Annotated in this window: 72 protein-coding genes and 1 other RNA gene (1 of these 73 only partly in view); 37 read left to right on the plus strand and 36 right to left on the minus strand. The window is 42.9% G+C overall.

What is annotated here, in order from left to right; all coding sequences use genetic code 11:
• Positions 1-99: 99 nt before the first annotated feature.
• The 5 genes from ACHZC4_RS10590 to ettA form a co-directional block, all read right to left on the minus strand.
• Positions 100-507 (minus strand): VOC family protein, encoded by a 408-nt coding sequence (locus tag ACHZC4_RS10590; protein ID WP_394753815.1) that lies wholly within the window; start codon positions 505-507, stop codon positions 100-102.
• A 9-nt stretch (positions 508-516) separates the two neighbouring features.
• A complete protein-coding gene (locus ACHZC4_RS10595) occupies positions 517-909 on the minus strand; it encodes a VOC family protein (RefSeq protein WP_394753816.1) in 393 nt (130 codons plus the stop codon).
• Positions 910-1,063: 154 nt separating this feature from the next.
• Positions 1,064-1,675 (minus strand): glutathione transferase GstA, encoded by a 612-nt coding sequence (gene gstA / locus ACHZC4_RS10600; protein ID WP_394753817.1) that lies wholly within the window; start codon positions 1,673-1,675, stop codon positions 1,064-1,066.
• 400 nt (positions 1,676-2,075) lie between these two features.
• On the minus strand, positions 2,076-2,711 hold the full coding sequence (locus ACHZC4_RS10605; protein ID WP_394753818.1) for a Uma2 family endonuclease: 636 nt from the start codon (positions 2,709-2,711) through the stop codon (positions 2,076-2,078).
• An 84-nt stretch (positions 2,712-2,795) separates the two neighbouring features.
• A complete protein-coding gene (ettA, locus tag ACHZC4_RS10610; RefSeq protein WP_394753819.1) occupies positions 2,796-4,463 on the minus strand; it encodes an energy-dependent translational throttle protein EttA in 1,668 nt (555 codons plus the stop codon).
• Positions 4,464-5,013: 550 nt separating this feature from the next.
• On the opposite strand from ettA, the gene aqpZ reads away from it, so the two are divergent.
• The 12 genes from aqpZ to ACHZC4_RS10670 all read left to right on the plus strand — a co-directional run bounded on the left by aqpZ (position 5,014) and on the right by ACHZC4_RS10670 (position 16,484).
• Positions 5,014-5,703, plus strand: a complete 690-nt coding sequence (gene aqpZ / locus ACHZC4_RS10615; RefSeq protein WP_394753820.1) for an aquaporin Z — start codon at positions 5,014-5,016, stop codon at positions 5,701-5,703.
• A gap of 307 nt (positions 5,704-6,010) precedes the next feature.
• On the plus strand, positions 6,011-6,745 hold the full coding sequence (locus ACHZC4_RS10620; protein WP_394753821.1) for a YidB family protein: 735 nt from the start codon (positions 6,011-6,013) through the stop codon (positions 6,743-6,745).
• A 353-nt stretch (positions 6,746-7,098) separates the two neighbouring features.
• Positions 7,099-7,569: a hypothetical protein gene (locus ACHZC4_RS10625; RefSeq protein ID WP_394753822.1), complete on the plus strand. Its 471-nt coding sequence runs from the start codon at positions 7,099-7,101 to the stop codon at positions 7,567-7,569.
• A gap of 20 nt (positions 7,570-7,589) precedes the next feature.
• A complete protein-coding gene (locus tag ACHZC4_RS10630; RefSeq protein ID WP_394753823.1) occupies positions 7,590-8,765 on the plus strand; it encodes a YcjF family protein in 1,176 nt (391 codons plus the stop codon).
• 3 nt (positions 8,766-8,768) lie between these two features.
• On the plus strand, positions 8,769-10,313 hold the full coding sequence (locus tag ACHZC4_RS10635) for a GTPase family protein (RefSeq protein ID WP_394753824.1): 1,545 nt from the start codon (positions 8,769-8,771) through the stop codon (positions 10,311-10,313).
• Between the two features lie 50 nt (positions 10,314-10,363).
• Complete coding sequence (locus tag ACHZC4_RS10640; protein ID WP_394753825.1) at positions 10,364-10,972, plus strand: Uma2 family endonuclease; 609 nt, start codon at positions 10,364-10,366, stop codon at positions 10,970-10,972.
• 31 nt (positions 10,973-11,003) lie between these two features.
• Positions 11,004-11,288, plus strand: a complete 285-nt coding sequence (locus tag ACHZC4_RS10645; RefSeq protein WP_394753826.1) for a DUF5710 domain-containing protein — start codon at positions 11,004-11,006, stop codon at positions 11,286-11,288.
• Positions 11,289-11,336: 48 nt separating this feature from the next.
• Positions 11,337-11,840 carry a M48 family metallopeptidase gene (locus ACHZC4_RS10650; RefSeq protein WP_394753827.1) on the plus strand — a complete coding sequence of 168 codons (504 nt, stop codon included), beginning with the start codon at positions 11,337-11,339 and terminating at the stop codon, positions 11,838-11,840.
• Positions 11,841-12,117: 277 nt separating this feature from the next.
• Positions 12,118-12,315, plus strand: coding sequence for a hypothetical protein (locus tag ACHZC4_RS10655; protein ID WP_394753828.1), 198 nt, complete (start codon positions 12,118-12,120; stop codon positions 12,313-12,315).
• Between the two features lie 262 nt (positions 12,316-12,577).
• Positions 12,578-13,252 carry a hypothetical protein gene (locus ACHZC4_RS10660; protein ID WP_394753829.1) on the plus strand — a complete coding sequence of 225 codons (675 nt, stop codon included), beginning with the start codon at positions 12,578-12,580 and terminating at the stop codon, positions 13,250-13,252.
• Between the two features lie 342 nt (positions 13,253-13,594).
• Positions 13,595-14,962, plus strand: a complete 1,368-nt coding sequence (gene trkA / locus ACHZC4_RS10665) for a Trk system potassium transporter TrkA (protein ID WP_394753830.1) — start codon at positions 13,595-13,597, stop codon at positions 14,960-14,962.
• Between the two features lie 64 nt (positions 14,963-15,026).
• Entirely contained in the window at positions 15,027-16,484 is a 1,458-nt protein-coding gene (locus ACHZC4_RS10670; RefSeq protein ID WP_394753831.1) for a TrkH family potassium uptake protein, read from the plus strand.
• Positions 16,485-16,531: 47 nt separating this feature from the next.
• Here the strand turns inward: ACHZC4_RS10670 and ACHZC4_RS10675 are convergent, their stop codons facing one another.
• Positions 16,532-16,696, minus strand: coding sequence for a hypothetical protein (locus ACHZC4_RS10675; RefSeq protein ID WP_394753832.1), 165 nt, complete (start codon positions 16,694-16,696; stop codon positions 16,532-16,534).
• A 30-nt stretch (positions 16,697-16,726) separates the two neighbouring features.
• Here ACHZC4_RS10675 and ACHZC4_RS10680 point away from each other — a divergent pair, with 30 nt between their 5' ends.
• Positions 16,727-17,416, plus strand: coding sequence for an ABC transporter ATP-binding protein (locus ACHZC4_RS10680; protein WP_394753833.1), 690 nt, complete (start codon positions 16,727-16,729; stop codon positions 17,414-17,416).
• Positions 17,413-19,902 (plus strand): ABC transporter permease, encoded by a 2,490-nt coding sequence (locus ACHZC4_RS10685; RefSeq protein ID WP_394753834.1) that lies wholly within the window; start codon positions 17,413-17,415, stop codon positions 19,900-19,902. The genes ACHZC4_RS10680 and ACHZC4_RS10685 overlap by 4 nt, the downstream gene beginning before the upstream one ends.
• 318 nt (positions 19,903-20,220) lie before the next feature.
• On the opposite strand, the gene ACHZC4_RS10690 is transcribed toward ACHZC4_RS10685, so the two are convergent.
• From ACHZC4_RS10690 to ffs, 8 genes are all read right to left on the minus strand, one after another.
• Positions 20,221-20,553: a hypothetical protein gene (locus ACHZC4_RS10690; RefSeq protein ID WP_394753835.1), complete on the minus strand. Its 333-nt coding sequence runs from the start codon at positions 20,551-20,553 to the stop codon at positions 20,221-20,223.
• Between the two features lie 460 nt (positions 20,554-21,013).
• On the minus strand, positions 21,014-21,676 hold the full coding sequence (locus ACHZC4_RS10695) for an MT-A70 family methyltransferase (RefSeq protein WP_394753836.1): 663 nt from the start codon (positions 21,674-21,676) through the stop codon (positions 21,014-21,016).
• 2 nt (positions 21,677-21,678) lie between these two features.
• Complete coding sequence (locus ACHZC4_RS10700; protein ID WP_394753837.1) at positions 21,679-22,269, minus strand: BglII/BstYI family type II restriction endonuclease; 591 nt, start codon at positions 22,267-22,269, stop codon at positions 21,679-21,681.
• On the minus strand, positions 22,269-22,607 hold the full coding sequence (locus ACHZC4_RS10705) for a histidine triad nucleotide-binding protein (RefSeq protein ID WP_394753838.1): 339 nt from the start codon (positions 22,605-22,607) through the stop codon (positions 22,269-22,271). The genes ACHZC4_RS10700 and ACHZC4_RS10705 overlap by 1 nt, the downstream gene beginning before the upstream one ends.
• Before the next feature lie 128 nt (positions 22,608-22,735).
• Positions 22,736-23,335, minus strand: a complete 600-nt coding sequence (gene recR, locus ACHZC4_RS10710; protein WP_394753839.1) for a recombination mediator RecR — start codon at positions 23,333-23,335, stop codon at positions 22,736-22,738.
• 2 nt (positions 23,336-23,337) lie between these two features.
• Positions 23,338-23,661, minus strand: coding sequence for a YbaB/EbfC family nucleoid-associated protein (locus tag ACHZC4_RS10715; protein WP_394753840.1), 324 nt, complete (start codon positions 23,659-23,661; stop codon positions 23,338-23,340).
• Positions 23,662-23,681: 20 nt separating this feature from the next.
• Positions 23,682-25,349, minus strand: a complete 1,668-nt coding sequence (gene dnaX / locus ACHZC4_RS10720; RefSeq protein ID WP_394753841.1) for a DNA polymerase III subunit gamma/tau — start codon at positions 25,347-25,349, stop codon at positions 23,682-23,684.
• A 38-nt stretch (positions 25,350-25,387) separates the two neighbouring features.
• Positions 25,388-25,484: signal recognition particle sRNA small type (gene ffs, locus ACHZC4_RS10725), an RNA gene on the minus strand.
• 379 nt (positions 25,485-25,863) lie between these two features.
• Between ffs and ACHZC4_RS10730 the strand changes: the two genes are divergently transcribed.
• The gene (locus tag ACHZC4_RS10730; RefSeq protein WP_394753842.1) at positions 25,864-26,886 is read left to right on the plus strand and encodes a hydrolase; all 1,023 of its coding nucleotides are present in this window, start codon (positions 25,864-25,866) and stop codon (positions 26,884-26,886) included.
• 41 nt (positions 26,887-26,927) lie between these two features.
• A complete protein-coding gene (locus ACHZC4_RS10735; protein ID WP_394753843.1) occupies positions 26,928-27,560 on the plus strand; it encodes a Uma2 family endonuclease in 633 nt (210 codons plus the stop codon).
• A gap of 296 nt (positions 27,561-27,856) precedes the next feature.
• On the opposite strand, the gene ACHZC4_RS10740 is transcribed toward ACHZC4_RS10735, so the two are convergent.
• From ACHZC4_RS10740 to ACHZC4_RS10760, 5 genes are all read right to left on the minus strand, one after another.
• On the minus strand, positions 27,857-28,174 hold the full coding sequence (locus tag ACHZC4_RS10740) for a protealysin inhibitor emfourin (protein WP_394753844.1): 318 nt from the start codon (positions 28,172-28,174) through the stop codon (positions 27,857-27,859).
• 138 nt (positions 28,175-28,312) lie between these two features.
• Positions 28,313-29,389, minus strand: a complete 1,077-nt coding sequence (locus tag ACHZC4_RS10745; RefSeq protein WP_394753845.1) for a M4 family metallopeptidase — start codon at positions 29,387-29,389, stop codon at positions 28,313-28,315.
• Positions 29,390-29,746: 357 nt separating this feature from the next.
• Positions 29,747-30,811: a trypsin-like serine protease gene (locus tag ACHZC4_RS10750; RefSeq protein WP_394753846.1), complete on the minus strand. Its 1,065-nt coding sequence runs from the start codon at positions 30,809-30,811 to the stop codon at positions 29,747-29,749.
• A 69-nt stretch (positions 30,812-30,880) separates the two neighbouring features.
• Positions 30,881-31,267: a hypothetical protein gene (locus ACHZC4_RS10755; protein WP_394753847.1), complete on the minus strand. Its 387-nt coding sequence runs from the start codon at positions 31,265-31,267 to the stop codon at positions 30,881-30,883.
• Positions 31,268-31,390: 123 nt separating this feature from the next.
• Positions 31,391-31,633: a hypothetical protein gene (locus ACHZC4_RS10760; RefSeq protein ID WP_394753848.1), complete on the minus strand. Its 243-nt coding sequence runs from the start codon at positions 31,631-31,633 to the stop codon at positions 31,391-31,393.
• A gap of 355 nt (positions 31,634-31,988) precedes the next feature.
• Here ACHZC4_RS10760 and ACHZC4_RS10765 point away from each other — a divergent pair, with 355 nt between their 5' ends.
• A complete protein-coding gene (locus ACHZC4_RS10765) occupies positions 31,989-32,588 on the plus strand; it encodes a GNAT family N-acetyltransferase (protein ID WP_394753849.1) in 600 nt (199 codons plus the stop codon).
• The gene (locus ACHZC4_RS10770) at positions 32,578-33,441 is read left to right on the plus strand and encodes a carbon-nitrogen hydrolase family protein (protein WP_394753850.1); all 864 of its coding nucleotides are present in this window, start codon (positions 32,578-32,580) and stop codon (positions 33,439-33,441) included. Before ACHZC4_RS10765 ends, ACHZC4_RS10770 begins: the two co-directional genes overlap by 11 nt.
• Positions 33,442-33,532: 91 nt before the next feature.
• Here ACHZC4_RS10770 and rpoS read toward each other — a convergent pair whose 3' ends face one another.
• The 3 genes from rpoS to ACHZC4_RS10785 all read right to left on the minus strand — a co-directional run bounded on the left by rpoS (position 33,533) and on the right by ACHZC4_RS10785 (position 36,102).
• A complete protein-coding gene (rpoS, locus tag ACHZC4_RS10775; protein WP_394753851.1) occupies positions 33,533-34,504 on the minus strand; it encodes an RNA polymerase sigma factor RpoS in 972 nt (323 codons plus the stop codon).
• 42 nt (positions 34,505-34,546) lie between these two features.
• The gene (locus tag ACHZC4_RS10780) at positions 34,547-35,347 is read right to left on the minus strand and encodes a peptidoglycan DD-metalloendopeptidase family protein (protein ID WP_394753852.1); all 801 of its coding nucleotides are present in this window, start codon (positions 35,345-35,347) and stop codon (positions 34,547-34,549) included.
• Positions 35,348-35,589: 242 nt separating this feature from the next.
• The gene (locus ACHZC4_RS10785) at positions 35,590-36,102 is read right to left on the minus strand and encodes a DnaJ domain-containing protein (RefSeq protein WP_394753853.1); all 513 of its coding nucleotides are present in this window, start codon (positions 36,100-36,102) and stop codon (positions 35,590-35,592) included.
• 102 nt (positions 36,103-36,204) lie between these two features.
• Here ACHZC4_RS10785 and mobB point away from each other — a divergent pair, with 102 nt between their 5' ends.
• From mobB to ACHZC4_RS10835, 10 genes are all read left to right on the plus strand, one after another.
• Positions 36,205-36,735, plus strand: a complete 531-nt coding sequence (mobB, locus tag ACHZC4_RS10790) for a molybdopterin-guanine dinucleotide biosynthesis protein B (RefSeq protein WP_394753854.1) — start codon at positions 36,205-36,207, stop codon at positions 36,733-36,735.
• The gene (locus ACHZC4_RS10795) at positions 36,729-37,655 is read left to right on the plus strand and encodes a hypothetical protein (protein WP_394753855.1); all 927 of its coding nucleotides are present in this window, start codon (positions 36,729-36,731) and stop codon (positions 37,653-37,655) included. Before mobB ends, ACHZC4_RS10795 begins: the two co-directional genes overlap by 7 nt.
• 15 nt (positions 37,656-37,670) lie before the next feature.
• Positions 37,671-38,936 carry a gephyrin-like molybdotransferase Glp gene (gene glp / locus ACHZC4_RS10800; RefSeq protein WP_394753856.1) on the plus strand — a complete coding sequence of 422 codons (1,266 nt, stop codon included), beginning with the start codon at positions 37,671-37,673 and terminating at the stop codon, positions 38,934-38,936.
• A gap of 20 nt (positions 38,937-38,956) precedes the next feature.
• Positions 38,957-39,568, plus strand: a complete 612-nt coding sequence (locus tag ACHZC4_RS10805) for a Uma2 family endonuclease (RefSeq protein WP_394753857.1) — start codon at positions 38,957-38,959, stop codon at positions 39,566-39,568.
• Between the two features lie 138 nt (positions 39,569-39,706).
• Positions 39,707-40,273 carry a zeta toxin family protein gene (locus ACHZC4_RS10810; RefSeq protein ID WP_394753858.1) on the plus strand — a complete coding sequence of 189 codons (567 nt, stop codon included), beginning with the start codon at positions 39,707-39,709 and terminating at the stop codon, positions 40,271-40,273.
• Between the two features lie 2 nt (positions 40,274-40,275).
• On the plus strand, positions 40,276-40,482 hold the full coding sequence (locus tag ACHZC4_RS10815) for a hypothetical protein (protein WP_394753859.1): 207 nt from the start codon (positions 40,276-40,278) through the stop codon (positions 40,480-40,482).
• 46 nt (positions 40,483-40,528) lie between these two features.
• Positions 40,529-40,813, plus strand: coding sequence for a BrnT family toxin (locus ACHZC4_RS10820; protein WP_394753860.1), 285 nt, complete (start codon positions 40,529-40,531; stop codon positions 40,811-40,813).
• A complete protein-coding gene (locus ACHZC4_RS10825) occupies positions 40,810-41,013 on the plus strand; it encodes a hypothetical protein (RefSeq protein WP_394753861.1) in 204 nt (67 codons plus the stop codon). Before ACHZC4_RS10820 ends, ACHZC4_RS10825 begins: the two co-directional genes overlap by 4 nt.
• A gap of 87 nt (positions 41,014-41,100) precedes the next feature.
• Positions 41,101-41,316, plus strand: coding sequence for a DUF4160 domain-containing protein (locus ACHZC4_RS10830; protein WP_394754003.1), 216 nt, complete (start codon positions 41,101-41,103; stop codon positions 41,314-41,316).
• A gap of 6 nt (positions 41,317-41,322) precedes the next feature.
• Positions 41,323-41,568, plus strand: a complete 246-nt coding sequence (locus tag ACHZC4_RS10835; protein ID WP_394753862.1) for a DUF2442 domain-containing protein — start codon at positions 41,323-41,325, stop codon at positions 41,566-41,568.
• Between the two features lie 120 nt (positions 41,569-41,688).
• Here the strand turns inward: ACHZC4_RS10835 and ACHZC4_RS10840 are convergent, their stop codons facing one another.
• The gene (locus tag ACHZC4_RS10840) at positions 41,689-42,222 is read right to left on the minus strand and encodes an RES family NAD+ phosphorylase (RefSeq protein WP_394753863.1); all 534 of its coding nucleotides are present in this window, start codon (positions 42,220-42,222) and stop codon (positions 41,689-41,691) included.
• Positions 42,219-42,584 carry an antitoxin Xre/MbcA/ParS toxin-binding domain-containing protein gene (locus tag ACHZC4_RS10845; RefSeq protein ID WP_394753864.1) on the minus strand — a complete coding sequence of 122 codons (366 nt, stop codon included), beginning with the start codon at positions 42,582-42,584 and terminating at the stop codon, positions 42,219-42,221. The genes ACHZC4_RS10840 and ACHZC4_RS10845 overlap by 4 nt, the downstream gene beginning before the upstream one ends.
• Positions 42,585-42,802: 218 nt before the next feature.
• Between ACHZC4_RS10845 and ACHZC4_RS10850 the strand changes: the two genes are divergently transcribed.
• Genes ACHZC4_RS10850 through grxC form a run of 3 tightly spaced genes read left to right on the plus strand, consistent with a single transcriptional unit; the run spans position 42,803 to position 44,468 of the window.
• The gene (locus ACHZC4_RS10850; RefSeq protein ID WP_394753865.1) at positions 42,803-43,036 is read left to right on the plus strand and encodes an addiction module protein; all 234 of its coding nucleotides are present in this window, start codon (positions 42,803-42,805) and stop codon (positions 43,034-43,036) included.
• A 31-nt stretch (positions 43,037-43,067) separates the two neighbouring features.
• Positions 43,068-44,138, plus strand: coding sequence for a tRNA epoxyqueuosine(34) reductase QueG (gene queG, locus ACHZC4_RS10855; RefSeq protein ID WP_394753866.1), 1,071 nt, complete (start codon positions 43,068-43,070; stop codon positions 44,136-44,138).
• Positions 44,139-44,192: 54 nt separating this feature from the next.
• On the plus strand, positions 44,193-44,468 hold the full coding sequence (gene grxC, locus ACHZC4_RS10860; protein ID WP_394753867.1) for a glutaredoxin 3: 276 nt from the start codon (positions 44,193-44,195) through the stop codon (positions 44,466-44,468).
• Here grxC and corA read toward each other — a convergent pair.
• A complete protein-coding gene (gene corA, locus ACHZC4_RS10865; RefSeq protein ID WP_394753868.1) occupies positions 44,433-45,500 on the minus strand; it encodes a magnesium/cobalt transporter CorA in 1,068 nt (355 codons plus the stop codon). The two genes, grxC and corA, sit on opposite strands and share 36 nt — an antisense overlap.
• Before the next feature lie 81 nt (positions 45,501-45,581).
• Between corA and ACHZC4_RS10870 the strand changes: the two genes are divergently transcribed.
• Complete coding sequence (locus ACHZC4_RS10870; protein ID WP_394753869.1) at positions 45,582-46,031, plus strand: ATP-dependent zinc protease; 450 nt, start codon at positions 45,582-45,584, stop codon at positions 46,029-46,031.
• A gap of 72 nt (positions 46,032-46,103) precedes the next feature.
• Here ACHZC4_RS10870 and ACHZC4_RS10875 read toward each other — a convergent pair whose 3' ends face one another.
• The gene (locus tag ACHZC4_RS10875; protein WP_394753870.1) at positions 46,104-46,403 is read right to left on the minus strand and encodes a type II toxin-antitoxin system RelE/ParE family toxin; all 300 of its coding nucleotides are present in this window, start codon (positions 46,401-46,403) and stop codon (positions 46,104-46,106) included.
• A gap of 7 nt (positions 46,404-46,410) precedes the next feature.
• Entirely contained in the window at positions 46,411-46,671 is a 261-nt protein-coding gene (locus tag ACHZC4_RS10880) for a type II toxin-antitoxin system ParD family antitoxin (protein WP_394753871.1), read from the minus strand.
• Positions 46,672-46,965: 294 nt separating this feature from the next.
• Between ACHZC4_RS10880 and ACHZC4_RS10885 the strand changes: the two genes are divergently transcribed.
• Complete coding sequence (locus ACHZC4_RS10885; protein WP_394753872.1) at positions 46,966-47,280, plus strand: type II toxin-antitoxin system RelE/ParE family toxin; 315 nt, start codon at positions 46,966-46,968, stop codon at positions 47,278-47,280.
• A gap of 3 nt (positions 47,281-47,283) precedes the next feature.
• Positions 47,284-47,571 (plus strand): helix-turn-helix domain-containing protein, encoded by a 288-nt coding sequence (locus ACHZC4_RS10890; protein WP_394753873.1) that lies wholly within the window; start codon positions 47,284-47,286, stop codon positions 47,569-47,571.
• 40 nt (positions 47,572-47,611) lie between these two features.
• Here the strand turns inward: ACHZC4_RS10890 and ACHZC4_RS10895 are convergent, their stop codons facing one another.
• Together ACHZC4_RS10895 and ACHZC4_RS10900 are read right to left on the minus strand one after the other, a co-directional pair.
• Positions 47,612-47,884 (minus strand): BrnA antitoxin family protein, encoded by a 273-nt coding sequence (locus ACHZC4_RS10895; protein WP_394753874.1) that lies wholly within the window; start codon positions 47,882-47,884, stop codon positions 47,612-47,614.
• A complete protein-coding gene (locus ACHZC4_RS10900) occupies positions 47,859-48,137 on the minus strand; it encodes a BrnT family toxin (RefSeq protein WP_394753875.1) in 279 nt (92 codons plus the stop codon). Before ACHZC4_RS10900 ends, ACHZC4_RS10895 begins: the two co-directional genes overlap by 26 nt.
• Before the next feature lie 77 nt (positions 48,138-48,214).
• Between ACHZC4_RS10900 and ACHZC4_RS10905 the strand changes: the two genes are divergently transcribed.
• Together ACHZC4_RS10905 and ACHZC4_RS10910 are read left to right on the plus strand one after the other, a co-directional pair.
• A complete protein-coding gene (locus ACHZC4_RS10905; RefSeq protein ID WP_394753876.1) occupies positions 48,215-48,361 on the plus strand; it encodes a hypothetical protein in 147 nt (48 codons plus the stop codon).
• Positions 48,348-48,602 (plus strand): BrnA antitoxin family protein, encoded by a 255-nt coding sequence (locus ACHZC4_RS10910; RefSeq protein ID WP_394753877.1) that lies wholly within the window; start codon positions 48,348-48,350, stop codon positions 48,600-48,602. The genes ACHZC4_RS10905 and ACHZC4_RS10910 overlap by 14 nt, the downstream gene beginning before the upstream one ends.
• Before the next feature lie 77 nt (positions 48,603-48,679).
• Here the strand turns inward: ACHZC4_RS10910 and ACHZC4_RS10915 are convergent, their stop codons facing one another.
• The 7 genes from ACHZC4_RS10915 to ACHZC4_RS10945 all read right to left on the minus strand — a co-directional run bounded on the left by ACHZC4_RS10915 (position 48,680) and on the right by ACHZC4_RS10945 (position 53,255).
• Positions 48,680-49,012, minus strand: coding sequence for a BrnA antitoxin family protein (locus tag ACHZC4_RS10915; RefSeq protein WP_394753878.1), 333 nt, complete (start codon positions 49,010-49,012; stop codon positions 48,680-48,682).
• The gene (locus tag ACHZC4_RS10920; RefSeq protein WP_394753879.1) at positions 48,975-49,286 is read right to left on the minus strand and encodes a BrnT family toxin; all 312 of its coding nucleotides are present in this window, start codon (positions 49,284-49,286) and stop codon (positions 48,975-48,977) included. Before ACHZC4_RS10920 ends, ACHZC4_RS10915 begins: the two co-directional genes overlap by 38 nt.
• Before the next feature lie 99 nt (positions 49,287-49,385).
• Entirely contained in the window at positions 49,386-49,592 is a 207-nt protein-coding gene (locus tag ACHZC4_RS10925) for a hypothetical protein (protein ID WP_394753880.1), read from the minus strand.
• The gene (locus tag ACHZC4_RS10930) at positions 49,576-49,860 is read right to left on the minus strand and encodes an addiction module antidote protein (RefSeq protein ID WP_394753881.1); all 285 of its coding nucleotides are present in this window, start codon (positions 49,858-49,860) and stop codon (positions 49,576-49,578) included. Before ACHZC4_RS10930 ends, ACHZC4_RS10925 begins: the two co-directional genes overlap by 17 nt.
• 3 nt (positions 49,861-49,863) lie before the next feature.
• Positions 49,864-50,157 (minus strand): type II toxin-antitoxin system RelE/ParE family toxin, encoded by a 294-nt coding sequence (locus tag ACHZC4_RS10935; RefSeq protein ID WP_394753882.1) that lies wholly within the window; start codon positions 50,155-50,157, stop codon positions 49,864-49,866.
• 267 nt (positions 50,158-50,424) lie between these two features.
• Positions 50,425-50,721: a DUF1640 domain-containing protein gene (locus ACHZC4_RS10940; RefSeq protein WP_394753883.1), complete on the minus strand. Its 297-nt coding sequence runs from the start codon at positions 50,719-50,721 to the stop codon at positions 50,425-50,427.
• A gap of 158 nt (positions 50,722-50,879) precedes the next feature.
• The gene (locus ACHZC4_RS10945; RefSeq protein WP_394753884.1) at positions 50,880-53,255 is read right to left on the minus strand and encodes a beta strand repeat-containing protein; all 2,376 of its coding nucleotides are present in this window, start codon (positions 53,253-53,255) and stop codon (positions 50,880-50,882) included.
• A gap of 348 nt (positions 53,256-53,603) precedes the next feature.
• Between ACHZC4_RS10945 and ACHZC4_RS10950 the strand changes: the two genes are divergently transcribed.
• Positions 53,604-53,709: the start of a BrnT family toxin gene (locus tag ACHZC4_RS10950; protein ID WP_394753885.1), read on the plus strand. 191 nt of this gene lie beyond the right edge of the window; 106 of the gene's 297 nt are visible here — the first part of the coding sequence; its start codon is at positions 53,604-53,606; its stop codon lies beyond the right edge, outside the window.

The following is a 53,709-nucleotide window of genomic DNA, read 5'->3' on the forward strand; positions in this document are numbered from 1 at the left end:
CGTCCTGAGCTTGTCGAAGGACTTGTGGTTCATGGTTCGACAAGCTCACCACGAACGGTTTTTTAAATTTATACCTGTCAAAATAAAATTGACTGAATACTAGTTTTGATTAATTGCCCCAGGTTCCATATAAATCAACTCCCAAATATGACCATCCAAATCTTGAAAGCCATGCGCATACATAAACCCATGGTCTTGCGGTTCGTTATAAGTTGTGCCGCCAGCAGACACAGCCATGCGTACCATGTCATCGACATCTGCGCGGCTTTCACACGATAAACAAATTAGCACTTCTGTGCTCTTGGTAGCGTCGCAAATAGCCTTTGGGGTAAACGTCTGGAATTTGGCTTCAGTCAACAGCATGACAAAAATATAATCACTCACAATCATGCAAGTTGCTGTCTCGTCGGTAAACTGGGCATTAAATTCATAACCCAGCTGTGTAAAAAATTCGATAGCTTGATCAAGATTTTTTACCGGCAGATTCACAAAAATTTTGGTGGACATACAGGTTCCTTAATCAGCTTGGGGTAGATAAGTAATGATATTAATCATCGCCCCTTGTGGATCCTGTAGCACGCAAAAACGTCCAACGTCGGGAATATCGTGTGGGCCAAGACACAGTTTTCCACCCATTTCAACGGCGAGTTTGGCGGTAGCATCTACATCATCTACGGTAACATACACCCCCCAAGCCGGTGGCATACCTTGAGTTTGTGGTGGAATAGCCATCATGCCACCAATCTGTTCGCCAGCGCATTTTAGTAACGTGTATTCCATGCCGGGCATAGGTGCGGTTTCTAGCGTCCAGTTGAAAAGTTTGCTGTAAAAGCGTTTGGCATCTACGGTATCGGTAGTCAGCAACTCGCACCAACTGAACGCGCCATGTTGTTTATATTTTGTATCCATGACATTCTCCTGAACTCAGCGTAGGGGAACTGTCCGGTATGGGTTTATTCATGAATGTTCTCCGGATTAAAGTTTAAGGTCACACTACATGCGGGCAGGAAATTTATTATCTGTCTGTATCCAGTTACCTGCTGTGAAACTTATTTTAAAGTTGCTAATGGATTAGCCCTTCGGCCTTCATGGTTTGTTGTACTGCGGATCGATCTTCTATGCGTCGCATGTAGTCTTGTAGTTTGGGCCATTTTCCAAGATCAATTTTAAACTTACGACTCCAATTAAGGACGGTAAATAAATACGCATCCGCCACGCTAAATTGTTCACCCATCAGGTAAGGGTTTCCGTTGAGTTGTTCCGACAAATAATCAAAACGTTTAGCCAGCTGGCTTACTTGATGCTCCCGCCACTCTGGTGTAATTTTGGGATTAAACAAAGGCGCAAACTGTTTGTGGATTTCTGAAGAGATAAAGTTCAACCACTCCGTTAAACGATATCGTTGCTCCATTTTTCCAGCTTTCAACGCTAATCCGGACTCAGGTTTTTGATCGGCAAGATACTGAAGTATGGTGGCAACTTCGGTTAAAATTTCGCCATCATCAAGTTGCAGGGCTGGCACATAGCCTTTAGGATTAATGGTCATGAAGTCTTCTTCACTTGCGGTGTGTTTATTAACCAGATCCACGCTTTCCAAATCAAAGTCATAGCCTGCTTCCATCAATATGATATGCGGAGCCATGGAACAGGCTCCCGGTGTAAAATATAATTTCATGATGTGTCTCCTGTTTTTAAGCAATTATCATTTTCAATTTTTTGTTTTGACGAGATATTTTTTGTCCTTACATGATGATTAATTATCTCGGTAGGGATGGGTTCGTCAATTGGAAAATGCTTTTACTTCGGAAAGGTGGTTTTAACGTTGCTAAAGCGCAAGTGCTGTAAGTTATATTTGAAGCAGATGTAATGGAGAGCTACTTTTTTTCATTTAGGCTAAAAGTACAATTATTTAGCTTAATTGTCTGTACGTTGACCCACATAACGGACTAATGGGAGGATTGAAGTGGTGCGGGCGGTTAAAAAGATAGCTGTCAATCTTTATTAATGAAAAGATATGAATTACTGGGTTTTTTGGGCAACTTTTAAATTTAAAGCCGCTGTTTTCCTAGTATTTCTTAATCCAAAATCCCTCTCATCTGCAAAACAAAGCCTTTCAATAAAGGCTCTCCTGAAACTTCGGCTGGATTATCCAGTACCTGAACTAGCGTATTTTGCTGATAAACATAAACCTTCTTGTCTTTAACATCAATCAGCCAACCTAGCACTGCACCATTTTCGATATATTCTTTCATCTTGTCTTGCAACTTGGCTAATAAATCCGATTCCGAACGAAGTTCCACGACAAAATCAGGGCAAATCGGCGCAAATTTTTTACGTTGTTCCGCTGCAATAGCATTCCATTTCTCTAGCTTAATCCACGACAAATCCGGTGAACGTTTGGCACCATTGGGCAACACAAACCCAGTGGAAGAATCAAAACCTTTTCCGGTTCCATCTTGTCTTACCCAAATGCCAAAATCTGCAATTAAATCAAAATTGATACCGCCCGTTTCGCTGCCAGTAGGTGACATAATGCTTATTTCTCCAAACTTATCCATTTCAATCCGTAAATCTGTGTGCTGCTGACAGAAATAAAAAAAATCGTCGTCGTTCATGGGTTTTAGCAGATTGCCAAAATCAATTTCTAATGGCTCGGAAGGATAAATAAAAAGTTTGGAATTTCTATTTTCAGGGGCGATAGTTGCAACCATAAAAACCTCTTTTGAATGTAGAGACGCAACAATTGCGTCTCTACAGGTGCATGGGGAATTATACGTTCAGCAAGCCGTTAAAACTCAACCTGCCAACTTCTTATACTTCAAACGATGTGGCGTATCCGCATCGCTGCCCAAACGACGATGCCTATCGGCTTCGTAATCTTCATAATTGCCTTCAAACCACACTACATTGCTGTCGCCTTCAAATGCCAGAATATGCGTGGCAATCCTATCCAGAAACCAGCGATCATGCGAAATAACCACCGCGCAACCCGGAAAAGCTAATAGCGCATCTTCCAAAGCCCGCAGGGTTTCCACGTCCAGATCGTTAGTGGGTTCATCAAGTAACAGCACGTTGCCGCCGGTTTTTAGCAATTTGGCCAAATGCACACGGTTACGTTCACCACCAGACAACTCACCAATACGTTTTTGCTGGTCGCCACCTTTAAAATTAAAGCGGCCCAAATAAGCTCGCGACGGTGTTTCATACTTGCCAACGGTAATCATATCAAGGCCGTCAGACACTTCTTCCCAGACGGTCTTCTTGGCATCCATATCGTCACGAAGCTGGTCAACATAAGACATTTCTACTGTTTGGCCGATGGTTAACGTACCAGAATCAGGCTTTTCAAGGCCTGCCATCATACGGAACAATGTAGTTTTACCCGCACCATTTGGGCCGATAATACCGACGATACCGCCGGGTGGCAGCTTAAAGTTCAAATTGTTAATCAGCAGTTTATCGCCGAAACCTTTGCAGATGTTTTCTGCTTCAAACACCACATCGCCTAAACGTGGCCCAGGTGGAATATAAATTTCCTGGGTTTCGTTACGCTTTTGCACATCGACGGATGATAGCTCTTCAAACTTGGATAATCGTGCCTTACTTTTGGCATGGCGGCCTTTAGGGTTGGAACGTACCCATTCCAGCTCGGCTTTCATGGCTTTTTGGCGGTTGGTCTCCTGTTTTTCTTCCAATAATAAACGGGCGCTTTTTTGTTCTAGCCAACTGGAGTAATTGCCTTCCCACGGAATGCCCGATCCTCTGTCCAGTTCCAAAATCCAACCCGCGACATTATCTAAAAAGTAACGGTCATGGGTGACGGCAACCACGGTACCCGGATAATCATGTAAAAATCGTTCCAGCCAAGCCACCGATTCGGCATCCAGATGGTTGGTGGGTTCATCCAGTAACAGCATATCAGGATTGGACAGCAGCAAGCGGCACAGCGCCACACGGCGTTTTTCGCCTCCTGATAACTTAGTGACATCGGCATCCCAATCCGGTAAGCGCAGGGCATCCGCGGCTACCTCCAAACGTCGATCTAAGTTATGGCCATCGCAGGCATTAATAATATCTTCCAGCCGCGCTTGTTCTGCCGCCAGCTTATCAAAATCAGCTTCTGGATCTGCATAAGCCTGATAGACGGCATCCAGTTCTTCCAACGCCGCTTTAATATGGGAGACGGCCTCTTCAACATTACCACGCACGCTTTTGTCAGCATCAAGCTGTGGCTCTTGGGATAAATAACCAATATTGATGCCCTTCAGCGGTATCGCTTCGCCTTCGATTTCCTTATCAATACCCGCCATAATCTTTAGCAAGGTAGATTTTCCTGAGCCGTTTAAACCCAGCACACCAATTTTTGCGCCAGGGTAAAAAGACAGGGAAATATCTTTCAGGATATATTTTTTAGGAGGGACGATTTTACCGACCCGATTCATGGAATAGATGTATTGCGCCATAGTTATGTTTTAGCTCAAGGTTGAAAAAATAGTGCAACAAAAGGTTTAAGGACAGGAACCTAAATCTGCTATCCTCAATTGAATGATATTGCTTAGGCAATACCCTTATTATTCCACGTTATGGGTTGATTATTAATAGTTATGATAACGGTACGGCAAACTTTGTACACTCAATTTAAAAGCTATTCGACCAAAAAATTAAATCAGGTAATCTTCATTTGCATCGCAGCCAATGAGGTGATATGGTCAAACGTCAGTGACGGACAAGCCGAGCGCGGCATGGCGTTTGAATATACGTATGCCAATAATTCAAGGCGACTTAGTCCTAGGGCTAGTTAACTGCGATTTATAATTGACCGCTACTGAAAATAACCGGCTGTTAAAGTAAAAAATGCACCATTATATTTATGGGAGTATTGACATAAAGTGAAAAAATAATAACGTAAATCGTAAATTATACTATGATTAAATATGCTTTCTTTACATTGAAAGCGGCTTCGATTAAGGCTTATTGGTTTTATTGGCTGTCTATTTAAACAAGGGGAATATTATGAAACAAGGCTTTGCTGAATTTTTTGGAACATTTTGGTTGGTGTTGGGTGGTTGTGGCAGTGCGGTACTGGCTGCGGCCTTTCCGGATGTGGGTATTGGTTTGCTAGGCGTATCTTTTGCTTTTGGCTTAACGGTTTTAACCATGGCATTTGCAATAGGGCATATTTCGGGCTGTCACCTGAATCCAGCTGTTTCGATTGGCCTTTGGATGGCAGGACGTTTCCCAGCCAATAAGTTGTTACCGTATATTACTGCTCAAGTTTTTGGCGCTATTGCCGGGGCAGGGGTGTTATATCTTATTGCTAGCGGCAAAGCGGATTTTAGTTTGGCCAATGGTTTTGCCTCTAATGGATACGGCATTCATTCGCCGGGCGGCTACTCCATGTTTTCGGCTTTGGTGACTGAAGTGGTTATGACCATGATGTTTTTGCTGATAATTTTGGGTTCTACCGATAGCCGCGCACCACAAGGTTTAGCGCCTATTGCCATAGGTTTGGGCTTAACATTAATTCACTTAATCAGCATTCCTGTTACCAACACCTCGGTAAATCCTGCCAGAAGCTTAGGCGTTGCTGTCTATGTAGGGGACTGGGCGATGGCGCAGGTATGGTTGTTTTGGGTTGCACCCATTTTGGGCGCTATGTTGGGTGCAGTCGTCTACAAATTTATTAGCACACCCGATGAATGATGGGTTTTGACGGCAACATGTTGTAAGGCTGGACAATTTTAAAAACCGTTCGTGCCCAAAGGGCATAAATAGTGAGCCATTCGACAAGCTCATGAGAGCCTTGTCGAACCATGAACCATATGCCTGACAACTCAGCGCGTACGAATGTCCCGCTTTACGAGCATAGCTACATTTTAATAGTGTAAAAAAATCTTGATATAGCGGTAATTTTAGCGACACAAACCATAGGGTTTGCTATATCATGCGATCTAGGGCAGCACAAGTCTGGCCTTGTTGATTTAATTTCAACTGATTAGGAGAAAAAACGATGAGTTTATTAAGTAGTCTGGCACAAGTTGCTGTACAAAGTGCGCTGGGTGGAAATGGACAAAGCCAAACTCAAAATCTAGTAGCGGGTGTACTAGGCATGTTACAAAATTCTAATACCGGTGGCTTATCGGGTTTGGTAGAAAAATTTCAAAAATCTGGATTAGGTGATGTTGCGGCATCTTGGGTGGGCGGCGGTGAAAACAAACCGGTCAGTCCCGATCAAGTGGTAGCGGCGCTGGGTCAGGATCAGGTTAACGATCTTGCCAAACAAGCCGGCATTCCAGAAGAGAAAGGCGCAGAAGTGCTGTCACAAGTTTTACCTTCGGTGGTTAATGAAGTAACGCCTGATGGTGAAGTGCCTGAGCCCCATCATTTGGGAACTTTATCTAAGGTTATATTAGGGGGTCTTGGTGCCGTAGGTGTAGCTATGGCTGCTAAAGCGGCGGCATCGGCGTATAACAATCGTGATCAGGGGGATTCTGAAAGTGCTGATAACACGGCAATTTCGGATTCCGGCTCTTCTTCTATAGGAATGGCTCCAGATAATGCCTCTGCTGCACCCGCAGCTGCCGCTAACAGAACCTATACGGTTGTTTCGGGCGATTCTTTATCTAAAATAGCCAAGCATATGTACGGTGATGGTAATCATTGGATGCAAATTTTTGAAGCTAACCGCGATAAACTCAGCGATCCTGATCGTATTTCTCCAGGACAAGTACTGCGCATTCCGTAAGCTTTTTTAATGCTAACTGAGCCCATGATTGTTGTGGGTTCAGTTTAATTGTTTATATATCTTAGTACCTGGTTTTAATCTGCCAAAGCTAACTCGATAACAGGGGATTTCTCTTCTATTAATATCATTCAAATTTTGAAACCCAGTTGCGCACCTACCAATTTAGACCGTGTTATTCCTTCCTGGCAAATTATCAAAATCCACCTCGCGTTTAAAGGCTATTTTTGCAGCAACTAATTGCTTGTCTTAAGGTCTGACAGATTTAGTTGTAGACGTCTATTAATTAAGTTTTTTAATAACACCAGCGTATTTGGCCTATAAAATAAATTATTTTAAACCCACTTAAGCACATTATGAGAAAAATTCTAATTACGTTTTTGGCCATTTTTCTGATTTTTGAGGAATGGCTTTGGGATTTATTAAGCGCTTTTGGCCGCTGGTTAGTGGTATGGCTAAATCTCAGCCGAATTGAACAATGGCTCAGCCAAACTTCGCCCAATATCGCATTGCTAGCCTTTGGCATTCCGCTATTAATTGTCGCGCCTATTAATATCGTTGCCGTTATTATGCTGGCCAATGGTTTAATCTTGCAAGGCATTGCGCTTGAAATAACGGCCAAATTACTGGCGACCGTACTGGTTGCCAGAGTGTTTGCGTTAACCAAGCCACAGCTTTTAAGCTTTAAATTTTTTGAATCTATATACACGACTATTATGCGTTGGCTGGAATGGGCGCATCAAAAAATTGTCGAAACGCCTGTTTATGAGAAATTAAAGCACTATAAAGCTCAGGCTAAAGCAAAGTTTGCTATGTGGTTTAATTAATGGGAGCTCAATAAAATAAAATGAAAATCATCAGTGGGTGGACGTGGAAAAATTTAGGCACTGCGCTTTTTAGCCCAAAAGCAAAAGACGTTGATGCCAAAATAGACAACGTTAAGCAACGCTTGCCTGTTCCGGTATTTTGGTTGCTCGGCAAAACTCAATCCGGTAAAACCTCAATTATTAGAGCCTTAACCGGCAACGATGCCGCAGAAATTGGCAATGGCTTTCAGCCGTGCACCAAAAGATCACGGTTTTATGATTTTCCTTCAACCAGCCATCCCATGCTGCGCTTTTTAGATACGCGTGGCTTGGGTGAAACAGCTTATCAGCCGGATGAAGATTTAGCGTGGTGTGCCAATCAGGCACATTTATTAATCGTGGTAATGCGCGCTGTGGATATGAATCAATCCGAGGTTATTGATACTGTACTCAGCATTCATAAGCAGCATCCAAACTGGCCAATTATTGTGGTACAAACGGCCTTGCATGACGGTTATGCCAGTGATGCTGAGCATATTCAGCCTTACCCTTATCAGCAAAAGCCATTCCCTGCGCAAGTTTCTTCGGCATTGGCACAAGTTTTATTGCACCAGCAAGACTGGTTTAAAGCACTGCCTGTGCATTTTGTGCCGGTTGATTTTACCTTGCCTGAAGATGGCTTTGAACCTGTCCATTATGGCTTGGATACCTTATGGGATGCCATTGAAAACGTGTTGCCTTTGGGAGCCATTGGTTTATTACGCGGAACTGAGCATCATAAAGCGTTGCTGGATTTTCATGCCAGAAAAGCCCATCCGCACCTGGTAGGTTATGCTTTTCTAAATGTAGCTTTAGGTGCCATTCCGCTGGCGGGCTTGCCTTTAGTATTGGCGGTGCAGGCAAAACTCTTCCTGAGCATTGCTTCTATTTATGGACTGGAATTAACCCGCAGGCTATACGCTGAATTTACCAGTCTTGTCGGCGTGAGTGTCGGTATGGGTTTATTAGGACGAGAATTGTTGAAATTGGTGCCGGTATACGGTTCCGCAGTAGCCGGGGTATATTCAGGCGCCATGACTTATGCGCTGGGCAAAGCTTTTTGCGTGTATTTATACAGCGTCAAACGCGGCGCTTTGCCTGATCACGCCGCGTTAAAACAAGCTTACGATGAGGCTTTCTTACACGCACGTCAGTTTCTTAAAAATAAGGAAAGCTAGTTTATGCCGGTTCAATTTACGCGCTTTGGCCTATTGATAACACTGTTGTTTTTATTGCCGTGGTTGGTTTTGGTTGTTTTGGGCAGTTACTGGTTATGGCAGCAAGGCTGGCTTTTTCATGGTATTGGTGTGTTATCGGCTAATGCGGCATTGGTGTATGCTTTGGTGCATTGGCGTCGTAGCCATAAAGCGCCGGTATTTATGCAGCCTTTTGCTGTTGATGCCAACCCCAATTGGTCAGATCAGGCGCAACATGCCTGGCAAGATATTGAAACATTAAGCCAACACTGGCAAACCGAAACAGATTTTTTAACGGATTACCCTAAATTTCTAGCCGTCACTAATGACGTGTTAACGCAGGTTGCACGCCGCTTTAATGCCGATTCTAAATACCCTATTCTGGAATTTCCCCTGCCGTACTTACTAAAGTTAATAGTATTGGTGTGTGATGATATTCAACACGAGGTATTGGATAAAATCCCCGGCAGCCATGCCGTGCGGGTAGGTGATTTAGTACGCGCCAAACAAGCGGTCAATACCTTAACTAAATACAAATTAATTTTAAATGTCGGACATTGGCTGTTTAACTGGTCAGGGGCAGCATTGGCTAAAGCCCGCGACGTCTTGGTCAACAAAGGGGTTAATACCGTTACCGATGAACTCTCGCAACGCTTGATAAATGCTTACATTAACAAACTGGGTTACTACGCCATTCAATTGTACAGTGGCCAGATAACTTTAGATGACATTGTCCCTACTGACCGGTTAACGGCTGCTTCCAAAAAAGACATTAAAACGCAAGCACAAAGTCAATCCATAGAGCCTTTGCGTTTGTTGTTGTTAGGGCAAGTGAGCAGCGGTAAATCCAGCTTAATTAATGCGCTGTTTGGTGAAATAAAAACTGCGGAAGGTTTATTGCCCACTACCGCAGAAATTACGCCTTATTTACTGGAGCGCAATGGCCTGCAACAAGCCATCATATTAGATAGCGCCGGTTATGGTGGTTTAATGCACGAAGATGCACCTGCCGCGCTCAAAAAACAATGGGGCAAGGTGGATGTGATTTTAATCGTATGTAATGCAACGCAAGCAGCTAGAGAAGTGGATGCGCAACAGCTAAATGCTATTCGGCATTCTTTTCAGGAACACTATGCCAACCAAGCCTTGCCTGTGATTATTGCTGTAGCGACGCATTGTGATAAATTACGGCCAGTGCGCGAATGGCAGCCGCCTTATAATATTCAGCAACCGGATAATGCCAAATCGCAAAATATTCGTCAGGCTTGTGAAGCCATTGCACAGGATTTGAGTTTGTCGCTAGATTGTGTGGTTCCTGTTTGTCTTGCGCCGGAAAAACCGATTTATAATATTGAAGACGGTTTAATGCCACTGATTCATGAGCATCTTAACGCCGCGCAACGGGTACGTTATTTGCGGTGTTTGCGCCAGTATCAAGCAGAAAGTTACTGGCAACAATGGCGCAATCAGGCCGTGCAAGCGGGACAGGTTATTTTAAATTTTACTGTAAAAACTACCGATAAAATTTAAATCCAGTATGAGATACTTAACTGTTAAAACTACTCTTTAAGAGGTGAACTGTGTCCATCATATTAAAAAAAACGCATTACACAACGGAAGATTATTTAAGCCTGGAGCGTAATGCACCGTATAAAAGCGAATTTCATGACGGTGAAATTTATGCCATGATGGGCGCAAGTCGTCAACATAATCTGATAGTGTTTAATATTGCTCGAGAACTCGGATTACAACTTAAAAATCGTCCCTGCGAGGCGTACGTTAACGATATGCGTGTAAAAGCCGTTACAGCGCGTAGTTATCATTATCCGGATATTACTGTGGTGTGTGGCACACCCCAATTTGAAGATGCGCATGTCGATACCTTGCTCAACCCTACTGTACTCATTGAAGTGCTGTCGCCTTCTACCGAAGCGTATGATCGAGGGGGTAAGTTTGCTCATTATCGTAAAATTGCCAGCCTTTGTGAATATTTGTTGGTGACGCAAGACCAGCCCAGTATTGAACGCTATTTGCGGCAAGGTGATATTTGGATGTTATCGGAAACTATAGAACTTGATGCTACGGTGTCGCTGGAGAGTATAGGTTGCACACTGAGCTTGCGCGAAGTGTACGACAAAGTTCTGGATGACGCAGATAAAAATCCTGAAGCAGATGAATCTGTTAATTGACATCACAAACACGCGCTAACTCGGTTATAAAATGGCAGATTCAAAAGTTTATCTCAACGTGCCATTTGCACAAAAAGATGCGGCAAAAGCACTGGGAGCAAGATGGGATGGCACTGTTAAAAAATGGTATGTCCCAGCCGATAAGGACATTTCGCTTTTTACACAATGGCTCGTTCAATCCGGCACAGTGCAATCAATTACCACAACACCCGTAAAAAATACGGTACCCGCTGGTAAGGTTTCCTCTGGCGTGATGACTTATGCCATCGATAAAAATTTTGTTGCCTACAATGGCGATGAACCGCCATGGAACTGAAACTTGTTTTTCAAGCACTACTCGATTGACTAGGTCTCTTATCTTGAAATGACTACATTAAAATATTTAGCGGGTTACTCGCCAACCTTAACGCAGCAAGTACAAAAGCTTATTGATAACGATAAGTTGGCTGAAGTTTTGTTGAAAAAATACCCTGTCGCCCATAACATCAAAACCGATAAAGCGCTCTACAACTATGCTCTGGATATGAAGAACCAATACCTTCGGCAATCCAATCCGCTCAGCAAGGTCATTTACGATGATAAGATCGACGTGTTGCATCACGCACTAGGATTACATACTTTTGTATCCAGAGTGCAAGGTGGAAATTTGAAGGCCAAAAATGAGATTCGGATAGGCGCGATCTTTAAAATTGCCCCGCTTGAGTTTTTGAGAATGATTGTTGTGCATGAACTGGCGCATCTAAGAGAAAAGCAGCATAACAAGGCATTTTATAAATTATGCGCATACATGGAACCCGATTACGCTCAATTGGAGTTTGATATGCGACTTTACCTGACTTATCTTGAGCTTGGGGATAAGCTTTATTGACTACGATTGACTCAGTTTGACCGTAGAGAAAAGCTCTAATACCGGCCACCTTTCCTCGTCCCAGTACTCTCCATTTGACTGCCGCCGAACTTTTGAACGTCAAAAAATGGGTATTTTACCTAACCATTTCATAGCCATTAATACCCAATTCTAAGTTGTTGCAGCCCTTAGCCTAACAAGCGAAAATAGTTTTGTGATGACTAGCAATTTTTTCTTACTGGTTTCTTTGAAAAGCCTTTTAAAAATAGTCAATTCTGACTGATGTGTGGAGTATGAAATGAGTAAAACAATTAGGAAAATTAAAAGTTCTGGCATTTTACATGCAAAAAAATACACTGAAATTTTTCAGCTCACTGATAGGGCCGCTAGGTTTTCTTGTTACAAAGCAGAATGCAGAGGTTTTTTGCCAAGTCAGGAACTGAGTGACGCAGGGCGAGCCAAGGAAATGCTGGTTTTAAAAGAAATAATTCATTGAAAGCGACATAAATTACGGGTAGTCCGTACAAATCAATGCAGCTCGGTAAGATTGTGCAATTTTCCGCTTCTAACCCATTGATTCATAGAAAATCTGCAAACTATAAAGTTGAAAAAACAAATATCTCAATTTATTGATTTTACTGACCTGTATTGTTTTGTAGTTATTACCCCTAAACGACGATAGCCCCTCGACTAATCAGTGCGGCTATGCATTATTCGCGCTGATATCCAACATAATATTTCACTCAAAAAAGGAGATTATGATGAAAAATGACACTATAACTTTTAATTCCCTGCAAAACACGCATACTAAAATTGACAAGCGAATCACCTATCACTTGGCAGGCCATGCTGCGGCTATTTATTTGGGCAATAAACAAAAAGACTTACCCGCCGTCTATTTTCAAATCAACATTAATCAACAGCAAATGAATGGTCAGCAAGCAAACCGGTTTTCGCAAAAATATGGCTCATACACGGCAGAAGTTGAAGGTGGGCGGCTCATCCAAAATCTGCCTTTGTCATTTGTTGAAACTGCGAGCTATTTTTCGTGGGCTCAATACAAAGAATACCGCTGTGCTTTCGAAGCAGATGTTATCAATTTGTTAGTAGGATCACTGGCTGAAGCTAAATATGTTGCCTTGTGCGATGGTGAGCCTTTCAATTCCAATTTAATGAATGTTGGGGCATTGCGCTTTTATGAGGGTTGTTCTGATAGTGCACTTATTGCGCAATACATGGAATGCCTCATACCGCTAACGATTGAACGCGAGCAGAAACTGACGGAACTGTTTTTGGCTGCGTTTAGATTTGTCAGCAATCAAGCAAATTGGTGCGCAATCTCCGCCTTGGCAAGCTTTATCAGCAACGAGCCTAAAAACACCATTCCTTGTGAAGAAGCGATTTCACTTCTTGAGCCTCAATTGGCAGCGTAAAAAGCCGCCAAGAGAGAAATTTTTTTAATAAAGCCAGGCAATCCGGTTGTCGTTAATTTAGTGTCCATCTATATTTTTTGCGGTTAGCAAAGATTCAAAAATACGGCTTCCAACTTTTAAGTCGGGACAGGTGAAGGTGTGCCGTTCGTGGTGAGCCATTCGACAAGCTCGAACGGTGTGCCTTATTGAGTGTCCCGTCTTATGTGGATAGCCAAAAATACAAGCCCTGTAAAATTAACCAGTGTTCCCCCATCATTAATTACGCTAAAATACACGCCGGTCAAGATGACAGTGTGTATTGGTCATTAAACTTGATAGCGATTTTAATTTTGTAGGCTGCAAATGAAGGTACTTATACTTGGCGCTGGCGTGACGGGTTCGTCGGTTGCTGAAGCGTTAGCACGAGAAGAAAATGATATTGTTGTGGTTGATTTCAAGCCACAACTCCTTGAAGCTTTAAAAGAACGTTTTGACCTTGCCACCGTATGTGGCAATGCGGCACACCCTTGTATCCTAGAACAGGCTGGGGTAGAGTACGCCGACATGGTTATCGCGGTCACGGACAGCGATGAAACCAACATGTTAGCGTGCATGGTCATTAATACCTTGTACAGCCGACCGAAAACTATTGCCCGCGTCCGCGCTATCGATTTTTTAAAGCATCCGCATTTGTTTGGCCCCAATGGCATTCCCATTGATCATGTCATCAGCCCTGAACAAATTGTCAAAAATTCCATTTACAATCTCATCGAATTTCCGGGTGTGCTGCACGTATCGGAGTTTGCCGGTGGCTTGATACGCTTGTTTTCCGTTAAAGTAGTTGTCGATGGTTTTGTCACCGGTAAAAAAATCAAAGATTTAAAAGGCCTGATGGCGAGCGGAAAAATCCGTATTGTAGCGATATTCCGGCAAGGCAAACCATTGCAAGTAACCGGCGATGCAACTATTGAACCCGCTGACGAATTATTTATAGCCGCTCCGCGTGATGAAGTTAGGCGAGTATTAAGAGCTTTGCACAAACTAGAACGCCCGATAAAGAAAATTATTATTGCTGGCGGTGGACACATCGGCAAACGTTTGGGATTGGCTTTGCAAGATGATTACCACGTTAAAATTATTGAAAAAGATTTAAGACGTGCGAAAAAAATTGCCAATGAAATTGAGAGTGCCGTCGTTTTAAAAGGTGACTGCTCGGATGAAACTTTGTTGCTGGATGAATCCATTGATAGCACAGATTTGTTCTGCGCCGTTACCGATAATGACGGGGTCAATATTATTTCGGCATCGCTGGCCAAAAGCTTGGGGGCACGCAAAGTTATTTGTCTGCTTAACAATATGTCTTACAGCAAACTTCTGCCAGGCACCGGTATTGATTTAGCCGTTATCCCCAACCAAGAAACCCTAGGCAGTATTCTAAAACACGTTCGTAAAGGCGATGTGGCGCAAGTTAGCTCTTTATGCGGTGGTACGGCGGAAGCTATTGAAGCGGTTGCCCATCTTAATAATGGCTCAAATACTGTGGTCGGACAACGGGTTGATGCCATCAAATTACCGCTGGGCATTGTATTAGGAGCATTAATCCGTAATCAAGTGGTTATTTCCATACATCATGACACCGTGTTTGAAGAAAATGATCATGTGGTTATGTTTGCGATGGACAAAAAACTGGTGGTGTATATTGAAAAACTGTTCCAGCCGCTTAACAAGTGACTTCCAGAATAAGACCTAAAAATAGTCTTTTGTTATCCTGCAATAAGGTAAATTTGTCTACACTATGAACGTTATTTTCACCGTTACTCATATCTTCGGCGTAGTTGTTATGGTCTTTAGTGGCTTAATGTCTACCTGTTTACTGACTTCCGTAATAGCAGAAGACGGAGCTACGATGGCTTTTTTACAAGGGACTAGCATTACATTTTTGTCCGGCGCATTAATGAGTTTTTTAACGCGGCATTCCCCCAAAAAAGTGTCACGGCAAGCGGGATTTTTATTAGTAACGATGTGTTGGTCAATGGCTTCAGTATTTTGTACTTTGCCTTTATTACTCTATTTACCTACTTTAAATTTTTATGATGCTTATTTTGAGGTTATTTCCGGCCTAACGACAACCGGCGCGACCATACTCAGTGGCTTGGATCAATTACCTATGTCGATTAATCTTTGGCGACATGAACTGACCTGGTTTGGTGGCATTGGCATTATTGTATTTGCCGTGGCCATTTTGCCTATTTTAGGTATTGGTGGCATGCAATTGCTCAAATCAGAATCACCCGGTTCAGTCAAAGAATCTGATTTACCTCCGCGTATCGCCCAAACGGCAAAAGCCTTATGGCAGGCGTATGTAATTATCACTATTATTTGCATCATCTCGTTACATTTAGTGGGCATGAGTTGGTTTGATGCGGTTTGCCATGCCTTTGCCGCCATGAGCTTAGGTGGGTTTTCTACACACGATGCCAGCGTTAGTTTTTTTAAATCCTTACCGATTGAGTGTGTGCTGACATTTTTTCAATTACTGGCGGCAATGAACTTCGCCACCCATTTTCTGGCGATTCAGAAACGTTCTTTCAAGCCTTACACAAAAGATATGGAATTACGGGGCATGCTATTTGTGATACTTAGCAGCTGTGTTTTTTGCGCTTTTGTCTTGTGGCATTACAACACTTATCCCGATTTCCTTACAGCATTACGTCATGCCACTTTTAACTTGGTCACTGTTGCCACTACCTCAGGCTTTATGACGCAAGACTTTAATCGATGGCCTATTTTTGTGCCTATGTGGATGTTGTTTCTAAGTAGCATTTCTGTCTCTACCGGTTCCACGGGAGGTGGCATACGTATGATCCGTACCATAATTCTTATGAAACAGGCGCGTCTTGAGCTATTTAAATCTATTCATCCTAATGCGATCAAGCCCATGAAAATTGGGGGCTCTGTTATCAGTAATAACATTATCTCTTCAGTAATGGGATTTATTTTTCTGTATTTTATATCTATTGTTTTTCTAGTCTTTACCCTACTATTGAGCGACCTGGATTTTATGACAGCCTTCTCCGCTATTATTGCATGCATTAATAACGCGGGGCCCGGTCTTAATCTAGTAGGACCTGCAAGCAATTATTCTGTACTTACCGATTTTCAAATCAATGTGTGCACTTTCGCCATGCTTTTAGGGCGTGTGCAAATATTTTCTATTGTTATTTTGTTTATTCCGGAGTTTTGGAAAAAATAAGCCTTATCCGCTAATGTCCCCTAATCTGTATTCTTTGTAAGCGCTGCTTACGACACTTCCATTGACAGCAATCTGGCAACTGCTGCCAGCGGTTTTTCATTTTCCTGAACCAAACCACCACGGTTCTGTCCTAATTCAAAGTTCTGGTAGGCAGGGATAATTTCTCCAAAAATGACTTTGTTAAGCTGGCCATAGTGGCCAAAGTCATCCACAAACAACTACGCTAGTAAAATCGGAGCATTATGCATACTCAAGCGGACATTGCAGTAGAACACATTATCGTAGCGGAAAACCTGGGTAAATCGGTGCTGACTTCCGAAGGCATGTTGCATATATTGTCAGCGGTTAATTTGTTAATAAAAGCCGGAGAAAGTATTGCTATTGTTGGCGAATCTGGCTCTGGGAAATCTACTTTAATCAGTTTATTAGCAGGGTTGGATACCCCTAGCGCCGGAAAAATCCGCCTTAATAACCATGAGCTAACCATCATGGACGAAGACGGCAGAGCTTCCATTCGAAATGCATTAATTGGCTTTGTTTTCCAGTCTTTTCAGTTATTGCCAGGGTTAACGGCATTGGAAAACGTCATGTTGCCACTGGAATTAAGCGGCAATAAAAACGCTAAAAGCTTAGCAGCGGCGTTACTGCACAGAGTCGGTTTAGCGCATCGCTTGACACATACACCCAGACAACTTTCCGGTGGTGAACAACAGCGTGTGGCCTTAGCTAGAGCTTTTGTCACCAGACCAGTCATTCTTTTTGCCGACGAACCGACCGGCAATCTGGACAGCAAAACCGGCGCGACTATTATTGATTTGCTATTTGAACTGAATCACGAAAACAAAACCACTTTGATTTTGGTTACCCATGATCAAGTCTTGGCGGCACGCTGCCAGCGCACCATTAAACTGGATTCCGGAGCTATGCTATGAGCCGTTTTAATCTGGCTCTGCGGCTGTTATGGCGTGATAGCCGTTCTGGAGAATTAACCATTTTGGTATTGGCATTAATCATTGCTGTCACCAGCTCAACGGCTATATCTGTGTTTGCAGACCGGTTGCAACGCACGATGACCGAGCAAACTGCCGATTTTCTGGCTGCCGATCTGGTCATCACCAGTCCTGAACTACAGCCTGCTAACTGGCTGGCAAAGGCCAAAGAACTAAAGCTGGATAACGCTCAAACCACAGAATTTTCCAGTGTGTTGATTGAAAATGACGAGATGTTATTGGCCAGCATCAAAGCCGTCAGCAAGGCTTATCCTTTGCGAGGCTATTTAAAAGTAACCGGCTCAGATTATTTACAGGAACAGACCGTACATCAAGGCCCTAAACTGGGCAGCGCCTGGGTTGAAAAACGGGTATTGTCCGCGTTAAAACTAAAGCTTGGCGATGCGTTAACTGTCGGTGAAAAAAAACTGATCGTCAGCCAGATTTTGACTTACGAAACCGACAAACAAGGTGATTTTTACAGCTTTTCACCGCGCGTGATGATGAATGATGCCGATCTACACGCTACCGGCATCATACAACCGGGTAGCCACGTGCATTATTTTTTTCAATACCGTGGTGATTCCAAGGCGTTGCTTGAATTTAACCGCTGGCTGAAACCGCAGTTAAATCCTTCTCAGCGTATTTTGGATATTCATAACGACCGCCCTGAATTGGGATCGGCACTTAGCAGGGCTGAGCGTTATCTGGGTTTATCAAGTATTGTCGTTATCTTGATTTCTGGTGTAGCTATAGCCATGGCCACGCGCCGCTATACCGAACGGCATTTTAATGCCACCGCCATACTGCGCTGTTTAGGCATAAAACAAAGTGAAATTCTTTGGCTTTACGGCTGCCAATTTATGTTTTTAGGTTTAGTGGCCAGTAGTATCGGTTGTTTACTGGGCTGGATTGCCCAGCAAGGCTTGTTTTATTTGTTACGCTCATTGTTACCGCAACAAGGGGCTAATCCTAGTTGGCTGGCGGTATTTTTTGGGTTTATTATCGGCATAGCGGTATTATTGGCGTTTGCTTTACCGCCGTTATTACGGTTAAAACAAGTTTCCCCACTTAGGGTTTTGCGCCGCGAACTGGAACCGTTACCTACCAGCGCGTGGTTGGTTTACGGCTTGGCACTGGCTATTATTGGCTTATTACTGGAACGTTATACGCACGATCTTAAAATGACTGCAACCATACTCGGTGTGGGATTAATAACTTTGGTGCTATTAGGCTTGCTGGTTTATGGGATATTAAAATTAGCAGCCAAATTATTACCGCAGATGAGTTTGATCTGGCGCTTTGGTCTGCAAGGTATACTCAGGAATACGCAGGCCAGTGTCAGCCAGATATTGGCTTTTAGCATTACGCTGGTGGCGATGGTATTAAGCTTTACCGTGCGTACCGATTTGATCGATAACTGGGAAAAACAATTGCCAGAAAACGCAGCTAACCATTTTGCACTGAATATTTTTCCAGAGCAGCAAACGGCGTTCCAGCAGGACATGCTGAAAAATGGTATTCAGCACAGCCAGTTTTATCCGGTCATTAAAGGCCGTCTGGTAGAAATTAATAATACGCCTGTACAACAAGTGGTCAGTAAAGATTCACAAGGCGACAATGCTACCCACCGTGAGTTGAGTTTAACGTGGTCTAAAAGTTTGCCCGAAGAAAACAAGATTACTGGAGGGGAGTGGTGGCAAAATGCACAGCCTGGGCTAGTATCAGTAGAGCAAAAATTGGCGGATAGCCTAAAAATAAAATTGCACGATCAATTAACGTTTACGGTTGGCAGTCAGCAAATTAAAGCCACAGTGGCCAGTATCAGGGTTCTTGATTGGGATACCATGAAGCCAAATTTTTATATGGTGTTCTCACCGGGCACGCTGGATGCTTACCCCAGTACTTTTATGACCAGTTTTTATTTACCTCAAACCCAAAAGAATGTGTTAAATACCCTGGTTAAAAAATACCCTGCTACCACTATTTTGGAAGTTGATGTTATTTTAAAGCAGTTCAAATCTATTTTGACTCAACTAACCCAGGCGATTAATTATTTGTTGTATTTTTCCTTGTTGGCCGGATTTACTGTATTGTTTGCAGCAGTGTACGCCACCTTGGATTATCGTATCCAAGAAGGTGCGATCATAAGAACCTTAGGCGCCAAGCGCTCTTTTTTGACTAAGATACATCTGATTGAATTTGGTTTGCTGGGGTTAATTGCAGGGCTGATAACGGTGGTTATCTCAGAAGTGTTGATTTACAGTTTATATTCAAAAGTGATGCACATTGATTACAGCCCGAATTATTATCTGTGGTTAATAATACCGATTATTGGCAGTTTATGCGTGGGCTTGGCAGGCTATAGCGGCATTCGGCATGTGGTTAATCAATCGCCGGTGAGTATTTTGAGAGAGCTGTCATCATAAAGCGACTTTTGATCCTTAATCTACTCAGTAGAGACGCAAGATTTCGCGTCTCTATCTTGTCTGTATGCTTATTTTTAATACTACGGGCAAACGGCACAACCGTTTTGTTATACTTCAAAGCATAAGTACCTACACAGGTTTCAAGCGCCTTCTCCAGCGTACCCAAAGGGCATAAAGGAGAAGGCTGGGATAAGGGAATTTAACTTGGTGATTTTATTCTCCTCATCTCACCCTCTCCCATGTATAGACCGAACATATAAGTAAAGTTTTTCAACTATTTAATTTTATCAAATTGCCACTATGTGAGTTACGGGAGTACTAATTCGGATTTACTAAGATGCTTACTATATTGCCTCCATTAATAAAACCTTGAGCGTTGAGTGGAGGGCATGACGATGCGTCACCGGCGACTAGCACGGTTGTATTCGTGGTCGCGGCCGCCAGCGCTGTAGTAATTAACTTCGAATCTGACGTGGTGAAGTTAACCAAAGGCCCTATCCTATTTGTTCTCACACCTACGTTTGTTGCAACAGCACCTCTTTGAAGGAATACTCCTGGAACTCCTCCTGTTGCAGTACAGAAAGCCTGAGATACTGACGGTAGCAGAGTAAGTGTGGCGATGATCGTGAGCAGAGTAAATAACTTTTTCATTAGTTTTCTCCTTTATTGCCGAACAGGCAGCGAATTTTCTCAGCGCCCACAACAGCATGCTAATATACGATTCTGTATACCCGCCACGTCCCAGACTAACTATGATGCCGCGTCATTCTTGAATTATGCCACGCTCCAAGCGGAAGCATGTCACTATGTGGAGGGCATGTATGCGACATTTTATAAACATTATCGTTCCAGTCTTCTAAAAAATTAGGCTCTTACTGGGTTTTGAGGGCGTGCGTTAATCTGCATCCTAGAAATTAGTCGGACTGAGAAAGTCAGTTTACTGCAAATTCGCCCTATACCCATTATTGCTTACACTGGCATAGGTTGTATTTTCTTATTTGCAACTATGGCCGTGACGCAGAGCGATAGGAACGGTATTTTTTGCGAGTTTCCTCATTGCATCAAAAATTCAGCTCTTTTTTCGTGCTTTTTGTAGACAATATCTTTCCATCTATTTCTTAATATTCCGCTGAAACGGCACCACCGTCGATTGCGCAACCGTAGACTGAGAATGGTTAGCATAAGTATCCCAATCCGGTTTATAGTCTTCCGCCTGATTACCCCAGACAAACCAGTTAGGCCGTGGGCCTCTGGCGAATAGCTCAACAAATGGCCCAGGACTACAGGCTTCGATCAAATCGTATTGCTCATCCGGCTTGCGGCTGTGCTCACGTTTACGGGTGGCAATAATATTTTCCTGACTACGACCTGGTTGCAAAGTACGGGCATTTTTACCGCGCACGCCAAACAAAATAATCTCGGTGACATTTCTGAAATAAAACCCCACGCCGCGCCGATCAGGTCCGCCATCCTTACGGATTTTGTACCACACCAGATTGGTCTTATAGGTAAACCCCCAATGCTCCATTACCTGCATGCCTTCTGCCAATAAAGCATTGGGTACCCACAAATACAAATGCGCGGTATCGGCAACAATCGCTTCCACAGGCAAATCTTTAATGGCTTGCAAAGCCATGGTTGGGTAGCGTTGCAAGCGCTTATGCTCCGGTGCCATTTTGCCAGTGCGGTTTTCAAACTGCCAGGGCGGATCGGCCAGAACGGTAGCAAATTTTTGCTTGCCCACCGCTTGCAACAGGTCATCAGAAGCTGTCATGTTTACTCGTCCTCTATATACAATTTTTTGGATATCCCAATAATTAACAACGGACAACCTGCGCCACTGCCCCCTTCAATACGCGGTAACAGCTTACCGACATGGGTCGTCGATGCCCCATACGAAGCGCCACGCCCTAACGTTTTAAATATATCTTGCAATTCATCACAGCGGGTAATGATGACACCAACGCTGATCGCCCGCAGATCAAATAACAAGCGAAAATTATTTAAATCGCGGTCAAAAAAAGGATCTTTGTTATTCCATTCGATTTCAACGGCAACACGATTTTTAAAGCAGTCGACCTTATGGGTAGGTGTGTCGATTTTACGGTCATCGACTACCACTTGGGTTTTAAACTGCTTCTCCTGCCAGTGCAAACGGTAGAGATACGAGTCGATAAACCCTGATATTTTTGATTTACTGCCGCCGGGGTTAGTAATCCAGCTTTTGTACAAGCGAAATTCCGATAGCACAGCAATAATATCTTGCCATTCCTGGGGGAAATCTTCTTTTAAGATGGCACAGGCATGTTTCCATTCGTGGATTTCGTAATGCTCGCGGATAAAGTCGGGCAGTAAATTGACGCCCATTAACCGGGTGGCCAGGACAATTGCCGTCCACCTAATACATGTAAATGCAAATGATTAACACTCTGCCCACCGTGTTGATTGCAGTTAAATACCGTTCGGTAACCTTGTTCAGAAAAGCCTTGTTGCTTAGCGATAATTGCCGCTGTTTGCAATAATCGCCCTCCCAAATTTATATCATCCAACTCATTTAAATTGGCAATATGTTGTTTGGGAATAATTAAAATATGCACGGGGGCTTGTGGGTTAAGGTCGTTAAACGCCAGTACAGCGTCATCTTCAAAAACCACGTCTGGTTTGATTTCACCAGCGGCCATTTTACAAAACAAACAATCTGTCATGATTACCTCTATCAATGAAAAGCGGCACTAGCTATTGAAATAAAACAAGGATTACCGATTTACGGATTTTTTCTTGGATAATGCCTCTGGTGTATCAGTGTAAATCAACCGAACCTGTCATTTTTTAACTATTCGATTTTACGCCGACCTTTAAACGCATGGGACAAAGTGCCGCGATCAATATATTCCAGCTCACCGCCCATAGGTACGCCCGACGCTAATCGGCTGGCCTCTACTTTATGCTTTATTGCCAGTTCATTAATAACGTAGGCGGTAGCATCACCTTCCAAGGTGGAATTTGTTGCTAGAATCAGCTCTTTCACGTCGCCTTTAGCTAGTAGATGTTCAAGCTCATCCAGACCCAATTCATCTGGGCCAATGCCGTCCAGCGGTGATAAATGCCCGTTCAAAACAAAATAATGGCCTTTGAAGAGTGTCGCCTGTTCAATCGTCCACACATCAGCGGGAGATTCCACGACACACACTGTAGTCGTATCGCGTGAGGGATCGGCGCAAATCTCACACAGAGTATTTTCAGTTAAGGTGCGGCATTGCTGGCAATGGCCAATTTCTGCCAGGGCTTTGAGTAATATGTCGGCTAAGGCTTTAGCATTATCACGGTTACGCTGCAATAACTGAAAGGCCATACGTTGTGCCGTTTTAGGGCCTACGCCTGGTAAGCAGCATAAATGCTGAATAACATCTCTTAGCAAGCCTTTTTTTTGCATAATCAGAAAGGCATTTGAAAACCGGGAGGAATGGGTAATCCTGCGGTAACTTCAGACATTTTTTCTTTTTTCATCTTGTTGACTTTATTAACGGCATCATTAATAGCAGCCGCTACCATATCTTCCAGCATATCCCGGTCTTCGCCCACTAAAGAAGGATCAATGACCACTCTTCTGGCTTCACGTTTGCCGCTCATTGTGATTTTTACCAAACCGCCACCGGATTCACCAACGACTTGCATAGCGGCCAATTCTTCTTGGGCTTTTTTTAAATCTTCTTGCATCTTTTGGGCTTGCTGCATCAAATTACCCAAGGCATTTTTCATGATTTTTTCTCCATTGAATGTTAGCGAGGCTCTACAGTGCCAGGTATTATCTGGGCACCAAATTGTTCTTTTAAAGCCAAAATAGTAGTATCGGTTTGGATAGCATCAACCGCTGCCTGCTGTCGATTTTCACGTTCTTTAAGATTCTGGATCGCGGGGGTGTCAATTGTGCTTTTGTTCGCATTAATTATTAATTTTAGCGGACTTCCACGATAGGATTGCAACGCTTTTAATAAAGTTTCTTCAGTACGCATACTGCGTATGCTGGTAGATCCTGAATCAATAACCAGCATACACTGCTTATCATCAATGCTTTCCAGAACACAATTATTAGCCAATTCGCGCGTTAATCCACTCAAGCGCATGGCGGCAATCATATCTACCCAATTATCCGTTAATTGCGTAGGGGTGGATTGCATGAGCTTGACCGGCGGCTCTTGTATTTGTGCGGGTTGTTCAGTGGCTTCAGTGTATGTTGGCACACTGGGCGGTTTTATTGGTAATGGAGCGACAACTGCTGATTTAACGCCTTGGGCTTTATGCGCCTCAAAAGGCTTTGAAGAGGGCTTGGTATGCACAGATGGACTGCCAGAAACTGTTTTCACGTTAATCGGCCTAAACGCCAACATACGCAATATTACCATCTCAAAGCCACTGCGCGGATCAGGCGCTAAAGCTAAATCTTTTTGCCCCATTAAAGCAATCTGGTAATACAGTTGCACATCTTCAGGGCTGAATTGTGCTGCCAAGGTGCTGAGCATCTCAGTATCAAAATCGGGATCAATAGCATTAGGCAGGGTTTGCAACACAGCAATACGATGCAAACTCTGCAAAATCTGCGTTAACACATCACCGAAGTCGGGGCTCAAATCGGTAATGCTGTTGATGGTATCAAGAATAGCATTCGCATCACCAGCTGCCAATGCCGCCAGGATATCTTCTACTGGCTGCTGGGCAATCGTGCCGAGCATATCGCGCACATCATCGCTACGTACACTGCCATTGCCAAATACGATAGCTTGATCAAGTAAGCTTAAACCATCACGCATACTGCCATCGGCGGCACGCGCCAATAGTTTTAACGCGCTATCATCTGAAGCTATGCCTTCTTGATCGAGTATATAAGTCATTTGACCAAAAATTTGTGTCGGTAGCAGTTGCTTAAGATTAAGCTGCAAACAACGCGACAACACGGTAATCGGGATTTTTTGCGGGTCAGTGGTTGCCAGCAGAAATTTGACGTGAGCCGGGGGTTCTTCCAGCGTTTTCAGCAAGGCATTGAAACTGTGTCCAGACAGCATGTGGACTTCGTCTATTAAATAGACTTTATAACGACCACGATTAGGCGCATATTGCACGTTATCCAGTAAATCACGGGTGTCTTCAACTTTAGTGCGGGAGGCTGCATCGACTTCAATTAAATCTAAAAATCGGCCTTCATCAACTTCACGGCAGATTTCGCATACGCCGCAGGGATTGAAAGCCTGGAGATTTTCACAGTTGATGGCTTTGGCTAATATTCTGGCCAGTGTTGTTTTACCGACGCCGCGCGTACCGGTAAATAAATAAGCATGATGGAGGCGGTTATGTTGCAAAGCGTTTATTAATGCTTTTACGACATGGGACTGTCCAACGAATTCAGTGAAATTATGGGGTCGCCATTTTCTGGCAAGAACCTGGTAGTTCATTGCAGGCTCGAAAGATAGTCACAAAAATTGGGCGGCAACCGTACCAGCCACATCCCGGCACACGAATCCCCTATTACCGTTGCTCCCTTCCGGACCTGGCGGAGTTCACAGGGTATCGTTGCGAGAGGACCGATACGGCTACCATTAATTCAGCGCTATTGGCTAAAGGAAGCTATTATCGTTTAATACACTGAATAATACAAGGCCAAGACTGCGTCAAGGCGTTATATAAATCTGCCATAACCCACCAAAAACTTGAAAACTTACCGATTTTAAACGATTTATTTTAACAATGGGTACATGGATTTTTTTTAAAAAATGCGTAATGTTTTATCTTTATACTTTAATTGTACTGTGCAAAAAACGCGTTACTCAGTTTATTAAAGCACGCTACAGAGTTTGATCTTTTAATACGGTGCACGATGCAAGTGGGTAGTCATGTTATGATTTCGAACTAAGCCATTTAAAATGTGTAACGTTTAAACAGGTCGTTTTTGCAACCCAAGAAAAGCCAATGCCATTAGTTAAAACTACATTTAAGCCTGCGTGGTGGTGTCGTAATGCCCATTTACAAACCATTTATGGGGCATTGTTACGACAAACACCCGCTATAAAAGCAATCCGAAGAGAACGCCTTATTACCCCGGATCATGATTTTATCGACATTGATTGGGTTGGCGAAGGCAACCGACCATTAATCATTCTTATTCATGGCTTATCGGGTAGTGCAAAATCTTGTTATATTGTCGGTTTGCAGCATGCACTGTTCCAGCAAGGCTTCCGTACTGTGGCAATAAATTTTCGTGGATGCAGCGGTGAATCTAACCGAACTGCGCGCTGCTACCATTCCGGCGAAACTGAAGATATTCATTTTCTTTATCAAACACTGCGTGAGCGAGAACCCAGTACGGCAATCGGCGCTGTAGGTTTTTCCCTGGGCGGCAATGTGCTGCTAAAATGGTTGGGAGAACAAGGGGATAAGCTTACTTTATTTGCCGCAGTTGCTGTTTCCATTCCGTTAGTATTAAGTGTTTGTGCCACCAAGCTTGATAAGGGTTTTTCAAGGTTTTACTGCGCTTATTTATTGCGTGAATTAAAAAATTATGTGCGCAAGAAACAACGGCACTTGGAACAAATAGGCCAAGCTGGTGAGGCTGATAAAATAAAACACCTGGGTAATCTGTCTAACATTACTTCATTTTGGCACTATGATGATCGTGTTGTCGCCCCTTTACACGGCTTTAAAAATGTAGACGATTATTATCAGCGTTCCAGTTCGCGACAATTCCTTAAATCGATTACCTTACCCACATTAATTATTCAATCTGCAGATGATCCTTTTATGACCCAAGCCGTTTTGCCGGATGTGAATGAGTTATCAATAAGTATTGATTTGGAAATAACGCAAAGGGGAGGGCATGTGGGGTTTATTTCCGGTAATAATCCTTTTAAACCCGTGTATTGGTTAGACCAGCGAATTCCAGATTTTTTGAGTGCCGGTTTGAAAGACTCGGACAATCACCTTATAGGTCAGTGAGTGCAATAAATTGCAAAAACAAACTACACGGGAGCAATTCTATGGCATTACAACCGGATGTTAAATCTGAAGGTATGTTGATAACTGAAGCAGAATATCTCAAAAGTGAATCAAATTCTGAAATTCGTCATGAATATATTGCAGGACGCGCTTATGCAATGGCTGGCGCGACTACAAATCATAACCGGATAACGGCTAATGTTGTTGGTGAACTCAGGAGTCATTTAAAAGGTATGCCGTGCGAGGCTTTTATGTCAGATATGAGAGCAAAAGTAATAAAAGACTACTATTATCCTGATGTAGTCGTTGCCTGCAATCATACAGAAGAGAAAGGAATAACCAGTTCTCCAATGATTATTGTTGAGGTGCTATCTCAATCGACGCGGAAACGCGATCTTACGACAAAGCTTGTCCAATACATTAATCTACCTACTTTGCAGGAATATGTATTGATAGAGCAGGATATCGTTCGTATACAAGTTCTTCGTAAAAGAACGGATTGGAAGCCAGAAGAATATAGTCTTGGTGATTCAATTACGTTTGAATCGATTAACTTAACGCTTCCAATCGAAGAAATTTATGATCGTGTTGACAATAAAGAGATCAATGAATTCAGGCAAACAAAATTTGTTCTGGAAGATATTGATTTTATTGAAAACGAAGAACCACACTAATTTTCAGGTTTTTTATACTGAACTTTTAGATGCTTAGACTCCTGCTCAGCAGAGTTTATTTTATTTAGGGTTAGCAGCACAGAGACCAATACAATCCCTACCGCCTTGTTTTGGATCGCAGGCGTCGCTCGGGTCTACCCACTTAAAATTGGACACGGTGCAAGGCTTAACCGTTCGGCCTGTCGAATGGTGGGCGGTTAAGCCGATCATGGTTCGACAAGCTCACCACGAACGGCCCTAACCTCAAACTGTCACGCTTTAAGTGGGTAGCCTAATTTTAGCGCACCTTAATTGTATTATTCTCGTGATTTTGCCAGTTCTTTCAAAAAGTGCAGGAATTGCTGCATATTAGGATCAACAACTGGGTCTGTAAGCTTTACACTGTGCTTCTTACCCTTGTCATCTTCTATGGTAATAGTGTAACTACGAAAATCAGCCGCTCCAGGCGTAAATTTTCCTGATTGTGGAGACATGGTAAAAAAATGTGTTTCATCAACCCATTCCTTTAATTGAATAGCATCGTTTTGGGATAGATCTCTGCTGTCAATGACAATAGGCTTGCTAAGATTCGGAAAGTAAGCAATACCACCTTCTGCCATAAATTCTACTCGCATATTAACCTCTCTATTCTACAGCCCTGGGATATGAACTACATGATATATACAGTGGAGTAACTAAACACGAAGGCCCTGGTGTCTCAAGTTGATCTGTACGTTACTTAACATAGTAATTATGTCACCGAACGGTTCAGATCAGTTTACATTGATCCCAACTTGTTGCCAAGCATTACGAACTGCTGCTTGTTCGGCACTATTTAAACCAAAAAGTTTGCTAGCAACTCTACTGGTAAGACCAGCAAAACGTTGAAAACCTGTATTAGGTCGCAAGTTTGAGTTACGTAAAGTTTCGTACCAAATAAGCCCAGCCTTTTCCCAGGCATTCCCACCTAATTGCGTAGCCAATAAATAAAAAGCTCGGTTGGGGATGCCCGAGTTAATATGCACTCCGCCATTATCCCGATTTGTGCGTACATAGTCTTGCATATGAGCAGGTTGAGGATCTTTGCCAAGCACCGGATCGTCATAAGCAGTGCCGGGGTCTTGCATGGAACGCAAGGCAACACCATTTACATTGCTGGTCAAAAGGCCAGCACCAATCAACCAGTCTGCTTTATCAGCGGTTTGTTTAAGAGAAAATTGTTTGATTAATGATCCAAATACGTCCGACATTGATTCATTTAGGGCACCGGATTGATACATGTAAGTTAGCTGTGCTTCGTCTTCGGTAACACCGTGTGCCAACTCATGACCAATAACATCCAGGGCAATAGTAAAACGATTGAACAACTGTCCGTCACCATCACCGAAAACCATACGTTGACCATTCCAAAAAGCATTATCGTAATTCTTTCCATAATGTACCGTAGCGTCCAGCGGCATACCCTCATCATCAATAGAATTACGGGCATAAACATCCATAAAAAAATCAAAGGTTTTTCCCAATCCTTCGTAAGCTTCATTAACAGTAATGTCATCAGTCAGTTTCGAGCCTTCAGTTAGCACGATCGTCCCTGGCAATGTTTCTACATTCCGTGCATCGTATATAGTACGTTTTTTCTTAACTTCGACCGCAGTAGCGTGTTGATACTGAGTATTTGATACTCCTCTCTGCTGTACTGTCATTCTTAATGCACGGAAGGTAGCATCTGTCGCCATCGTTTGTAATGCCGCTGAACGTTGCTCGGATGAGCCGTTCTTAGCGATGGAACTAAGCATGTGTGGGGGCAATATGCAAAAAATAGAATGCCGATGATGTGTAAGTTGACACATAATATTCTCCTGAGTTGTTGCAAAGTGATTAGAGTTACGAATTTAGTCATCCTAAATAATCGCAGTAAATTGTGTTGACCATAGGAAGGTGCATCAATCGACATCATTTTGGCTACTTCGATTCGCGCATCATATAAACTAATGGTTATAATAAGGCTAACACCTAAGACATTGATTGGACATTTAATTCGTATCGATAAAGTTTCGGATGCATTCCATATAGAACCAACTGGATCAGTACGCAAAATATTAGACCCACCACGAACGCCTTTTTAAATTTATACCTGTCAAAATAAAATTGACTGAATACTAGGTTACATTACAATCAAATTAAAGATATGGTGGTTGCCCTACCTACTACTCTTCGGCAGCTCTAACAGGATAATCCGACGACTCCAAAGTCAATGCTGCTTCTTCGCTTGCTGTCATAACCTTGGTAACTCCGGTGGCATTGAGCATAGCCACTGATAAACCGTAAGTCTGCATTGCCCAGTTAATGGGGAATGCGATAGAGTAGCTGCCGTCAGCCGGTCCGGCAAAATTGACAGCCATAGCATAATTGTCATCTTTGTTGAGCCAGACCGACCCAGAATCCCCACTCTTAGAAGCATTGGCACCCTTGATGATCACACAATTATCGAACATGATACTGCCTAATCCGCCGTAAGAACCATAATTGACGGTCGTTGTTTGGTTATTGATAGAATCGATCACGGCTTCAGTGTCGCCTGTAGTGCGACCAGCCTTTATTACTTTTACTCCCGTGCCAAATTGCAGATAGTGGCCTGGTACAGTAATTTTGTTCCTGCCATAACGGGGATCCAGAGAGTTCTGGCTTGTGGGTTCGGCAATTGCTGAATCTTGTGTGTTGCCTGTAGCCTTGAGTTTAACAAATTGGTAAAGACGACCGATTCGATCTGCTGGGTCAGTACCACTGTCAGCCGCTCCTGGTTGAAGAGTTGCCGAGAAGCCGTTAGAATTATTTAGGTTCAGAACATGGTTGTTACTAAGTATATAAAGAGCATTATTTTTGATTACAATGAGTCCAGTGGTGCCGGAAGCGTTCGTAGTACCAACCGAGTAACCAGCAACAAGTGGTCTTAAACGCTTGTTGTACTCTGGGTCTGCTGTTAATGCAGATATTTCTTTTGGGGCTGCAATATTGGCGAAGAAGTCTCCACTTTCTTCGATGCGAATTGGAACCTGGACTTGATTGCCTCTTATCTGCACTGTTACGAATTCATTAAGCGCAGCCACCTGCTCTTGGGGCAATCCTTTTTTTGTATAGACTACCAAGGCTGCCCCTTTACTATGATCATAAGGATCCAAGTACCCGATGCCGACGCTCACGATCTCAGACTTGGTAGCAGTGGCTTGCATGTATTGTGCTTGAGCTAATTTGGCTTCTGTGAAAGTAGTCATATGATTCTCCTAGGTAAGATTAAGGTAATGGTAATATTGATTAATTTTATAGCAAAGCTAGTGCGGCCCTCAACAATCTAAGCTCACATCAACATGAGTAGACCGTCGTCCTACCTTACGCAAAAAAAACACGTAAGTTCCCTCCGGAAAATTTTCATAACGTGCCTCACAGTAAAGACTTCCCGCCGCCCCTTCACAGCCATAAGACCTGGTATCCATCAGTGCCTGCCTTTTGCGCCAAGTACTTTTGCGATAACTCAAAATTGCACGCGTGCCATTATTACGAATACGTAAAACCACATGAAAAGCCGGTGGCCGTTTGGTTTTAACCGAAAAATACGCCTTGTGCGTGCCTCGGCCAAAATCAAACCCCACTGCTTTTGTGGCTGCCTGCACCGAAAAACACATCAGCAATAAACTGCCTAACAACACAACAACAGACACTATCCTGCGCATGGTTCACCTCGCCGCAAAGCCAATCACTTATACCTTTAACATTACATCAATGTAATCTCAAACTCATAGCTTGTAGGTTACGTCGCAATTGTTAAATTTACAATACTGCAAATGCATACATTTTCAGTTTTCGTCAAAGTTTTTTTCAACCGCCAGCCAACCTTCTTCTTTTGCTGTTTCCAAGGCTGCATAACGGCAATGCACCTTCATAATCACCAAAATACGTTGAAACTCAGTTCGAATAGTGGCAGGCGACCGGTTTAAATGCGAAGCAAGCGTTTTCGCATCCGTGGTTTTTAACACAAGAGCAGCAACCATCAATTTGCATAAAGCCGGTGTCAGTGGATTAGTGCTACTTTTATTCATATCAATTCCCCCTGTTTTAATGTGTCATTAATTACGCCTATAAACTCAATTTTTTAGATAATAAAGAACTAACTGCTAAACTCAGGCCTCCTAGACCCTTGAAACAAAAAACACGCAAAAATATTACACTTATTGCATGCTAACTATTTTTTTGCCGCTTGTCTGTGAACTATTTCACTAAAATGTTGTGTTTTTATGCACAATACACCAGTTTTTTTCTTAAGTCTGCCCTCCTTAAGGAGGGTAGTTGATCGGTTTTTGGTAGAATTTGTAAAAAAAGTCGCAGGAAACACGATCTCCAAAAAAAACGTGGCTTCAGTTAAAATATGCACATTTACCCAACATAATTAAAAACATGACCAAAAACCCACGTATTGAAAGAAAAAGCGGCAGCGCGTTACTGCCCTATATTCCAGAACTCGCCCGCCTTCGCATTGAAGTATTCCGGGATTTCCCTTACCTTTATGACGGTACGCTGGATTATGAAAAAAAATACCTGCAAACTTACATAGATCACCCTGAAAGCGTAATTGTGCTGGCGTTTGATGACGATAAAATTGTCGGCGCGTCCACAGCCATACCCATGCAATTTGAAACTGACGAGCTGAAAAAGCCGTTTACCGATAACGGTTATAACTTGGATGAAGTGTTCTATTGCAGTGAATCGGTACTGAATAAAAACTACCGGGGTTTAGGATTAGGCGTGCGTTTTTTTGAAGAGCGCGAAGCCCATGCCGCAGAATTAGGCGGTTTTAAACATTTGGCTTTTTGTTGTGTAGAACGTCCGGTCGACCATCCACGTTGCCCCGCGGATTATGTGCCGTTAGATAAATTCTGGAATAAACGCGGCTACTTCAAACATCCGGAATTAAAAACCAGCTTTGCTTGGAAAGATTTAGATGACGAACAGGAAACCGCAAAACCCATGACTTTTTGGTTAAAACATGAACGTTAAAATTGCCGCTGCACAATACGACATTAGTTTTCTGGCCAATTGGCAGGAATATCAAACCAAAATTGAATGCTGGGTGACACAAGCGGTTCAGCAAAATGCCAAAATACTGCTGTTTCCGGAATATGCCAGCATGGAACTGGCTTCGTTATTTGGTGAGGAAGTTTATTCCTCATTGAGTAAACAGCTGGTGGCAATGCAAACCGTGCATGATGGTTATATTGCTTTGTTCAAAAGCTTGGCGCAGCAACACCAGTGTATTATTCAATCCGGTAGTTTTCCGGTAGAAATTAAACCCGGTGTTTACCGCAATCGGGCTTATTTGTTTATGCCGGATGGCCATTTTGATTATCAGGATAAATTGATCATGACGCGCTTTGAGAATGAACACTGGTTTATTCAAGGCGGCAGCGAATTAAAGTGCTTTGACACCGATTACGGAAAAATTGCCATTAACATTTGTTATGACAGCGAATTTCCTTTGCTGGCCAGAAAACAGGTAGAAATGGGCGTTAATCTTATATTGGTGCCCAGTTGCACTGATACTGTAGCGGGTTATCATCGGGTTAAAATCGGCTGTCAGGCCAGGGCTTTAGAAAATCAGTGTTATGTGGTGCAATCGCCGTTAGTGGGTAATGCAGACTGGTCAGAAGCTGTGGATGTTAATGTCGGTGCGGCGGGGATTTATACGCCAGTGGATCGCGGTTTTCCGGATAACGGTATTTTAGCGATGGGTGATTTTAATGCCGTAACCTGGGTTATCAGCGACATTAATTTGGATAGGATACAAACGGTTAGGCAGCAAGGCCAGGTGTTTAATTACCGCGATTGGCCTTTGCAGGCCGCGTTTACTTAAATAAGCAGATCAATAAAGGCTTAACCGTTCATGGTTCGACAGGCTCACCACGAACGGATTACCCTAACTGTTTAAATACCGTAAGACTTACTTAATTGAAAATAGAATCGAAGGAATAGCCATTGAATTCCAGAATCTCTTTTAAGCGCTTCAAGCCATCCATTTGAATTTGTCTGACACGCTCACGGGTCACATTTAATTCCTGGGCCACTTGTTCAAGCGTGGAATCTTCATAACCACACAAACCGTAGCGGCGGCAAATGACTTCGCGTTGTTTTTCAGGTAATTGAAATACCCACATAGCGATGTTACCGCGAATGTCATCGACCTGTATTTTATCGGTAGGCGTAGAGGTTTCCAAATCAGAAATCGATTCAACCAACGGCTGGTCGTGGTCTTTACTGGTCGGAATATCGATAGAGGTCACTCGTTCATTAAGTTTAAGCATCTGCTCAACTTTACTGACCGGCTTGTTAAGATGGGCTGCAATATCTTCTGCGCTAGGATCGTGATCCAGTAATTGCGCCAGATGCCGTTGTGCCTTTAAATAGGTATTCATCTCCTTAACGATATGAATCGGCAAACGGATAGTGCGCGTTTGGTTCATAATCGCGCGTTCAATGGTTTGTCTTATCCACCAGGTAGCGTACGTTGAAAATCTAAAGCCGCGTTCAGGATCAAATTTTTCCACTGCCCTAATCAAACCTAAATTGCCTTCTTCAATCAAGTCCAGTAACGGTAAGCCCCTGTTTAAATAACGCCGCGAAATTTTTACCACCAAGCGCAAATTACTTTCGATCATAATTTTTCTGGCTTGACTATCGCCTTCCAGGGCTTTTTTGCCGTATGTTCTTTCTTGTTCTGCGGTCAATAGTTTGGAACGGCTTAATTCGGTAAAATAAATCCGCATGGCGTCGAAGCTATTGTCGTTCCGCGCTTTGATTGCGTTGACATCGTTGACATCCAGTATTTCGATGGGATCCACCTCCGCATCATCATCAAAAGGTAGGTCATCGAACACAAACATATCTTCGTCAGAAGGTTCAATTAATTCTTCAATCATTCTACTTCCTAGTCAATTCGGTCTAAGTTAAGCACGGCTTGGTTACAAGCGCGGTAAAAGTCTAAGCGGATTTACGGATTTTCCGTTTTTTCTTATTTCAAAATGTAGTGCAGCTTTTTGGGATAGCGTTCTGCCAACTTGGGCAACAACCTGGCCTTTGCTGACTGTTTGGCCTTCTTTAACAAGCAAATGGCTATTGTTGGCATAAGCGCTCAAATAGATGGAGTTGTGTTTGATGATAAGTAAATTGCCGAAACCGGCCAACCAGGAACCGCCATAAATAACTTTTCCAGCTTCAGCTGCATATACCGTTTGCCCAATTTTTCCGGCGATATCGATGCCTTTGTTTTTAGATTGCCTGAAGTTTTTTACAACAGCACCTTTAAGAGGCCATTTAAACGCTAACTTTAACATCTTTTTGTTATCAAAAGAAATACTTGCTGCTTTAAGAGGCGGATATTTTACAAATTCTGCAAAATGCTGCGTTTTTTGGATTGTAGTTTTAGAATGCGGCGATTTAATATAAGCTACTGAAATAACAGTTTTTTTAGTTTTTTTATGAACGGTTTCAGTTTTTTGTTTATGTTTGGCTAAATTATTTTTGTAAACGTATGATGGAGTATTAGTCACAAGGTTTATTCTTTGGCCGACTTCTACGGTGTAAGGTGGTGAAATCTTGTTCAACTTAACCAGCTGCTGATAACCCAGTCCTGAATTTACGCCTATGGAAAACAATGTTTCACCTTTTTTGACGGTATGATAGTTATGCTGTTCCGGCATTAAAATAGGATTAGAAGCACTAGGTTCTTTTGATAAAGATTGCTTTTCATCAATAGAATCCACCGGATTAGGGTAGGGAATAGGTTCAGGGGTGTTAATAATTGTGGATGGTGAATTACTAGGCTCAGGAGTGCTAGCCTTTTCAATCACTTTAACATCAGGTGTATTTTGCTGATCTTCGGAAATAATTTGGCTGTTAGTAGTGACAGGTGCATAGCTTGGATTTGGTACGCAAGCTTGCAGTACAAGGCTCAGCACTACGCTGTTAATAATAAATGCTTGTTTAGGATAAGAACGCATAAGGCTTATTTTTTTATTAACACTTTTTTAGCCAGATTAATTTGCGCTGCCAAATAATCGGAACCACCTCGATCAGGGTGTATTTTTTGCATGAGTTTGCGGTGTGCGCCGATAATATCCTGTTGTGTCGCCTCTTTTGTTAAGCCTAAAACTTGGTAAGCTTCTTCCGCAGACATACCGTTTTTGGGAGGGCGACTGTAAGTCTGTTGTTGTGATTGTTGTTGATACTGACCTTGGCCTTGTTTAGCACCTTTAAATTGCCACCATAAGCGGTGTAATTGCGGTGCGTAACGTAGCAATAGTGGTGCCAATCTAAACGCCGAGGCAACAGCAACACCTATTAAGGCAAGTACCCCGTTTAAGCGTCCCGTTAGCATTAATAAAACTAACACGCCACCGCCCAAACACCATAGCAGTGTTTTGAGGTATTTTGCGATGAGCGCAGGATTTTCCTTTACCAGCGAGCGTAAAGTAAAAAAGCCCAGTGTCAGCGCTAATAGCAGAACAATTGGTATCACTGCGTTCTCCGGAATGCGTTAATTAAGACGGGTGTTCTCGTGATTTGCACAATAATACCTTAGAATATCGGGTAACGTAACTGCCAAGACATCCTATTAACTATGCAACATGCACTTGTGCCGATTTTGGGGTTTGCTGCTTACAGTGGTGTCGGAAAAACTACTTTACTCAGTCAAATTATTCCGCTACTTAAGCAAAACGGTTTACGGATTGGCTTAATTAAGCACGGTCATCATAATTTTGATGTTGATGTGCCCGGCAAAGACAGCTACCGTTTACGGCAAGCCGGCGCATCGCCGGTGCTAATCGTCTCCAAACAGCGCCGCGCCATTATCACCGAAATTGTCCCCGAACAAGAACCCCGATTGGATGAGCAATTAAAATTCTTAGACCAGTCCGAGCTGGATTTAGTTTTAATTGAAGGTTTTAAATCTGAATCTTTTCCCAAGATTGAACTGCACCGTGCTGGGCTTGATCATCCTTTGTTGTATGTTAATGATACTAACATTATTGCCATTGCGTGTGATGGTATCTTGGATATTCCAGCCTCTTTAGTGCAATTGGATATTAACCAGCCGAAACAGGTGGCAGCTTTTATTGTGGATCGCTTTATGAGGCAAAAATCATGCTAAAACCTACCGTATTAATCGCTACATTGGTGACGATACTTGGTTTTTCTGTACTTGGGCAAACTGATGAATACTCCCGATTAAAACGTGATTCTGAAGGGCATCTGGTTAATCAATTAATGGGGTTATTTATTGTGCAACGAGATAAAAATAGCAGACGGCATGCCGCTAACGGTGCTGCTCAAAAATCGTTGGCAGACTTGAAACAAAAGCTTGGCGGACATTGGCTTATTGAATGGAATAAGCAAGGTACCGCAATAAAAGCGATGGTTAGGGAGACTCAAAATAGGTTAAAAAATGAAAAACCGTGGCCACTATCAAACCCCAAGGGGGTCACACAGGCTATGAAAAAAGACATTGCAATTGATTTTCTGAAAGCCAACGCTGGTCTTTTTCAGCTACCTACGGATCTCGTTAGCTTGAGTGCGGCAGAGGTTCGCGACTACGGTAGTGGCTTCACACACTACTGTTGTCTTGTCCCTTTTTCACAGACCTATAATGGTTTATCTGTTACAAATAAATATGTAATGGTTGTTGTGAACGAAAAAAATGTCATTGATGGTGTGTTCAACCATTATCAGCCTAATATTGATTTGCCGACAACGCCGATATTATCAAAAGAAGATGCTATTAATATAATACAAAACGATGCACTACAAAAACTGCAGAAAACGCTAAATCAAAATGGTAAATCATTTCCTATCATTACTGAAAAGCAAAAGAAGATTTTTTCTGAAAAATCGGAACTCACACTCATTATTCATGTAAATGGCAAACAACAACCTGTGCTTGCCCATGAGTTTTACCTACATACCTCAGATGATAGCGTCAACATCAAATATCTTATTGATGCCAATAGTGGAACAATCATTGAAGCGAATGATTATTCAAGTCCTTCCCGTGAAATGGCCTATCTAAACTAAATAACACAGCACACCATGCAAGATACCTGCGCCCCAAAATCCAAAGCCTTGCTGACCATTCCTGAAGCCTTAGAAAAAATAAGGTTAGCGATACAATCTATTCAACAATCAGAAACAGTACCTTTAAATAAAGCCTTGGGACGCATCCTTGCCGAACCGATTTATTCGCCCATCAACATGCCGTTTGACATAAATTCTGCAATGGATGGCTATGCTTTTTCTAGTGTAGATAAACCAGGGCAGGGCACATTTACCTTGCAATGTATCGGTACATCGTGGGCGGGCGAACCTTTTCAGGGAAAATTACAATCAGGCGAATGCGTGCGGATTTTTACCGGTGCAGTATTGCCGCCAAAAACCGATTCTGTGATTATGCAAGAAAATGTACAGGTGGACGGCAACAGTATTTTCTTTCCTGACGATACCGCAATTCATGACAATGTTAGATATGTTGGCGAGGATGTGCAGCAAGGCAGTTGTTTAATTACGCCACCTAAACGCTTGACAGTTTCCGACATCAGTTTATTGGCTTCAGTGGGTGTGGCAAACGTGTCTGTTAAACGGGCGCTGAAAGTTGCTTTTTTCTCTACTGGTGACGAGTTGGTTGCTTTAGATCAAACTTTAAGCTCTGGAAAAATTTACGACAGCAACCGTTACACGCTGCAAGGCTTGCTCGGTGATGTGAATGTTACTGCCACCGATATGGGCATTATTCCTGATGACAAGCAGTTATTGGAAGATAGCTTACTTGCCGCCGCAAAAGATTTTGATGTGTTGATTACTACCGGTGGCGCGTCGGTGGGCGATGCCGATTATGTGAAAGAAATTTTGGAGCGTTGCGGTGAAGTCAATTTTTGGAAAATAGCCATCAAGCCCGGAAAACCGCTGGCGTTTGGTAAGATTGGCGTAAGTTATTTTTTCGGTTTACCCGGAAATCCGGTATCAGTGATGGCGACGTTTCAGCAAATTGTTGCACCAGCATTACGGCAATTGGCGGGGGAATCGCCTAGTAAAGCGTTAAGGATTACTGCGACGTGTACTAGTACATTAAAAAAAGCGGCGGGGCGGCAGGAGTTTCAGCGCGGTATTTTGAGTCAAGACGATGACGGTAACTTTTGGGTAGTGTCGTCTGGGGCGCAGGGTTCAAATATACTCAGTTCATTGAGTCGGGCTAATTGTTATATTGTGTTGCCGTCTGAATGTACGGGTGTTAATGTCGGTGAAAAAGTTATTGTTGAGCCGTTCAGTTTGCTGCTGGGCAGTGACGGATTTGGTGAATAAATACTGTAACGAGGTGATGTATGGCGATAACTGAGCTATCAAAATTGGACTTAAATGGTACTTACACGTATGCCGATTATCTGACCTGGCAGTTTGATGATGCGGTTGAGTTGATTAAAGGCAAAATTATGGCGATGAGTCCAGCGCCGAGTTCAGAGCATCAGGGTATTTCTTGGCGCTTGGGTGGGGCTTTGTTTGTTTTTTTTAAACAAAAACAGTGTCAAGCTTATGCCGCGCCATTTGATGTGCGTTTGTACGACCGCAAAAAATCCATTATTGCCAATCGGGACATTTATTCGGTGGTGCAGCCTGATCTGTGCGTTATTTGCGATAAAACCAAAATTGATACCAAAGGCTGTTTGGGTTCGCCGGATTGGGTGATAGAAATTTTGTCCAAAGGCAATTCCAAAAAGGAAATGCAGATTAAATATCAGCTTTATCAGGAAAGCGGCATCAAGGAATATTGGTTGGTGTATCCAGGTGAAAGAGCCGTGCATCAATTTGTTTTGGATGAACACAGCGGGAAATACCAGTTGCTGAATATGTATTCCGGTGAGGATATTGCTACGCCGCAGTTGTTTTTGGATTGTCAGATTGATTTGCGCGAGGTGTTTGAGGATGATGAAGAGTAACGGTTACTCGTTGCTATAATATGTACCCGTGTTGTATCCGGTTTCAGCAGTAAATTCTATTAATATCTGGAATTAACTGAAAGTGTGCATATCGATATAATGGAACGTATGATTTTGGGTGAGTGAGGAGACGAACAGATGCCAACCTGTTGGATTATTGCTGGCCCTAACGGTGCAGGAAAAACCACCTTTGCAATGGAATATCTGCCTACAGTAGCGGGTTGCCGACGCTTTATTAACGCCGATTTGATTGCTGCCGGTTTATCACCGCTAGCACCAGAACAGCATTTACTGGCCGCCAGCCGCTTGTTTTTGCATGAGATTGAAGATTGTATTGCCGCGCGTCAGGATTTTGCTTTTGAAACCACGCTTGCCGGACGAAGTTATATTAAGCTGATAAAGCGATTACAAGCTACAGGCTGGCGGGTGGAGTTAATTTATCTGGCCTTGCCCAGTGCCGAAATGTCGCGTCTACGGGTAGCGGAGCGTGTCGCCCACGGTGGGCATAATATCCCTGAAGCTGATTTAATTCGGCGTTTTCCGCGTAGTCTGCACAATCTGTTAAACGTATTCGCGCCTAAGGTCGATCAGGTAAGGTGTTTTATGAATAGTGGTGCTAAGCCTGAATTGGTATTTCAACAAGCGAGTGTTGTCCGAACCGTTTTGCACCCTGATTTTTTTCTTCTATTACAGCGGGAGACTTAACCATGAGCGAACACACGAATTCACCCTTAACTCCAGACACACAGGCCATGTTTGATTGCTTGATCCAGGCTGTGAGCAAAACCTTGGAACGCAAACGCCGCCTTGGGCAGTATTCCGTGCAATGGAATGGTGATGCCCCGTTTGCAATAGGGGATGATGCACCTGAATATTTGCGCGTAGATAAACAAATGGAAGTTGTACAAAAATAATCGACGCAGCAACTAGTAAAAAACAAGCCATTTTGAAGCAGTACTTATGAAATTTGAATGGGATGAAAACAAAAACCAGTTGAATAGTTGTAAACACGGCATTCGCTTTGAGGAGGCTGTTTACGTGTTCTCTGATCAATTCGCTTTAAGCATCCCTGACGATGAGCACTCAGAAGGGGAAGAACGCTGGTTGTTATTGGGTAAAAACCTAAATGAGCGATTACTATTAGTGGTTCATACGTTGCGCCGTAATGATGTCATTAGAATTATTTTTGCTCGAAAAGCAACCGCTAATGAAGCAAAAACCTATATGAAGAGGATTGTAAAATGAAAGATGAATACGATTTTTCCAATGCCGAACAAGGTAAATTTTATGTGCCTGTCGACGCTATTGAATTTCCCATTTATTTGGATAAAGACATTGTGCAATATTTAAACGAAAAATGCCTGTCTAAACAAGAAAGCCTGCAAGCATTAGTCAATGACTTATTACGCAAAGATATTGAAATCGCTAAGCGGGTGGCTTTGTAGCAATGCAGCCAGTAAAAACAAGCCATTTTGAAGCAGTATTTATAGGAGGCCAACCATGCCCGAATAACCCGATTTTATGGAATTTTTATCAAACTCTTTTTTGGAGATCATCCACCGCCCCACTTTCATGCTGTTTATAGTGAATATAACGCGCTGTTCAATATTGAAGCCCTGGAAATGATGGAAGGTGATTTGCCGCCCAGAGCCATGAAAATGGTTGTCGAATGGGCAGGCCAACAACAAAATGAATTGCTATTAATGTGGAAAAGTCAGCAATTTCATAAGTTATCACCCTTAAAATAAATCATCATGAATTATCCAAAAATACACGACGCTAAAGCAATTAATCATCATGTTTTAGCGATTGAATTTAATAATGGCGAAAAAAAACGGTATGACATAACCCCTTTGCTGAAAAATGAAATGTTTTTGCCCCTGCAAAATCCAGATTTTTTTAAAAACGTACAAGTAGAAAAAGGGGGATATGCTGTCTATTGGAACGAGGAAATAGATATTAGCGAATATGAGTTATGGATTCATGGTGAAAGCCAGTGACTTATTACACAAAGATATTGAAATTGCTAAGCACGTCATTCGATTGCTAATTTTTTCTACATCACTGCAAAAAGCGACCTATGCAGAAAAGTCAGATATTACACTGGCAAAGCTCTATGCCTAAACCAGCCACGAATCCCTATTATTTGGCAAACGACTCAAATCATCAATCACCTGAACCTTATGCGTTTTATCCTCTGACCAATCCAGCAATACCAGATTACGATTAGCTTCCGTACAGCCTGGCGCAAAGCTTCTAACCACAATTCCGGCAATACCTTCTGCCAACAGTTTATCCGCCAATAACCAAGTGGGCGGCGTTTGATTGTTTAGCGCCAACCATTCCCAGGCACAGGCCAAATCGCCAGCGCTTATGCCTAACAGCTGTTGGATAGCAGGATCATGTAATTCAACAATATCCGTGCAATCAACTTGGTACGCCACCAGCGTCATTGGTTGCGGCTTAAACGGAAAACCTTGTTGAGCTTCCAGCCAAGCGGTGGTAAAGTCTAAACAGGTATAAAGGGTAGGGATACCAGGACGATTAAAGCGCCCGCCATGCTGCTTGGCACCGTCACCTGACAGCGGCGTGTAAGCCCACATCGGATGATGGGCACGGTAAACGACGCCTTTAAAATGACTGCAAGGAATCAAGCATAACCACCCGCAGCAATTCGCGCCAGATACGTTTTAACGGCATCTGCGTGCCCCGCTTTGACTAACTCTTCCGCCGTTTTGTCGCCAAAAGACGGTAGCGGTTGTGAGCGGAACCAGGCAAAAGCCCTGCCTACACCACCCGACCATTCTGAAACCCGATTGATGATTTCAACGGTATCTCTTAGCCTTGCCTGCGTAGTGCGGCTTTTTACTCGTGCGCTTTTAGAGACGGAATCCAGCGACAAACCGGTGACGTCAGCTAAATCACTTTGGGTAATATGCAATACTTTTGCCAGCGTGCCTGCCATTATCAAGCCTTCTTCACTGATTACCTGATGTAAAAATTCGATACTTGCCACAATGCCCCCTTTTTTGTACTTAATATAGGACAAATTATACGGCATAGATAAGGCTTTGCAAGTTCAGATTTTTAAATATGCCGATTGGTAGGTTTCAAAAAAATCAGGGCTTAGACTCTAATTTGGCACTTTAACGCTTAAATTAAGGGTAAAATAATATCAGCAAGTCATGCGTCTCACCGTTACAAGGTGAACTACTATAGAGGTATTTCTACATTATGGGCATAACCGAACTTCGTAAGCTACCCGCTGTCGAGAAGCTTCAGATTATTGAAACACTTTGGAGTGATTTGGTCTGTGATGAAGACAGTTTTCCACGATTGCCTTGGCATCAAACCGAACTCAAAGCGACTGAAGAAAAATTTCAAGCTGGCGGCATCAAAATACTGGATTGGCAACAAGCCAAAAACAGTTACGTTCGCAATTTGAATGAAAGTCCAAGTTCTCCGTAACATAAGGAAAGATAGATAAACGTTGTCAACAATGGATTTAACCACACACAATAACCACCTTGCCGAACAAATAAAACAATGGGGCCTAGAACTGGGCTTTCAGCAAGTTGGCATCGCCGATACCAACTTAAGCGACGCAGAACAGCATTTGCAACGCTGGCTAGCTAAAGATTATCACGGCGAGATGGATTATATGCACCGCCACGGCCTTAAGCGCAGTCGGCCTGCCTTGTTGCATGAAGGTACGGCTAGCGTGATTTCCGTGCGCATGGATTATCTGCCCGAACCTGGCACAGCAATGGATAATGCACTGACCGATCCCACGGCAGCGTATATATCCCGCTATGCGCTAGGCCGTGATTACCATAAAATCCTGCGTAAGCGTTTGCAAAAACTGGCCGATAAAATACAACAGCAAATAGGCGATTTTGGCTACCGTGCTTTTGTGGACAGTGCGCCGGTATTGGAAAAAGCCCTGGCTGAAAAAGCAGGACTTGGCTGGATAGGCAAGCATTCCAATGTGATTAACCGCAAAGCCGGTTCATGGTTTTTTTTGGGGGAGATTTACACTGATTTACCTTTACCCGCCGATACTCCCGCGACTGCCCATTGCGGCGGCTGCGTGGCCTGTCTGGATATTTGCCCCACGCAAGCCATCGTAGCACCTTATCAAGTGGACGCGCGGCGCTGTGTGTCGTATCTGACCATAGAATTACACGGCTCTATTCCGGTAGAATTTAGGTCATTAATCGGCAACCGTATTTACGGCTGTGATGATTGCCAGTTGGTATGCCCTTGGAATCGCTTTGCCAAGCTGACCAGCGAAGGCGATTTTAGCCCACGCCATCGCTTAAATACCCAGCAGTTAGTGGATGTCTTCGCTTGGACTGAAGAAGAGTTTTTAAGCAAAACCGAAGGCTCGGCGATACGGCGCATTGGTTATCAGCGCTGGCTAAGGAATATTGCTGTGGCTTTGGGTAATGCCCCTACGTCGACATCGGTAATTAATGCCTTAAAACTACGGCTAGACTACGATTCCGAAATGGTGCGCGAGCATGTACAATGGGCTCAGAATCAGCATCTTGAAAACTTGCTTGCATAGAGATGCAAGATTTCTCGCTTGTGTCTAATTAACCCGATAACTTTAATCTATATCATGGCCGAAATAATAATTTACACGACTAAAATCTGCCCTTACTGCGTTATGGCCAAACGCCTGCTTGATAAAAAAGGCGTTAAATACACTGAAATTAATGTCGATAATTCAGGTCTGCGTGAAGAAATGATGGCTAAAACCCAACGCCGGACTGTGCCGCAAATTTATATTGGCGATTTGCACGTTGGGGGCTTTGATGAGTTGTATGCACTTGAACAACAAAAAAAACTTGATGATTTGTTACAGCCATTTCTTTCTCTTAAAATAAATCAGTAACGATACCGACACGCTGACAAATACACACCATAAAGCAGGATAACCCCAGCGCCATTTGAGTTCCGGCATGTACTCAAAATTCATGCCATAAACACCGGCAATAAAGGTGAGCGGAATAAAAATGGACGCAAATACCGTCAGCACTTTCATGGTTTCATTCATTTTGTTGCTGATGCTGGACAAATAAATATCCAGCATACTGGCGATTAAATCCCGGTATGATTCAACCGATTCGCTGATGCGGATGACATGATCGTAAACGTCGCCAAAATAGCGCCGCGTACGCTCCTCCAATAATGGCGATTCACTGCTGCGGTGCAAGGCTTTTAACAATTCCCGCAGTGGCGGCATGGTTCTGCGTAAAAATATTAACTCACGACGAATTTTTTGAATGGTGGCTAAGGTTTTTGTAGAGGGATTAACCAGTAATTCGTCTTCTACGGTTTCCACCAGCTCATCAAGGTTGTCTTGCATGGTGAAATATTCATCCACAATGGCATCGATCAATACATAAGTTAAATAATCGGCACCGACATTGCGCAATTGGCTGGTGGGAATATTAAGCCGATCTATAACCGGTTGAAACAGGGCATCGGGCTTTTCTCTAAAGGTAAATACAAAATTGGATAATAACAGCAAGCTGATTTGTTCATAGCTGATACTGTAGGTAGAATCTTCTAAAGTGACAGCCTTCATCACAATAAATAAATAGTCGTTAAACTCTTCAAGTTTGGGCCGTTGATGAGTGTTAAGAATATCCTCAAGCACTAAGGCATGAATGTTAAAGTGTTTACCAATCGCATCAATAACCGAGACATCTTTTAAGCCGTTAATCACCACCCATGTTATGGTATCGGTGTTTTGGTAATGCAGGCATTCTTCAATGGATTGAATGGTACGTTTTTCAAGGTGTGTGCCATTGTAGTTAATCAGTGAAATACTGTGTGGGTAATCATGCACTTCGCCAACGTGTACCAGCGAGCCTGGAGGTAAACCGGATTTTTCGGAAGCAAAACTTAACGACTCGGACATTGGTATCTTTTAATAGTTTTAATGGGTAAGTGCCCATTGTGCAATAAATGTTTTTAAATAGGCAACGCTTCTAGCATAAAAATGCATACAACAGAAACATCCTTAATAACATTAGGCTGGCGGGAATGGGTTTCATTACCCGAATTGGCCATTCCTCAGCTAAAAGCCAAGATAGATACCGGAGCGCGTACTTCGGCTTTGCATGCGTACGAGATTGAGCCGTACCATAAAGGCACTGAACGCTGGGTGAGATTTGTTATTCATCCCAAACAACGGCGGAATGATATTTTTGTTGAATGCCATGCGCCTATTAAAGATCGCCGACTGGTGTCGGATTCCGGCGGGCATAAACAGCACCGCTATGTGATAGAAACGCCCTTAGTTATTGGGGATTTGACCGTTATGACCGAAATGACGTTGACTAATCGCGACAGTATGCTGTTTCGTATGTTGATAGGGCGCACTACGTTGAATGGCCAGTTTATGGTTAATCCACAAGCTTCTTATTTGCGGGGTAAGCCCGAGTATTAAGGTGTTGAGGTGAATGACTGCGAGTAGTTTATGCAGGTTTGCCAGCCATCATCCATATTTTTATATGTTTGGTTAATTTAAATACGAGAGCAGGCTGTCAATATCTCGTGATGCGTGGAATACCCGAACAAGCTCTATACCGTCTTCAAGCGGAAAATAAAAAATCAAGTAGTTTCCAACTGGATGACTTCGTAAGCCCTTTGTGACTTCATCGCGGCTCGTTCCCATGTTTGGAAAATCTACCAGTACGACACATTGTTTTTGAATACGATCCAGGAAACTATCCGCGTTATTGGGGTTGTTTTGTGCAATATGCCACCAAATTTCGTCAAGGTCACTTTCTGCTTCGGGTCTTTGTAATAAACGCGGCATTAGGATGTTATCCTTGCGCTTGTTGCGCGGTAAGTCTTTTGCGCCCCCGATCCTTGATGGCTTCTATGTCCAAAGGAATGGCCTCACCGCTGTCTATTCCTTTTTGAATTTCGTGTTGTAATTCCGTAAGTCGCCATTCGCGTAATTGATCGCGTTCTTCTAAAAGGCGTAGTGCGTCGCGCATTACTTCGCTTGCCGAATTATAAAGTCCGCTTTCTACTTTGCTTTTTACTAATGCTTCAAAATGTGGGGTTAAGGAAATATTCATTGTCTTGATGTCTCCATGTTGAGTGAGTAATAACAAAAAATATCAATGATTGTTATAGTAGCGTAAGGACTTAACAAGATCTATAAAAAAGGCAGATGAGCCTTCTACATCAATTATTTTGGATATTTATCGCTCTCAGACTGGAATGCCACTTGTCACATAAATAAAAACCCCGCGCCAGCTATGCCAGCACGGGGTTTTTAGGTTAAAGCATATCAATCCGATAGATTTTGTAAGTAGTTTGTTTTGTAAAAAGCATTGTAATAGATATATAAGTTTTTATATAATCAGCCGATGAAAGACATCATATTTTTAGGTTCCAGTAGAGGTGATTTACGTGATTTCCCCGATGCAGCTCGGCGCGATTGTGGGGTGGAGCTTCGCCAAGTGCAATTTGGTCTTGAGCCTTCTGACTGGAAACCTATGGCCAATATTGGTTCTAATGTTCGTGAAATACGTGTCCGTGCGGGTGGCGCATTTCGTGTGATCTATTTAGCTACCCGCCCAGAAGGTATTTATGTGTTGCATTGCTTCCACAAGAAAACCCAACGGACTTCCCCACATGATATTGATTTGGCACGAACCCGTTTTAAGCAAATTGGAGTATAAAATATGACTGAGATTGTTAAAGCTGATGAAAATATATTCTTGGAATTGGGGTTTCCTGCCCATGAAGCAGAAGTTTTGCAGTTACGAGCTGATTTAATGGCGCGTTTGCGGGTATGGATTAAGGATAGCCAATTTACCCAAGCGGAAGTTGCTAAGCATTTAGGTATTACACAAACCCGTGTTTCAAATCTTGTGAGTGGCCAGTGGAAAAAATTTAGTGTGGATATGCTGCTTACCTTAGCTATAAAAGCCGGTATTCATATTCACATAGAGATTGATAACGCTGCCTGATGGGATTTTTAGGTTAAAGTCTTTCTGTAACGGTTTGGATTTATACTGTATGCTCTTTAAGCCATTCTTTCAGTGCATTGTTCATGCGGGTTTGCCAGCCATTGCCCATGTTTTTAAAGGCTTCCAGTACCTCGGCATCAAAACGCACAGTTGTTGATACTTTAGTGGGTTGCTGTTGTTTTCCACGCGTTTTTAAGTGCCGCAACGTAGTTTGTAACGATTCAGGTAATGCAGTAAATGGCGTGGAATTTTTAAAATCCTGATCAGTCCATTCTGGATTTTCATTATCAATCACTTCTTGATTGGTTTTCATAGCGTTTAACCTCGCGTTTGTTGGCTTTTCTAAAACTGATGACTCGAATGCCGCCCACGATTTCAACAAATACCAATGAATAAAGACGTTTATCAAGAAATCCTATGGCGCGATAGCGAGTTTCACCGTAGTTGTATCGGGTATCGATATCAAATTGAGCTGTTTCAAAATCAAACTCTGCGACACGTTCAAAACTTAAGTTGCGTTCCTGAATGTTTTTTTCGTTTTTTACGGTGTCAAATTTAATTTCCATCACTTTATTGTAGTAACATATAGACAGTAAATCAACCTAACTTAACCAAGGTAATCGCGTTAAGACAATCACATATTGTGACATTGGGTATGGATGTTTGGGGGCGCTTGCTGGTGGTGGCATATCACTACCGGAATGAGGATGAAATTCGGGTTATTTCTGCACGAATCGCTGAGCCTCACGAGCGGCGCACTTACCCAGGAGAATTAAATGATGAAAGATGAATACGACTTTTCTAACGGCGTTCGTGGTGCGGTTATAGACGCCAGCGGCAAAACCCGCATCACTATTTTTTTAGATGATGATATTTTGGCGGCTTTTAAAGAACGTGCTGCGCAATCTGGCAAAGGTTATCAGACGCTGATTAACGAAACTTTGCGTGGCAGTTTGTCGCCGGAATCAGCACCCTTAACGGTGGGTACTTTGCGACAAATTCTGCATGAGGAATTAAGGGCAGCATCGTAGCGTGTTTTGCACCCAACAAAAAAACCCCGTGCCAGCTAAGCCAGCACGGTGTTTTTAGGTTAAAGGTTTCTGTAGGTTTATGCCGTATGCTCTTTAAGCCATTCTTTCAGTGCATTGTTCATGCGGGTTTGCCAGCCTTTGCCGGTAGAGCGGAAGTACGCCAATATATCTGCATCGTATCGAACTGCCACTTGTTCTTTGCGTGGCTGTTTATTGACCCCGCGTGTTCTCCGAACAGATTCAGTATGTAATTCGGCAGCTGAGTGGCTAGTAAACGCCTGTTTCCAATCCGCTTCGGTGGTCGATGGACTGTCGGCATCATGAATAATGTCGGCATCGGTTAAAGCGTTCACGGTTGCCCAGTTGGTTTGGTCAGTGCGGGGCATGTTGCCAGTAGATTTGTTGTTCATGTTTTTGTGCCTTCCTAATAGAAATAATGTGATCGTTTTCGCCGCGTGGGGTATGTACCACAAAGACGATTACACCGTTCCAGATACCTAGTGTTTGTAGGCGTAATTCTCCGTAAGCATCGCGGCCGTCTTCGCGGGTTAAAGTAAAGCCTTCAAAAACAGTTTCACACCCCACAAAATCAAGGTAATGTTTGTTAAGGTTAGCTTGGCGCTTGTTTTCATCATAAGTAATCACTGTCAAATAGTAGGCACAAAAAACAGAGATGTCAATCAAATTGTAGCTTCGTTTTGCACCCAACAAAAAACCCCGTGCCAGCTAAGCCAGCACGGGGTTTTTAGGTTAAAGCATTAGACACTTTTAGAGGCTGTTTGCTTAAGCTGGAAAAAACGCTTTGAGAATTAAAGCCATTACGCCGCCAAGTACAATGCCTAGCATCCATTTGACCAACGTTAATTCGCCTTTAACTTGCTCAAAACGAGTTTCTATTTTTAATTCCAACTCGCGAATATCCCGCTTGCTTGCAAGTTCTGCTTCAACTGAAACATCTGTATTGACCATAGAATCAAATGGGTTCGGCATGAAGCTTAACGCCAAGCGCCTTAATAACCTTCAAAATCGTGTCGAAACGTGGTTTTGACCCACTAGCCAAAGCTTTATACAAGCTCTCCCGCCCTAAGCCTGATTCTTTGGCTATCATCGCCATGCCTTTTGCTTTGGCAATATGCCCCAAAGCACGCAGAAGCTCGTCGCTGTCACCATCGTCTAGTACTTGGGTAAGATATTCACTGATAGCTTCGTCGTTATCTAGCAAGCTTGCCATGTCGAATGGCAATAGTTTTACAGTCATGGTTTATATTTCCCCGGCCAGTTTAATAGCACGTTTAATGTCCATCTGTTGTGTTGATTTATCACCACCGGCGAGTAAAATCACAAACAATCCACCACGTAGCGTAAAGTAAACACGATACCCTGCGCCCACATTAACACGCATTTCAGACACATCATTACCGATTGATTTGATGTCACCCAGATTGCCATTTTCCGCGCGTTCGATACGCCGTGCAATAGCCGTTTTAGCACGTAAATCGCGTAAGCTATAATGCCACTTCGCGAAGGCTTCGGTTTGTTCAACGATGTAGTTCATGGGTCAATTGTATCTCAATAGATACAAAAATCAATCCGAATTAATCTGCACAAACAAAAACCCCGTACCAGCTAAGCCAGCACGGGGTTTTTAGGTTAAAGCATTAAGAAGTTTTTAGAAACTGTCTTTAAGTCGGGAAAAATGCTTTGAGAACTAAGGTTAATATGCCTCCTAGCACTAAACCAACCATCCATTTGAGTATTATCAATTCGCGCTCCAGACGATTAATGTCGGATTTTGTTGGTTGTTGTGAATCTGTTGTAGATGTCACAACAATCTAACCAGTGCAGCTACTATGACTACTGATGCTGCCATCATACCGCCCAGTTTGATGGTCATACGGTACTCCATTGCTTGCATTTCTGCTTTCAGGGAAAGCTCCATTTCTTTGATTTCTGCTTTCAGGGAAAGCTCTAATTCTTTTAAATCGCGTGTGGTTGCTACTTCAGTTTCTGCTTGGGCATCCCGAAAAGCATCTGCAACCGCTTCAGCCTGATTTTGCTCGAAACCTGCCTCTTTTAATTTGCGAACAAATTTCAAGGTATCAAACGTAACCGTTGCCATAACAATAACCTGTAAGTATTTACTATAGGTGTCAGTATAACAAAGCGAATGATAAATGTAAGGTAGGTTTTAAGTGTGCGGGTTATGTTTAAACACAAAAAACCCCGTGCCAGCTAAGCCAGCACGGGGTTTTTAGGTTAAAGCGTTACAACTAGCTCTTAGATAAAGCTTCCAATAGCTAAGGTACCGGTAAAGCCAGTAATTTCAATAACAAAATCTGTAGCTGTAAATGTGCCGCTTGAGTCCAAATCAACAGCCAGAAATTCATCACCTGCTGTTACACCACCACCGCCAGTCGTTGCGGTAACGATAGCTGCGGTAATGTCTGCCGAGGCAACTTTAAATCCAGTGCCAATAGCTCCTTTAGTCAAAGCAGTATTCATATCAGTAATAAAAGTAGCTTCGCTGATTGCATTGGAACCAGCAGCAGCAGCAACTACACTCGCTACTGTTACTGACAGGCTTATTTTATCGGTAGCAAAATCTAAAAGGCTGTACACATCAATACCCGCAACTGAAGTGGCAGTTGCAACAGTATCCGCTACTCCTGTTGCAAATGAGATGGTATCTGCACCTACGCCGGTAGTTATAGTGTCTTTGCCAGCACCGCCTGTTATAGTATCGTCACCTGCTCCAGCACTTATTGCGTCGTTACCTGCTCCGCCGATGATTATATTATCACCCGCATTACCAGTAATAGTATTCGCCAAAGTGTTACCGGTCAAATTAATACTATTGGTAGTAGTTATATTGGTAACAGTAAGATTTTCTACTCCAGAACCTGCAGTAGCCATGTTAAAGGTTACGCTAGTGTTAATTGTATCGGTACCGAGTGTATCAGTGACTTTATCGCCAGTATTATCAACGAAATAACTATCATTACCAGCACCGCCTTGCATGTTATCTGCACCTGCACCACCGTCTATTACGTTAGCAATAGCATTACCAATGATGGTATTGTCAGAAGCATTGCCGGTTGCATTACTCGCTGAGCCCGTTAGAGTAAGGTTTTCTGCATTTGTATCAGAACCGCTGGTAGTCGTAATGGTACCTGCTGCGAGGTTAAAATCCACGCTGCTTATAACTGTATCTAGTGTGCCAGCGGTATCAGATACTTTATCGCTTGTGTTATCTACGTAATAGGTATCGTTCCCGCCAGCGCCCTGTAAGTCATCAATACCTGTGCCGCCGTTTAGTATATTGTTGCCGCTATTCCCTACCAGAAAATTAGGTAAGGCGTTGCCCGTCGCATTAACATTTCCTGAGCCTGTTAAAGTGAGCTTCTCAACACCAGCAGCAGCGGGCGTGGTTAGTAAATAAGTTACGCTACTTTTTACATGATCCGCAGTACCATTTGCAGTTACATTAGATGGATTTACAAGCTCGGTCACCACATCACTAGAGCTATCAACAATATAAGTATCATCGCCTCTACCGCCGGTCATGTTATCAACGCCTAAACCGCCGTTCAGTGTGTCATTACCTTGCAAACCGTATAAGGTATCATTACCCGCGCCGCCGATTAATGTGTTGTTATTACTATTACCCGTTAAGATATTAACTTTAGTATTACCGGTCGCATTGATAAGTGCAATACCCGTTAAGGTAAGATTTTCAACGCCTGCGGCCGCTGCACTTGCTATAGAGTAAGTTACGCTACTTTTTACCAAATCAACTGTACCATTCACACCGTCGGGAGTAAGCGGCAATGCTACCGTGCCTAAAGATGTTTCATTCACCACATCGCCGATATCATCAACTATATAGATATCATTACCTACACCGCCGGTTAAATTATCAGCGTTAGCGCCGCCATTCAGGATATCATCGCCTGCATTGCCAATAATAGCATTTGCCGCACTATTGCCAGTCAGTATGTTATTCTTAGCATTACCTGTAATATCAACAGCACTGGAACCAGTAAGAATTACATTTTCAATAAATGCCTGGCCTTTAATGTCAGCACTACCCAGCACCAACTGCCCGGGGTCATTGATAGCAAAATGAATATCAACAGAATCTGCAGAACTGATAGTATCTATACCAGCGGTATCGGCATATTGTGTAGTGGAAGTAACAATTGCAGTGGCTGCTTTGCCTTCAATAACTTTGTCTCCCGCATCCAAAATATAAGTATCGTTACCTGCCAAGCCTACTAGGGTATCAACTGCACCATTATTTGAGCCATCGATAATATTGTCTTTCAGGTTGCCAGTTAAGGTAACAGCGCCCATTGATGCAACAATATTTTCCACTTCGCTAGGCAAAATATAATTTACACTGGAGAAAACGGTATCAACGCCTTCGTTAGCATATTCAATGATAACATCGGAGCCGGTGGTATTATTAACGATATATTGATCGTCGCCTGCACCGCCTTGCATAATATCAAGGCCGTCAGCTATATAAGCGATTGTTGGGCCGTCACCACCTGTAATAATGTCGTCTCCTGAAGTGCCTATTAAATAATCATCGTCGGTTGCTGTAGCTGAGCCAGAAATGGTTGCTGTAGATGGTTTAGATGGAAATGCCATAATAAAATCCTCGTTTTAGTATTTGCCAGTATTGGCGGAGTTACGTTTATAAAATAGAAGCCACCGTCATTCAGTAATATTTAAAGCAGATTGTGTGCCAGCTTTTTTATTAATAGTTTAATTGCCTTGCAGGGCTTTATATTGCTGGGTTTTTGTTATTAATGCCAAGCAGGAATAGAGGGTTTTTAATGGGGCAGGGAGCTTTTAAGGCCTGTTGAGTGAGTAATTATGTCATCTTGTGACAAAAATTGTCAGGTGAGTAGGGTGGCGGTGCTAGAAAAATTTTCATTAGGGGTTACGCATTAATTACGTATTGACAAATACAATACAAGATATAGACTGCCAGAGATGGATATTCACTTTGAAAAGAATGGCGTTAGTTTTGTTTGGAATGCACACAAAGCAAAACTTAACACTAATAAACATGACGGCATTACTTTTGAGCAAGCCTCTT

This window comes from Crenothrix sp., from assembly GCF_043729335.1.
Taxonomy (GTDB): domain Bacteria; phylum Pseudomonadota; class Gammaproteobacteria; order Methylococcales; family Methylomonadaceae; genus Crenothrix.

Coding starts and splice junctions, on each gene's coding strand:
- ACHZC4_RS10700 (WP_394753837.1), bottom strand. CDS start 22,269: ATGGGCGTCAATTTACTGCCCGACTTTATCCGCGAGCATTACGAAATC.
- ACHZC4_RS10605 (WP_394753818.1), bottom strand. CDS start 2,711: ATGGTTGCAACTATCGCCCCTGAAAATAGAAATTCCAAACTTTTTATT.
- glp (WP_394753856.1), top strand. CDS start 37,671: ATGCAAGATACCTGCGCCCCAAAATCCAAAGCCTTGCTGACCATTCCT.
- ACHZC4_RS10705 (WP_394753838.1), bottom strand. CDS start 22,607: ATGACAGATTGTTTGTTTTGTAAAATGGCCGCTGGTGAAATCAAACCA.
- ACHZC4_RS10850 (WP_394753865.1), top strand. CDS start 42,803: ATGGGCATAACCGAACTTCGTAAGCTACCCGCTGTCGAGAAGCTTCAG.
- ACHZC4_RS10895 (WP_394753874.1), bottom strand. CDS start 47,884: ATGAAAACCAATCAAGAAGTGATTGATAATGAAAATCCAGAATGGACT.
- rpoS (WP_394753851.1), bottom strand. CDS start 34,504: ATGATTGAAGAATTAATTGAACCTTCTGACGAAGATATGTTTGTGTTC.
- ACHZC4_RS10875 (WP_394753870.1), bottom strand. CDS start 46,403: ATGCCGCGTTTATTACAAAGACCCGAAGCAGAAAGTGACCTTGACGAA.
- ACHZC4_RS10805 (WP_394753857.1), top strand. CDS start 38,957: ATGGCGATAACTGAGCTATCAAAATTGGACTTAAATGGTACTTACACG.
- ACHZC4_RS10890 (WP_394753873.1), top strand. CDS start 47,284: ATGACTGAGATTGTTAAAGCTGATGAAAATATATTCTTGGAATTGGGG.
- ACHZC4_RS10930 (WP_394753881.1), bottom strand. CDS start 49,860: ATGACTGTAAAACTATTGCCATTCGACATGGCAAGCTTGCTAGATAAC.
- ACHZC4_RS10730 (WP_394753842.1), top strand. CDS start 25,864: ATGCCATTAGTTAAAACTACATTTAAGCCTGCGTGGTGGTGTCGTAAT.
- ACHZC4_RS10750 (WP_394753846.1), bottom strand. CDS start 30,811: ATGACTACTTTCACAGAAGCCAAATTAGCTCAAGCACAATACATGCAA.
- ACHZC4_RS10715 (WP_394753840.1), bottom strand. CDS start 23,661: ATGAAAAATGCCTTGGGTAATTTGATGCAGCAAGCCCAAAAGATGCAA.
- ACHZC4_RS10935 (WP_394753882.1), bottom strand. CDS start 50,157: ATGAACTACATCGTTGAACAAACCGAAGCCTTCGCGAAGTGGCATTAT.
- ACHZC4_RS10765 (WP_394753849.1), top strand. CDS start 31,989: ATGACCAAAAACCCACGTATTGAAAGAAAAAGCGGCAGCGCGTTACTG.
- ACHZC4_RS10760 (WP_394753848.1), bottom strand. CDS start 31,633: ATGAATAAAAGTAGCACTAATCCACTGACACCGGCTTTATGCAAATTG.
- ACHZC4_RS10835 (WP_394753862.1), top strand. CDS start 41,323: ATGAATTATCCAAAAATACACGACGCTAAAGCAATTAATCATCATGTT.
- ACHZC4_RS10825 (WP_394753861.1), top strand. CDS start 40,810: ATGAAAGATGAATACGATTTTTCCAATGCCGAACAAGGTAAATTTTAT.
- ACHZC4_RS10740 (WP_394753844.1), bottom strand. CDS start 28,174: ATGCGAGTAGAATTTATGGCAGAAGGTGGTATTGCTTACTTTCCGAAT.
- aqpZ (WP_394753820.1), top strand. CDS start 5,014: ATGAAACAAGGCTTTGCTGAATTTTTTGGAACATTTTGGTTGGTGTTG.
- ACHZC4_RS10915 (WP_394753878.1), bottom strand. CDS start 49,012: ATGAACAACAAATCTACTGGCAACATGCCCCGCACTGACCAAACCAAC.
- mobB (WP_394753854.1), top strand. CDS start 36,205: ATGCAACATGCACTTGTGCCGATTTTGGGGTTTGCTGCTTACAGTGGT.
- ettA (WP_394753819.1), bottom strand. CDS start 4,463: ATGGCGCAATACATCTATTCCATGAATCGGGTCGGTAAAATCGTCCCT.
- ACHZC4_RS10625 (WP_394753822.1), top strand. CDS start 7,099: ATGAGAAAAATTCTAATTACGTTTTTGGCCATTTTTCTGATTTTTGAG.
- ACHZC4_RS10880 (WP_394753871.1), bottom strand. CDS start 46,671: ATGAATATTTCCTTAACCCCACATTTTGAAGCATTAGTAAAAAGCAAA.
- ACHZC4_RS10590 (WP_394753815.1), bottom strand. CDS start 507: ATGTCCACCAAAATTTTTGTGAATCTGCCGGTAAAAAATCTTGATCAA.
- ACHZC4_RS10945 (WP_394753884.1), bottom strand. CDS start 53,255: ATGGCATTTCCATCTAAACCATCTACAGCAACCATTTCTGGCTCAGCT.
- gstA (WP_394753817.1), bottom strand. CDS start 1,675: ATGAAATTATATTTTACACCGGGAGCCTGTTCCATGGCTCCGCATATC.
- queG (WP_394753866.1), top strand. CDS start 43,068: ATGGATTTAACCACACACAATAACCACCTTGCCGAACAAATAAAACAA.
- ACHZC4_RS10770 (WP_394753850.1), top strand. CDS start 32,578: ATGAACGTTAAAATTGCCGCTGCACAATACGACATTAGTTTTCTGGCC.
- ACHZC4_RS10670 (WP_394753831.1), top strand. CDS start 15,027: ATGAACGTTATTTTCACCGTTACTCATATCTTCGGCGTAGTTGTTATG.
- ACHZC4_RS10755 (WP_394753847.1), bottom strand. CDS start 31,267: ATGCGCAGGATAGTGTCTGTTGTTGTGTTGTTAGGCAGTTTATTGCTG.
- ACHZC4_RS10650 (WP_394753827.1), top strand. CDS start 11,337: ATGACTACATTAAAATATTTAGCGGGTTACTCGCCAACCTTAACGCAG.
- ACHZC4_RS10690 (WP_394753835.1), bottom strand. CDS start 20,553: ATGAAAAAGTTATTTACTCTGCTCACGATCATCGCCACACTTACTCTG.
- ACHZC4_RS10900 (WP_394753875.1), bottom strand. CDS start 48,137: ATGGAAATTAAATTTGACACCGTAAAAAACGAAAAAAACATTCAGGAA.
- ACHZC4_RS10910 (WP_394753877.1), top strand. CDS start 48,348: ATGATGAAAGATGAATACGACTTTTCTAACGGCGTTCGTGGTGCGGTT.
- dnaX (WP_394753841.1), bottom strand. CDS start 25,349: ATGAACTACCAGGTTCTTGCCAGAAAATGGCGACCCCATAATTTCACT.
- ACHZC4_RS10820 (WP_394753860.1), top strand. CDS start 40,529: ATGAAATTTGAATGGGATGAAAACAAAAACCAGTTGAATAGTTGTAAA.
- ACHZC4_RS10810 (WP_394753858.1), top strand. CDS start 39,707: ATGCCAACCTGTTGGATTATTGCTGGCCCTAACGGTGCAGGAAAAACC.
- ACHZC4_RS10940 (WP_394753883.1), bottom strand. CDS start 50,721: ATGGCAACGGTTACGTTTGATACCTTGAAATTTGTTCGCAAATTAAAA.
- ACHZC4_RS10660 (WP_394753829.1), top strand. CDS start 12,578: ATGATGAAAAATGACACTATAACTTTTAATTCCCTGCAAAACACGCAT.
- ACHZC4_RS10925 (WP_394753880.1), bottom strand. CDS start 49,592: ATGCCGAACCCATTTGATTCTATGGTCAATACAGATGTTTCAGTTGAA.
- grxC (WP_394753867.1), top strand. CDS start 44,193: ATGGCCGAAATAATAATTTACACGACTAAAATCTGCCCTTACTGCGTT.
- ACHZC4_RS10795 (WP_394753855.1), top strand. CDS start 36,729: ATGCTAAAACCTACCGTATTAATCGCTACATTGGTGACGATACTTGGT.
- ACHZC4_RS10745 (WP_394753845.1), bottom strand. CDS start 29,389: ATGTGTCAACTTACACATCATCGGCATTCTATTTTTTGCATATTGCCC.
- ACHZC4_RS10685 (WP_394753834.1), top strand. CDS start 17,413: ATGAGCCGTTTTAATCTGGCTCTGCGGCTGTTATGGCGTGATAGCCGT.
- ACHZC4_RS10630 (WP_394753823.1), top strand. CDS start 7,590: ATGAAAATCATCAGTGGGTGGACGTGGAAAAATTTAGGCACTGCGCTT.
- corA (WP_394753868.1), bottom strand. CDS start 45,500: ATGTCCGAGTCGTTAAGTTTTGCTTCCGAAAAATCCGGTTTACCTCCA.
- ACHZC4_RS10680 (WP_394753833.1), top strand. CDS start 16,727: ATGCATACTCAAGCGGACATTGCAGTAGAACACATTATCGTAGCGGAA.
- ACHZC4_RS10635 (WP_394753824.1), top strand. CDS start 8,769: ATGCCGGTTCAATTTACGCGCTTTGGCCTATTGATAACACTGTTGTTT.
- ACHZC4_RS10870 (WP_394753869.1), top strand. CDS start 45,582: ATGCATACAACAGAAACATCCTTAATAACATTAGGCTGGCGGGAATGG.
- ACHZC4_RS10885 (WP_394753872.1), top strand. CDS start 46,966: ATGAAAGACATCATATTTTTAGGTTCCAGTAGAGGTGATTTACGTGAT.
- recR (WP_394753839.1), bottom strand. CDS start 23,335: ATGCAAAAAAAAGGCTTGCTAAGAGATGTTATTCAGCATTTATGCTGC.
- trkA (WP_394753830.1), top strand. CDS start 13,595: ATGAAGGTACTTATACTTGGCGCTGGCGTGACGGGTTCGTCGGTTGCT.
- ACHZC4_RS10655 (WP_394753828.1), top strand. CDS start 12,118: ATGAGTAAAACAATTAGGAAAATTAAAAGTTCTGGCATTTTACATGCA.
- ACHZC4_RS10695 (WP_394753836.1), bottom strand. CDS start 21,676: ATGACAGCTTCTGATGACCTGTTGCAAGCGGTGGGCAAGCAAAAATTT.
- ACHZC4_RS10815 (WP_394753859.1), top strand. CDS start 40,276: ATGAGCGAACACACGAATTCACCCTTAACTCCAGACACACAGGCCATG.
- ACHZC4_RS10595 (WP_394753816.1), bottom strand. CDS start 909: ATGGATACAAAATATAAACAACATGGCGCGTTCAGTTGGTGCGAGTTG.
- ACHZC4_RS10645 (WP_394753826.1), top strand. CDS start 11,004: ATGGCAGATTCAAAAGTTTATCTCAACGTGCCATTTGCACAAAAAGAT.
- ACHZC4_RS10620 (WP_394753821.1), top strand. CDS start 6,011: ATGAGTTTATTAAGTAGTCTGGCACAAGTTGCTGTACAAAGTGCGCTG.
- ACHZC4_RS10735 (WP_394753843.1), top strand. CDS start 26,928: ATGGCATTACAACCGGATGTTAAATCTGAAGGTATGTTGATAACTGAA.